Genomic DNA, 50,933 nt, shown 5'->3' with positions numbered 1-50,933 from the left:
CCAGGTCAGAGGGGCATTTCCTCTATCAACCCACCCTCATCAGCCCCTCCTCATCGGTGGATCAAGGCTAAAGTGTAGGCTTCAGCTGACGGGTACCCAGTCCTGGGGCGCTTCGACGACTGCTCGTAGGGCTCGCATCGCTCCACCACTTGTGGCTGGAGCGAGTCCGGTGCCCGATTCCCGCACGCGGAAGTCGGCCCAGTGTGATGCCAGGACTCGCCGCTCCAACTGCTCTTCGATGCGTGGCCTGAGCAGATCCGTCAGTGGACCGAACTCTCCGCCGAGCACCACGTCGTGGACATCAAGGACGTTCATGGCACCGGCGAGCGCGACCCCCAGTGACCAACCGGCTCGGTTGATGGCCTCGTTTGCTTTCTGCCCGGAGTCGTAGGGGTAGGCGTCAGTGGGTTCTACGAGCTGAATGAGGTCCTCCGCTGTTGCGGATGGCTCAAGTCCTGCGGCGGCAAGCAGCGCGTGCTTGCCTGCGTAGACCTCAAGGCACCCATTGGACCCGCAGCTGCAGGCGGGGCCTGAGGGCTCCACTGAGAGGTGGCCTAATTCTCCGGCCCAACCATGTGGGCCGACTTCGACGACGCCGTCGATGACCACCGCGGACCCGATGCCCATCTGAGCGGAGACGTAGAGGAAGGTTTGTTCTTCTCCATCGGCTTCGGTGAGTTCGTGGGCAACTGCCAGGGCGGCTAGTTTGGCCTCGTTGGCGACCGTCACGGAGTAACCGAACAGTCCGTCGGTGACGGGGGCGCAGAGCAGCTCGACGACGTCGACATCGGTCCATCCGAGGTTAGGCGCCAAAAGCAGCGAGCGCTGATCAGCGGCGACCAGACCGGGCAGGGCAAGCACGGTGCCTACCACCCATGCTCCGGTGGCGACGGCCTGTTCGGCGACTCGCACCGCTAGTTCTCCGGCTTCGTTGAGAACTTTCTTCGGTTCCGAGGACCGGTAGTCGCCTTCCACGATCGCTTCGGCAAGCACGCTGCCGGTGAGGTCCAGAACCCGGGCGGCCATGAAGTCCACGTTGACTTCGACGCCCAGCCCAGCCAAGGTCTTGCGGGCCGGTGTCAGTGGGACAGCCGGCCTGCCGCGGGATGGGCCGATTATTGGTGATCCTTCGCGGACGATACCTGCAGCCAGCAGATCATCGACGAGGCGGGAGACGGTGGACCGTGTCATGCCGGTGCGTATGGACAAATCGGCTCGTGACAGTGGCTCAGTGGACGCAAAAATCTCTTCAGTGATCAGCAGCAGATTGGCCTCGCGCAGACTTTCCTGCCGGGCTCCGGGCCGCAGTGCCTCGTCGTGCGGAGGACGGTCACGCCTCTGAGGGCGCAGGAAGTCGTGCTTAGCGGCCGCGTCCTCTGAGGTGTTTGAATTGGTGTTTCCCATGCCGCGGGGCACCAGGCCACGGGTGAGCGTGCGTCTGCCTAGACGCGCTAATGAGCCAGAACCGTTCCACATCACAGACTTGATCTTAGCCCCACCAGCAATTAGGTTTTATCTAGAAACAAAATGAGCGCCACATCACACCGTCGTCTGTCGGTGTACTGGTGGAGCATCCTAACAATCTTTATGGAGGAATCCCATGGCTTCTACGCCTGCTGACTACAAGCTGTCCTTCGGTCTGTGGACCGTCGGCTGGACGGCTCAGGACCAGTTCGGCTCGGCATCCCGCCCGGAGTTTGAACCGTGGGAGTACCTGCCCAAGCTGAAGGAAGCTGGCGCCTCCGGTGTCACATTCCACGACGATGATGTTGCCCCTTTTGGCACCGATGACGCCGAAAGGCAGAAGTACTTCTCCAAATTCAAAGAGGTCGCAGATCAGGTGGGGCTCAAGGTGGAGATGGTCACCACCAACACCTTCTCTCACCCAGTCTTCAAAGACGGCGGGCTGACCTCGAATGATCGTTCGGTCCGCCGGTTCGGTCTGCGGAAGCTGCTGCGCAATGTGGATCGCGCTGCTGAGTTCGGCGCGGAAACCTTTGTGATGTGGGGAGGCCGAGAGGGCTCCGAATATGACAATGCCAAGGACCTCAACGCCGCCCACGAACGCTATGCCGAGGGCATCGACACCGTGGCGTCCTACATCAAGGAAAAGGGATACGACCTGCGCATCGGCTTGGAGCCGAAACCCAATGAACCGCGCGGCGATATTTTCCTGCCGACTATCGGGCACGCACTGGGCTTCATCGCCCAGCTGGAGCATGGTGACATCGTGGGACTGAACCCGGAGACCGGTCATGAGCAGATGGCAGGGCTGAACTTCACACACGGGATCGCCCAGGCTCTGTGGGCCGGGAAACTGTTCCATATTGACCTCAACGGTCAGCGTTCCATCAAATATGACCAGGACCTGGTCTTCGGCCACGGTGATCTGACGTCCGCGTTCTTCACCATCGATCTTTTGGTCAACGGGTTCCCCAACGGTGGGCCCAAGTACGACGGCTGGCTGCACTTTGACTACAAGCCCTCCCGTACTGACTTTGTGCAGGGCATCTGGGATTCAGCGAGAGCCAACACCGAGATGGTCACCATGCTGGCAGATAAAGCCAAGGCATACCGTGCTGATCCTGAGGTCCAGGCCGCGTTCGACGCCGCCGGAATCTTTGAGCTGGGTGAGTCCACCTTGGCTGAGGGCGAGTCCATCAGCGATCTCCTGGCTGACACATCCACCTATGAGGAGTTCGATGTGGAGAAAGCCGCTGAGCGGAACTTTGGCTTCGTGCAGCTGAATCAGCTGGCGCTGAAGCACCTGATCGGCTGAGCTCTCTCACCGTTTGTGCCCACCCGCGTGGTCCGTAGACTTGTTCTGGATCACGTTCATCACGCATCAGAGGAGCTCCCGTGGCCCTAGTCGCCGGCATCGATTCTTCAACTCAGTCCTGCAAGGTGGTGATCCGTGATGCTGAGACCGGCAGGCTGGTCCGTTCCGGCTCTGCTCAGCATCCGGACGGGACTGAGGTGGATCCTCAGGCGTGGTGGGACGCGCTTCTGGAAGCGATCGATGCCGCCGGTGGAATAGACGACGTCGCTGCGGCGGCTGTCGGCGGTCAGCAGCACGGGATGGTGGCACTGGATTCCTCAGGAGAGGTGATCCGTGACGCTTTGCTGTGGAACGACACCCGATCCGCTGAGGCCGTGCAGCAGCTGGTCAATGAGTACGGCGGAGGGGACCAAGGCAAGGCCGCGTGGGCTCGGATGATTGGCTCGGTGCCGGTACCTTCTTTGACGGTGACCAAACTGCGTTGGATGGCTGATGCAGAGCCGCAGAACGCGCAGAGGGTGGCCGCAGTGGCACTGCCCCATGATTGGCTCACTTGGAAGATCTCAGGGTCGGAACGTCTGGAAGATTTGGCCACGGACCGCTCTGAGGTCTCCGGCACTGGGTATTACGATCCTGCCGCGGGTCAGTACCGGTACGACCTGCTGGGCTCGGCTCTGAGGATCTCAGAGGAGCAGGCGAGAAGCATCATTCTGCCCAAGGTGGCCGCCGCCAACGAGGAGGTCGGTACTGGCGACTCAGCGCGAGGGTGGGGTCACATTGTGCTGGGGCCCGGCGGCGGTGACAATGCGATGGGCGCCCTGGGTATCGGAATGGGCACCGGTGACGTTTCCGTCTCGATCGGCACCTCGGGCGTGGTCGCAGCAACGTCGCCGAAGCCGGTGCAGGACCCCAGCGGGATGATCGCAGGATTCGCCTCTGCTACAGGTGAATTCCTCCCACTTGCGGTGACACTCAACGGGTCCCGTGTGCTTGACGGAGCCTGTCGGATGCTCGGCGTTGATCACGACCAACTCGCCGAATTGGCCCTTGCGGCGCAGCCGGGTGCCAACGGAATGACGATGGTGCCCTATTTGGAGGGCGAACGGACCCCTAATCTTCCGCACGCTACTGGGTCTTTCATTGGAATGTCCTTGGCTTCAATGAATCCACAGGACATCGCCCGGGCTTCAGTGGAGGGGTTGCTGTGTCTGCTGGCCGATGGATTGGAGGCCATGACTGATATGGGCGTGCCGGTGAACTCAATTCAGCTGATCGGTGGAGCGGCTAAGAACCCTGCTGTGCAGCAGATTGCTCCGGCAATCTTTGGCCGCGACATTCTCGTGCCCGAACCTGGTGAGTACGTGGCCGACGGCGCCGCCCGCCAAGCAGCCTGGGTGCTCTCGGCTTTGCCGACCGCCCCTGAGTGGACTGCCTCGGAGGTGACCACATTCACTGCGGAGCCGACCCGATTCGTCCGCGAACGCTATGCCCAGCGCCGCCACCTTTTCACAGAACGCAGTTAACCCACAGTGTGCTGAGCTGAGTCAGTCGTTCACAACGGGAAAATCGCCATCGAGCAGCCAATGGTGGCGCAGTCGCAAGGCGCGTTCAATGCCAGCGGCCACCGCTGCGATGCTCAAAACGGTATTGGCTTCAGCCGGCAGTTCCACAGGGGAGGTGAAAGTCCCCGCCACGTCAGCGACGACATCGATCGATGTGACCAGTTCCAACACCTGAGGTGCGCCCAAGAGGAGGGCGATGAGCATGATCACTAGGCTCACTGCACCGATCCCACGGCTGAGCGTGGGGTGGTTAGCGTCAAGGCGGGCACGGAGCCCTTCTGCGGAGGCCTGGTCCGGTAGCAGCTGTTGCTGAAGGCCGGTCTCGGTCACATAGTGCATGCGTTTGAGACCGACGGTTGAGGTGGCGACCTCAACCAGCCCACCAGGCACTGGGAACGCCGCAGGTAATTCTGAGGTGGCCTCGTGCCGTCCGTTGAGGTAGAGATCAGCTCTGCCGTCCCAGTCAAAGTAGTCCACGGAGACCGCGTAGAACTGCTTGGTCCCGTCCTGATTGCGTAGCGGAAGGAAGAACAGCGACCTGGACAGCAGCTGCCACACCTTGAAGGGCTTCAGGGTATGCCCATCGCCAGGCTTGACCTTTTTCACCGCGCGTTTGGATCGACTGCGGGAGAACATCTGTGACTCACGTTCCTTCTGATTTCTTAGCGGCTCAGGCCCACTTCACGGGCGAAGACAGCAGCCTGCATCCTGGATGTCATGTGCATTTTGGCTAGCACACTGGAGACATGTGATTTCACTGTGGCTTCGGTGATGACAAGCTCCCGGGCGATGTGCGCGTTGGCTAATCCGCGGCCCAATGCGGCCAAGGTTTCGAGTTCCCGAGGAGTAAGACGTTCCACACCTGGGTGTTCGGGCTGCGGCGTCACCTCAGCCAACTCAGCCGTTGCTCTGCCTACAAAAGCGGCAAGGACCCTTCGGGTGACCTCTGGGGCGACGACGCCATCGCCAGCAGCTACTTGTCGGATAGCTGTGATCAGACCAGCGGGCTCCACTGACTTCAGCAGGAACCCTGCCGCGCCGGCTTGGAGCGCTCCGAAGACCACATCGTCTAGGTCAAAGGTCGTCAACATCAACACATCGGTGTCGGTCTCCGCAGTAATCTGCGCCGTGGCGGCGATCCCGTCAGTGCCCGGCATGCGTGCGTCCATCAGCACCACATGTGGCGCCAGCGCACGGGCCTGTTGGACGGCGGCTGAACCGTCGGCAGCTTCACCGATCACTTCTATACCGTCTGCGGTGTCCAGCAGCAGTCGTAAGCCAGCGCGGACGCTGGGATGGTCATCTGCCAGCAGAACGGTGATAGGCCCTTGAGGTTCGGGTGCGCTCATGATCGGCTTGCTTTCACCACAGCGTGCCGGGCCAACGGCAGTTCTGCCTGGACCGTCCACCGTTCCCGGGACTTACCTGCTGAGAACGTGCCACCGATGCTGTGCACACGTTCCCGCATCGCGATAATACCGGTACCTGTGCCCTGGTCGCTGACAGGTTCAGTCGCATCCCGAAGATCGGATTCGACGGTGAGCATCAGCTGGCGTCGAGCAGCGTGAACCTTTACGTCGACGGTGCCCTGCCCGTGGCGCAGCGCGTTGATGAGGGATTCGTGCAGGACGCGCACCAGCACAGTCCGAACACCTGCCTCAAGGTCCTCGGGCGGCTGCCCATCCACTTCCACGGAGAGTCCCTGCCATCGGGCCTCGGCGAGAACCCGATCCCAGGTAGTCTCGGTGAGCAGGCTCGTTGCGTCGTCGTCCTCGCCGCTCTGGCTGCGCAGCATGTGAACCATGTGGCGAAGTTCGTCCATCGCCTTGACGCTGGATGCGCGGATCACCCCCAGAGCATGCCGATCCCGTTCAGCCTCAGGTGGTGAGTTCAGGACAGCTCCTGATGTCAGAGCGATGGATGCGACCTGGGAGGAGACGATGTCATGGAGCTCGCGGGCCATGCGTCGGCGCTCGGCCTCCACGGCAGAGGCACGTCGGCGTTTCTGCTCAGTAATGAGCACACTATGCCGTTCCCCTTCAAGCCGGTGCCGTACCTGGTCCTCCACGAATGCCGGATATCCGCGGCGAACCTCAGCAGCCCACCACAGTGGGACCATGAGGATGGCTGTGGCCAGCAAGAGCATATTGAGCGCAGCGCCCAGCGTGTTGAATACCAATGCTGCCGCAACGAGTGAAACCACCAACACTCCCAAGACACGTTCGGTGGCTTTCACCCGGCGGGCAGGTGCACGAATCCCGTGGTTGTAGATCAGATCGGTGAGACAGATCAACACGCCAAGGCTGAGCCCAAAGCTGAGATCAACCGCGACGCAGGCGCAACCAAGGACCAATGCAACTGTGGGCCGTCGGATTTTCATCACCATGACACCGCCCATGGCTGCCAATGTCACAAGGTGCCACCTATGGTTCGGCTCCACGCCAAGTACGTCCCACCACGGCATTCCAGTAGGTCCAGCCCAACCGGCGAACACGCCCACCACTCCAGGCACCACGTAGGCCGCGGACTGAAGATGCGCTCGGTGGTTTCTCCGCACACCAGCTATTTGACCATGGGCTCCACAGTCAGGCACTCCCCCAAAGGGATGAAATTTCCTCGAAAGGGCGCTTTGTTTAGCCCCTCCACGTGGCGAGCCGGCCGCACATTCCGTACAGGCGAGGCGTCGTCTCCCCGCCAGCGTGGGGGCGCCCCCGGAGCACGGTCGCTTCAGCGAGATGCGCGCCGTCGCCACGTGCGAGTGCGTCCAGCTGGTGTTGAACTCGCCGGGTTTCTTCAGCCACATTGGCTTCGAAAATCTCTGCCCAGCGGTCCGTCTTGGGCGACACCAGTCGCACCGCATGCCCATACAGCCGCCCCATCGCCTGGTCGAGACCCTCGCGTTCGATGGCGTCGAGCAACTGCTCGTATCCCTCGATCGCAAGATCCCTGCGTGCCCGGGCAGCTGCGGCCTTGGCGTCGTCGTCATCGCCCTGAGGCAGGGCCACGGCGGCTGCGTATTTCTCCGGATCGGCGAGTATCTCATCGGGGAAGGTGAGCACCGCGTCCCCCGCCTCGGGCAGCCCCGCGTTGGACATCAGGACAGACATTTCCAGTCCGCCGTGGTTGACCAGCCGGTGCACTGTCCCGGGGGTGAACCACAGCAGCGACCCCGGACCCAGCGGGTCATGCGCAGGCCCTTCGGCGCTGACAGTGTGCACCTCTCCCTGACCGGCAGTGATCACATAGGCCTCGGTGGAGAGCGTATGCAGATGGGGTGAGCCCCCGTGAAGGCCATCTGGGGTGTCCCAGTCGTACACACACAGGTGACTCAGCGAAGTGCCGCCTGGAAACTTCGGCAGCGCCCGATCAACGGCGGGCCGTTCAGGGTGGGTTGTCATCAGAGCTTGTGCTCCTCCGCAATTGCTTTCAGTTCCTCGCCCTCAAGGACCTTGTCGATGAAGACGAACCGGTGATTCAATTTCAGGGTACCGTTCGCCGGCAAATGAATCTCTTGGTCGAAAGCCGGGGAAGGGCTGGCCACCGTGAAGATTCCGGTGCGCGAAAACCACTTGATGGGCGGGACATCACAATCGTCCGACTGGGACGTTCCCGAGAACACCAACACCGTGCCGCCACCATCGAGGTCGTCATGACCAGAGCTAAAGGCAATCCACTCGGCCTCCGTGCCCATGATGTCCGCTTCACCTTCGAGACCGGTGGACGATACTACGCGGCACCCAGTCCACGAGCGCGGCCCTCTCCAGAACCATCCGGTGTAACCGGCGCTTTCACGACCCGCGGTCGTGGGGCTGCCCAGGGCGCGCGTGCATCATCAGGAACGCGCCGATGGATGGAAGCACGTACAGCATGAATCCGCCCTGCAGACGCCGTGCGACCGTGTAGATGATCGGCAACATGACAATGAAGCCGGCATCGAGAAAGATGGGAAACGCGTACAGCATCGAGGCGACGCCCAGGGCTAGTGGGGCTCGATGCTCGCCGAACGTGTCCAGCATCTTGTCCGCCAGCACCTGTGCTCCGCCTGAGACTTCCACCAGGCGGCCTAGCACCGCGCCGAAGCCGACCAGCAGAGCCACGTTGCCCACTGTGTTTCCAAAACCGGTGACGACGACGCCGACGACTTCCTCGGCAGCGATGCCAGCTGCCAGAGCAGTCAGTATCGAGATGATGACGAGCGCGAAGAACGCGTGGATCTTGAACCTGATGATGAGGATCAGCAGAACGGCGATCGCGGCGGCGGCGATGGCCATTAGGGGCCCAGTGGACGGTTCAAAGGACCGGGCGACGTCGACGGAAAGCACAGGGACGGGAGCGTGAAGCGATGTGACTGTCATGGCCTCTGGGGTTACTTCCGACCCTGAGGTGCGGGCCCGAGTTCGCGGATCAGCTCGCCCATCTTGGCGTAAGCCTTGTTGCGGTAGGCAATCAGCGCCGCCTTCGTATCGTCGTCGAAGTCACCCGTCCATCCTTTGGAGTTCTTCACTCCGTGCCGGTCGGCTTCCACATTGTCGAGCAGCACCTGGGGCGCAGCCAGCCGCTCACCGTATGCCTCTCTGAGCGTGTGGAACCCTTTGGCGTAGACGTCCAAACCGGCCTGGTCGGCGATAGCGAAGGGCCCGAAGAACCCGAGGCGGAAACCGAAGGTGGTGCGCACAATGGTGTCCACATCCTCGGGCGTAGCTATTCCTTCCTCGACCACGTTGGCGGCTTCCTTGAGCAGGGCGTACTGCAGCCGGTTGAGCACCATACCGGGTGTATCGGCCACCTCCGCACCCTCTCGGTCAGCACGTGCCAGGAGTTCCTTGACAGCGGTGACCACGTCGGGAGTCGTTGCCTTTCCGGAGACCAGCTCCACCCCGGGGATGAACGGCGCGGGGTTGGAGAAGTGGACGGTGAGAAACCTCTCGGGGAACCTTACCGCCGGCGCTAGGACGCTGACTGGGATGGTGGAGGTGTTCGTCCCGATGATGGCGTCTTCCCGGGCGTGCTCTGAGATGCGTCCGAGGACCTCGCGCTTGACCTGGGGGTCCTCGATGACAGCCTCTTCGATGAAGTCGACCTCCGCCACTGCTTCTTCCAGTGTCCTGCCGGCTGTCATATTGGCCTTGATCGTAGCGGTGGAACCCGTAGCGTAGAGACCCTGGTCCTCGAACTGCTGAGCCTCCTCAAGTAGGCGCTGCAAGCCCTTGATGGATGCCTCCACGTCGACGTCGACGATCTCCACGGAGAAGCCTGCCAGGGCCAGGGACTGGGCGATGCCGCCGCCCATATAGCCCGCCCCGACAACGGTGACGGTAGTGATAGTTCTGGATGCGGTCATGACAGCCTCTTTCGTAACGTGGACTTCGGACGTGGGGAGGATCTGAACGGCTTCAGCTCCGGGGGAAGACTGCGCCCAGCAGAGGGCTCTTCTCTGCGGAATGAAGCACCTGCCGGATGTAATCCTTGTTCTCGGCACACACACCGATGGAGTCGGATCCGTAGTGCTCGCAGCAGAACGGGCCGGTGTAGCCCAGCTCCAGGGCGCGGCGGATAACCCTGCGGTAGTTCACGACCCCGTACTTCAGAGGCACCGGTACGGATGAATAGCTGCCGGTGGCCGGATCCTCATCGCGGGTGTAGTTCTTGATATGCCAAAAATTGCTGTGCGGCAGGACCTTCTCATACAGCTCGTCCGGGTTGTCTCCACCCAGAGTGCTCAGCGGCCGGTGAAGTCGGACAAAGTTGCCCAGATCAGGATTGAGTCCAACAGCGGCATGGTCTACATCTGTAATGAAATCCACCGCTGCGTCTGCCGTACCGATGAAGGTGTCTTCATACATTTCCAAGCTGAGCTGGATGCCATTGGCCTGAGCGTGGTCTCCCAGCTCACGGATGCGTTCAATCGCCAGCGGGCGCAGCGAGGGGTCATCGTGGTGTCCCTTTTCCAACCAGAACCATGTGGCCTTGCTTTGGGCAGGCGTGAGCGCCTGCATGAAGCCGGTGTTGACGATCGTGGCGCCGAACTCCACCGCAATGTCCATCAGCCGGTGCGCATCTGCGAGATTGCGATCCGCGTTGTGAGCGTCAACGACTGAGTTGCGTGTCATGGAGATCGAGGAGATACCTAGTCCCTCACCGTGGAGCACTTCTTTGAACTCGCGCAGTCGGTCATCGGTGAGTCGCTGCAGCGGCAGCCAGGCGTCAGTGGGGTCAATATGGTCGAAGCCGAGTTCTCGCATCTGCCTGAGACAGTCAGCCCAGTACTCTACGGGTGCCTCCCACACCGGGATTCCCTCGGGTGTCTCGGAGCCGAAGGCCAGCATATTGCCCGCAATGGGCCAGTTTTCTGCGGTGAACATCTGTTCCTTTCAAATGTGCGGCGCTTCCTATCGTGGTGTAACTCACTTCACAGTGTCAATTCTGAATGATCCCGCAACAATTCCCTGAAGTTCGGTGATGACACGGAGAAGGCCCGAGAGAGGCAGCTTTGAAACGCTGTCTCTCTCGGGCCCGCCACCACCTCCGAAGCCGGGGGCGTGAGCTGCTAACCTCGGTCAGTCGCTGAGGATGAAGTCATCCAGTTGGTCCACGTTCTCCTCAGTGATGAGGTAGCAGTCTAGGGCCACCTTTTCCTCATCGACGGGGTTCTCACCGGTCTGGATCACTTCATCCAGGACTTCCATAGCTCGTTCGGTGCCATCTGCGATCGGCTGCAGCACTGTGGCGACCATGGTGCCTTCGCGGACCGCATCGGCAGCATCGTTGTTCCCGTCAAAGCCCAGAACGGAGACTTCATCAATCCGGCCGGCCTCTTCCAGGGCGTTGATGGCGCCCAGTGCCATCTCATCGTTGCCGGCAATGACTCCGTCAATGTCGGGGTAGCGAGACAGCAGCTGTTCCATGGCGGTTTGGCCCTGCTGGCGGTCCCAGTTGGCGATTTCTTCACCAACCTTCTCCAAATCGGGGTACTGGTCCAGGACACTGGCGTAGCCGTCCGAACGAACCTGTGCGTTGTTATCGCTGGGGTTTCCGAAGAGCTCCACGTAGGTGCCCTCGTATTCCATAGCCTCGGCCCAAGCCTCAGCGCCCAGGGTGGCCCCCTGAGCGTTGTTGGAGACAACCTGAACCTCCGCGAGACCTGTTTCAGAGATCTCGGCGTTGACGAGCGCCACAGGAATGCCAGCATCGACTGCCTGCTCGACAATGGCGACAGACTCGTCAGCTCCAGCTGGATCCAAGAGAATGCCGTCCACCTGATTATTGATGGCGGTTTCCATCAGACTCGTCTGCTCGTCCGGGTCGTTGCCGTGGGCACTGGTCGTCGTGGTGTAACCCATCTCCTCGGCGAGGTCTTCAGCGATGGACACCTCAGCAGCCCAATATGGATTCGACGGATCGACGGTGATGATGGCAATCTCGCCACCCGAACCTTCTTCCCCATCACCGGCGCCATTGCCAGTGTCGTCCCCTCCGCAAGCGGTCAGGACCAAACCGGCGGCCGCAGTGGCCGCGATAGTGGATTTGATACTTCTCTTCATGGTGCGATTCCTCTCTGGAATTCGGCGTACTGGATTTCCCAGCACGCCTAGTGAACTTTCTGAGTGTCGGAGGGCTCCTCAGCCACATCCGCGTCGTCGTGCTTCTCGGATTCTCGCCTGGCCTGCGCAACGGCCCTGGCGTCAGCCCTGCGCCTCTGCACAATCTGTTGAATCTGGTCCATCGCTACAGCGAGGATGATGACCGCGCCGGTGATCACTGTCTGCCAGAACGGAGACACCCCCACAATCACCAAACCGTTGGTGAGGAAGCCGATCACGAAGGCACCGATGATGGTTCCGCGAACTGTGCCTCGACCGCCGGAGAGCGCTGCGCCACCGATGACCACAGCAGCAATAGCGTTGAGTTCGTAGAGGCTGCCGAGGTCTGCCGTCGATGATCTGATGTTGGCGATCTGCAGGATCCCGACCATTCCGGCGCACATTCCGGTGAAGATGTACACCCGGGTCTTGACCCGCTTGACTGGCACACCGGAGAGCTCAGCGGCACGCTCGTTGCTTCCTGTGGCGTAGAGCCAGCGTCCGAACGGCGTGCGAGTCAGCAGGATGGAGAAAATCACAGCCAGGGCGATCATGACCCAGGCAGAGATAGGAACTCCCAATGGATAGCTGGCGAAGATCGCAAACAGACCTTCGTTGTTGAGGCCTTCCTGACCTCGCAGCTCATTGGTGATGTTGGTGCCGCCCAGTAGCACCTGAGTAAGACCTCGGCCAACGTAGAGCATGCCGAGAGTGACGATGAACGGTGCGAGATTCAGCCGGGAGATCAGCAGGCCGTTGATCCAGCCGACCAGCATGCCCACTGCTACGGCGATGACCACGATGACCCATAGGGAGGGGTACATCACGGCGTCAGTCAGCGGCAGCGATACGCCTTGGAACAAATTGCCGGCCACTGCACCTGTGAGACCCACCGTGGAACCTACCGAGAGGTCGATTCCACCCTTCAGGATCACCAGCAGCATGCCCAGAGCGATGATCGCGTTGAAGGCGACATCTTTCGCGATGGTCGCAAGGTTTCCTGACGACAGGTAGTTGTCGTTCATCAGGGCGAAGATCGCGATGATGACGATCAGGGCCACCAGGGCGCGACCCTCCATGATGAGAGCCCCGAAGTTGATGTTGAACCGCTTAGGGCTCGCCGCGACGTCCGTCTCTGCCGTGGTGGTCATCCGTCTGCTCCATTCGTTGCGTGCGCACCGGGTGCTTCGGCGCTCAGTAGTTCGGGGGTGCTGTCCTCCGCGGCGGCCATGACGTCCTCACGTGTCGCTTCGCGAGGGTCGAATTCGGTGACCAAGTGACCTCGGCTCATCACCACGATCCGGTGTGAGGCAGTCAGCGCCTCACCCACGTCGGAGGTCACAAAGAGGACTGCGAGGCCTTTGCGTGCCTGTTTGAAGATCAGGGAGAAGATCTCTCCTTTGGCTCCGACATCCACGCCGCGAGTGGGCTCGTCCAACAGGAGCACTCGGGGATCGGTAAGGAGCATCTTTCCGATGACGACCTTCTGCGCGTTGCCACCGGAGAGCGAGGTGATCGGCGCCTGAGGCCCCGCCGTTTTGACGCCAATATCGGCGATCTGTTGTTTCACCCGCTCATTCTCAGCACCACGTTGTAGCAGACCGTTGCGGACCCACCAGCTGAGTCCTGCCAATGAAAGGTTCTTTCCCACAGACTGCAGCTTGATGAGCCCGTCGCGCTGACGGTCCTCCGGCACCAGGCCCATACCGCGCTGGATCCGGTCAGATATGCTCCGTCCGGCCATATCCTTGCCGTCCAGCATGATCCGTCCGCCGGCGACCTTGTCCCGGCCGGCCAGCGTCTCCATCAATTCGGTGCGCCCAGCGCCCATCAGCCCGTAGAGGCAGACAATCTCACCTTCGCGTACATCGAGGGAGACATGGTTGACCGGGAACTTCTCGCTGACCGAATCGTAGACCGAGACATCCTGAATCGAGAGCACCACATCGCCGTACTCACGCGGCTCGTCCCGGAAGTCATAGTCGGCTTCGCGCCCAACCATGGTGCGCACCACCCAGGGGAGGTCGATGTTCGCGGCGTCCTCCTTGGCTACCAGCTCGCCGTCCCGGAAGACCACCGCCCGGTCTGCGATCTCGATAGCCTCCTCCAGGTGATGGGAGATGTACACGATCGCCACATTCTGCCGTTTCAGCTCGCGAATGATCTTGAAGAGAACGTGCACTTCAGTCGTGCTCAGTGCTGAGGTCGGCTCATCCATGATGAGGATCCGCGCATCGGTGGAAAGAGCTCGGGCAATCTCAACGATCTGCTGCTGCCCGACGCGCAGATCCTGCACGTAGGTATCCGGCGAGATGGGCTCCTCGAGCCGCTCCATGACCTCACGGGTAATTCGCGACTGCTCGGCATAATTGATGCCGCGGACGGACAACAGCTCCCGCCCTAAGAAGATGTTGTCCCGAACTTTGAGGTTGGGATTGAGGTTGAGCTCCTGGTGGATGATGGAAATGCCACGCTCCACCGCGTCAGTGGTGGAGGCAAGTTCGATCACCTCCCCATCAAGTTCCAGGTGTCCTGCGGTGGGTTGCTCCACTCCGGAGAGAATCTTCATCAGAGTGGACTTGCCTGCTCCGTTCTCACCGAAGAGAACAGTCACCTCCCCCCGACGGACGTCGAAATTGACCCCTCTGAGAGCCCGTGTGACGCCATAGGTCTTGGAGATGTTGACCCCGCGCAGAACGACCTCTCCGGCCTGCTCAGTGTCACGGGTCTCACTCGTGGTGCTCGTATCCGCGGTGACCATCAGGAGCCCACTTCCAGGTTCAGCGGCTGGATGATGACAGGCCGTTCGTCGGCGCCTTCTGCGTCGGTCGCCACGTAGCGCATGACACCATCGACAGTGATGTCCTCGCCGACCAGTGACTCAGGATCTTGGCCGGCTGCTTCCTGGGCATCGGAGCGCAGCAGCGTGCTGATCTCCGTACCCACGCGCTGGTAGTCCGTCTGGCCCGGGGCGTCGCCGAAGCGGAAGCCTGAAATATCGCGAATAAGGTTGCCGTCCAGAGCGGTGCTCAGCGGAACGACGATCTGTCGGCCCTCGGGGACTCCTTCAACGGAGAGGATGAGGTTGTCGGCAGTCGCCTCCGCCACAGTGCCTTCGGCTGTGACCGCAAAGGCAACAGTGCCCTCGCTGACGGAAGCGGCGTCAAACTCCTCAGCCGCGGCCTCCGGGTCTTCATCCAGCGCAGAGGTGACATCGCCGAGCGGCGCCGGGCTCTCAGTCATCTCGGATTGGACCTGGGCGTAGAGCTCTTGGGCAGTCTCCTCAGGGTTGAACTGGTCAGGTGTGAGCGCCTCGACCTCTTCAGGTGTGAGGAATTTGGTGTTGAGCAGCATGGCAACGACGAGCACCAGCAGCGCCCCGACGCCGATGAGCCGCGGGATGAGTTTTTTTCGTTGGATGCGGGCGCTCACGCAGCATCGCCTCCTGCAAGATTGTTCGCCGATCCTGCCGGCACTGGACCATTGGGCAGAATGGACACTTTCACCGAACCGCCAGAGGAATCACCGACCAGGTCAAGTGCCTCCTGGAACCGCTCCAAGGGGAATTGGTGAGTGCAGATCTGCTCCATAGGCAGCTTGCCGTCTTCGATGAGCTTGATGGCCGCCGGCCAGCAGTGGGGCCCCAAGTGGGCTCCGAGGACGTCGAGTTCCTTGTCATCAGAGATGATCGACCAGTCCACAGAAGCTTTGTCTTTGAACACGGAGTATTCGATGAAGCGTCCGAACTTCCGCAGCAGGTTGAGGCCCTGCTGCACAGCTGATGGGTGACCGGTAGCCTCGATGTAGACATCGGCACCATAGCCGCCGGTGAGTTCCTTGACCTTCGCTACGGCATCGTGCTGGGAAATATTGATGGTGAGGTCCGCTCCGCAGGCTTTAGCGAGCTCGAGCTTTTCCTCCACCATGTCCAGTGCGATGACGCGCAGCGGGTTTTTCTGACGTGCACCTGCGATGGCTGAGAGCCCGATGGGTCCTGCTCCGGCGACCACGACGGTGTCTTCAAACTTGATGTTGGCGCGTTCCACCGCATGCAGCGCGCAGGACAGCGGCTCGGAGAATGCAGCGAACTGGCCAGGAAGCCCGCCGGCAACAAGGTGCGTCAGGGCCCGCTCAGGGACGAGAACATACTCAGCCATCCCGCCGTCAAAGCCCTTGAACCCGAACATGTCATGGGGTTCGCACATCCAGTACCCGCCACGGTCACAATAGAGGCAGTCATTGCAGGGGACAATCTGCTCGCAGGCCAGCCGGTCGCCGAGAGCCACTCCCCGGGTGCCGAGTGCTCCGTCTCCAGCAGCGACGACGGTGCCAACGAACTCATGTCCAGGAATGCGGTTTCTTTCAGCCCATGCTGGCTTATGCTCTCCGCCCCAGAACTTCTCGGCCCCGTGATAGCACTTCAGGTCTGAGGCGCACACACCGACGGCATCGGTGCGCAGCAGGAGTTCACCGGGTCCTGGCGTGGGAACGGGACGCTGTTCAAGCCGATAGTCCTCCGGGCCGTGGACCACAACAGCGCGCATGGTGCTTGGCACCTGGGCACTTGTTGCTGCTTCTGCCTCAGTTGAGGTGGTGGTCATGTGGTCGCTCCTCAGGTGCAGGTGGCCGGACACTCCGGCCTCAGGGACAGATCCTCATCCAGCTAACAGTCAGTGATGCTCATCACGTGCTGTCAATCACAGTGAACCAGTGTGCTGCACAATTGTCAAGCACATCTGTTCACTCGGTCTGCTTCTGGCTGAGAACCCTGGGTTCAGGCGGAAGCAGCGAGCTCAAGAATCTCTGTGAAGCCCTCTGCGGTCCACGCCGCGCGGCCGATAAACAGTCCGTCGATATCCTTCATCGCCAGCAGATCCTGGGCGTTGTGTGGATTCACGGATCCGCCGTAGAGCAAGGACGCCACGTGGCCGCCGAACTGCTCGCGCAGCGCTTGAAAAGGTTCAATGAGCTCGGCGGACGTCGCTGGCCGGCCGGAGGCTCCAATAGCCCATATGGGCTCGTAGGCGATCAGCACCGTGCTCAGCTGTTCTGGACTCAGGCCCTCGAGCGCACCATTAGCCTGACCGAGGATGTACTCGGACGCATGCCCGCGTGCACGCACCTCCTGGGGCTCCCCCACGCAGAGGAGCGGCCAGGCACCGTGCTTGAGCGCCGCCCTGACCTTCAGCCTGGTTGTCCGGATGGTTTCATTGAAGAACTCACGCCGCTCCGAATGCCCAATCTCCACAATCTCGGCCCCCGCGTCCACCGCCTGGGGTACGGAAATCTCCCCAGTCCAGGCCCCGCTGTCTTCCCAGTGCGCGTTCTGCACCCCCAGCTTGATGCCTCCGGGGCGCTGCGATGAGTCACCGAGAACCCCTCGGACTGCGGATAGGGCGGTGACCGGAGGAATGATGAACGGCTGCACACCAGCGGTGAGTTCGGGACGGCTGCGCAGCGAGTGACTCAGACTCTGGGCGTACGTTTCTGCCTCAGAGAGGGTCAGGTTCATCTTCCAACTGGTACCGATCCAGCGTGCTGTCATGACTACTTCGCCTGCTGGATCTGACCGATGTGATGCGCCAATTCATCCATCAGGATGGCAAACGACGTCGCACCCGGGTCCGGCGTGCCCACGGACTTCTCCCCCAGGACCCGGGACCTGCCAAGCTTGGCGGTGAGCTCGGCGGTAGCCTGTGCCGCCGTCTGAGCACTTTGGGCAGCGGCTTTGAGAGCAGCGAAGAGATCACCGCTGTTGTGGAACTCTTGCTCCAGGGTCTGGGCGAAGGGAACCGCGGCGTCGATCATGGTTTTGTCTCCAGGCTGTGCTCCACCCAGACGCTGTAGGGCGTCCACCGCATTGAGCATGGCACGCACGGCGGAGTGCGAATCGGCGGCGTGGTCATCCGACAAGGCCCGGCCAGCTGCTGTCAGAGCGGCTCCCCACAGGGCCCCGGATGTACCGCCGGCAGACTCAGCCCATGCAGTACCTGCGTGCACCAGAAGTGCGCGGGCGCCGGCGTCCCGGGCGAGTGCCTTCTTTCCAGCCTGGACTGCGCCCGTGGAACCGAGGACCATACCCTGGCCGTGGTCGCCGTCCCCTGCCACTGCATCCAATCGTCCGAGTTCGGCTTCCTGGGTCCGGCAGGTGGCCTCAAAGAGTTCCAGGACTCGCTGAAGCTCCTGAGCAAACTGACGGGACTCCTCAGAAGCCGGCGGAACAGGCTCCTCTCCGGGGGTGAAGAACTCAGTTCGCGCTGGACGATCAGCCAGCGCCAGCAGGTCCCTGGGCGCTCCACGCCTGAAGGCGGGGGTATCGGCAGGCGCCGTCCAGTGCTTTTCAAGTTCCTCGTCGAGGAAGACGAGCGTCAACGACAGCCCGGCCATGTCCAAACTGGTCACGAACTCCCCGACCTCCGGCTGAACAGGTGTCAGGCCGTGCTGTTCAAGCCGCTTCACCAAGCGCGCGTAGACCACGAACAGTTCCTCGTACTTCACAGTGCCCAGCCCGTTGAGCAGCACAGCGACGCGTCCGGAGTGGCCCTGCGGCGCCTCAGCGATGATGCCGTCAAAGAGGAGATCGGCAACTTCGGAGGCGGACCCCAAGGGAAGGTCCTTCACACCCGGCTCACCGTGAATACCGAGCCCGACCGCCATCTGTCCGCTCTCCACATGAAAAAGGGGCTGCTCCGCCCCGGGGAGGGTGCAGCCGTCGAATGCCACACCATAAGACCGGGTGGCGTCATTGGCTTTCCACGCGATGCGCTCGGCTTCGTCAATGTCAGCACCTGCCTCAATGGCGGCGCCCGCAATCTTGAACACGGGAAGGTCACCCGCAATACCCCGGCGGTTGCGGTGGTTCTCCGGTGAGTCTGAGGCAATGTCGTCAGTGACCTCCACGATGCGGACGTCGACGCCCTCCGCACGCAGCTTTTCGGCGGCCGCCCCAAAATGCAGGACGTCGCCGGCATATCTCCCGAACCCCATGATCACGCCTCCACCATTTTCGGCGCTACGTGCCACGGAGTACACCTGGGAGGCTGAGGGTGAGGAGAAGATGTTTCCGCATGGCGCCCCATGCCCCATCCCTGGACCAACCCATCCCGCGAATGCAGGATAGTGGCCCGAACCGCCTCCGATGACCAGAGCAGGCTGACCTTGGGGCGTGTCTGTGGAACGCACGACGCCGCCGTGGACAGCAGTCACATACTCGGGGTTCGCCGCGACGAAACCGCGCAGCGCCTCGGCGGGGAAATCAGCAGCTGTGTTAGTCAGAAAGGTCATCTGGAGGTCCTCTGGTGCCGGGTGCCAGTTGCTTTCTGAGAAGAAAACGGCCGGCACATATGTGCATTGACGAATGTTCTAGTCCACCATAAGGCAGACTATGTGATACTCGCCACCGTCCCGAAGAACTGTTGCAGACCTGCACAGGTGTGTTCCGGGAGGGTGCAACCAGTAAAGTTGCCCACTGAATGATGACAGTTGATGGAGGCCCAGTTGTGACGGATCAGCCCACTGAGAGCGCGCACAAAGGACTCGATCCGCGTGATACCGAGCTCGAACGGCTCTATCAAGCGGCCCAGCTGTACTACGAGCAGGGTGCCACTCAAGCGGAAATCGCCCAGCAGCTCAAGGTCTCCCGCCCATCGATCAGCCGGATGCTCGCGGATGCACGAGCACTTGGCATTGTCGAGATTCGGGTGCGCCGGCCGGCACCTTCGGATATGGGGCATCTGCGAGATGAACTGACAGAGAAACTCGGCTTAGATGCGGTGTACCTGGCACCGGGAGATCAGTCCCGCCGACTGGGTCCCGGGCTGGTTCCCCCCACGCGCCAGGCCCTTGACAGTGTGAATCTCCGTGCCGGGGACGCCATGCTGATCGCCTCCGGTGAAACCACCTATGCCCTGGCTCAGCATCGCCTGGGAGACTACTCCGGCGTCGTGATCGCCCCGACGGTTGGCGGCCAGGCCGAACCTGATCCGTGGCACCAGACCAATGAAGTAGTGCGAGCTTTCACCGCGTCTTCTGGAGGTTATCCGCACTACCTCTTTGCCCCGTCGATGCCCTCTGAGGCGCTACTAGATGCACTGCAGGATGACCCTGGATACCGCCAGATTGTCGAGGACTGGAACACCGCGCAGGTGGCCCTGGTCGGAGTGGGCGCCCCGCCACGGACCCGCAAATCCATTGCTCGGTCCGTGCCCCGGACTCATCCGAATGTCGTCAAAGCTGCCGGAGACGTGTGCCTGGCATTCTTTGACGATGCAGGCAATGAGATCAGCTTTCCTGGCAACGAACGTATGGTTCGCATCCCAGGTTCATCCCTCCATGCAGTGCCCACACGGATCGCTGTGGCCGTAGGTACGGAAAAAGCCATCAGCATCCTGACTGCAGCGCGTTCTGGTTGGTTCAATATCCTTGTCACCGATGAAGAGACCGCCAGGGCGATCACCCGCGCGCTCTAAATTTCACTCGGAGCGAGTCCTAGTCGCAGCTACCGGTCTGCTCGTAGGACGTAATGGCTTGAACCTTCGCAGCTGAGGCACTGGCAGGATCAAACTCATGCCCGAGCCACTCTTTGGCCAGCTTGCGAGCGAGCTCCTGTCCGATCACTCGCTGTCCTACGCAGAGCACCTGGGCATTATTGGACAGAATGGCGCGCTCCACCGAGTAGGAGTCATGGGCGGTGACAGCGCGGATCCCCGCCACTTTATTTGCTGAGATCGCCACACCCAGCCCTGTGCCGCAGATCAGCAGTGCGCGGTCAGCTTCTCCTGAGGCGACCAGTTCCGCGGCGGCCACAGCAATATTGGGATAGGCCGTCCCCTCATCGTCGCCGACGCCGACGTCGTGAACAGAAGAGACTCGATCATCTGCTTCCAGATCCGCCTTGAGGATTTCCTTGTAGTCGTACCCAGCATCGTCGGAGCCGACGACTAGGCGCAGTGGGAATGTCATGGGACTTCTCCTTGTCGAGAGTTGGTTTTACATCGATGCTACAGGCCTGAAGAACAAATGTCATGAACATGTGTTCAGATAACGCTCTCATGCGAAAATTGGTTGACCGGTTGACTGGTTGTTCAGAATCGTGACAGACTTCACAGCGTGAACACCATAGACATTAAGCAGTCCAGGAGGGCCTCTTGACCGATCCAAGCACCTCTCACCGACCCTTGGATGGCAAGAACATCATTATCACCGGGGCTGGCTCAGGTATCGGTGCCGCAACCGCACGCATGGCTGCGGCCAAGGGTGCCTCAGTCGCCGTAGTGGACCTGGACTCGCGGCACGCTGAGATGGTGACCGCTGAAATTAATGGCTCCGGCGGCACGGCAGTGGCTCTCACCACCGATGTCTCCCAGGAGGCAGAGGTGCAGCGGATGGTAGATGCCGCAGTCCAATCCTTCGGCAGGATTCACGGCATCGTCAACAATGCTGGGGTGATCGTCACCCGATCCCTCGTCGACACCTCATTGGAGGAGTGGGACCGCTGCATGAACGTCAACGCACGCGGAGTGTTCCTCGGCTGCAAGTACGCGGTGAAACACTTCCTTGAGCACAAGATCAAAGGTGCCATCGTGAACACCGGCTCCATCTCTGCACTGACCGGGCAGATGGGGCAATCCGCCTATGCCGCATCCAAAGGCGCCATTGTGCAGCTGACCCGCCAGGTCGCCGTGGAGTACGCCGCAACTGGAATCCGCTGCAATTCCGTGGGCCCAGGGTCGGTGCGCTCAGCGGTCCTGGACTCTTTCCTCTCCAGCCAGGAGGATCCTCAGGCGGCGGAGATCGCCTTGGCGAAGACCCATCCGGTCAACAGGATCGGATCCGCTGAGGAGGTCGCTGGAGCCAACTGCTTCCTGCTGTCGGACGAGGCATCATTCATCACCGGCTCAAACCTCCAGGTCGACGGCGGGTACACGGCGGCCTAACCCCACTGCAGTTGCAAGAACCCGGCCAAAGGAGACCACCATGACAGTTCTCGATTCGCTTCTCGCTCCCGATGCGACGCTGACCCGCGTCGCCACCGGCGCCACATGGTCAGAAGGGCCCTGCTGGATCCCCTCTGATGAAACTCTGCGCTGGAGCGACATCCACGGCAACCGCATCCTGCAATACTCCCCCTTCACAGGAAAGACCTCGACGTACCGCACCGAGGTCCAGTTCACCAACGGGCGCACTCTTCACCCATCCGGGTACGTGGTTCAGTGTTCGCACGGCAACCGCCGAGTAGAGATCGACGACGCCGGATCAGTCCGTGCCCTGGTGGAGTCATGGTCCGGTGGGCGTTTCAATTCTCCGAACGACGTCGTCGTCGCCAGTGATCACGCAGTCTGGTTCACTGATCCGCACTACGGGATCACGGTAGAGGGGGAAGGTCACCCCGGGCGGATGGAGTATGGAGCCTGCTACGTCTTCAGGTGGGACCCCAACACTCGGGAAGCGACACCCGTCATCACCGATATTGAGGAGCCTAATGGGTTGGCCTTCTCTCCTGATGAGTCCGTGCTCTACGTCTCGGACACCTCCGCGGTCCGCCGCCCACCCGGGGTAGGCAACCACCACGTGAGGGCCTATGATCTCAACCCCACTGCCACAGGAGTTGAATGCATCAACGGCAGGACTGTCTTCGAGATCCCCGACGGCATCCCCGACGGATTCCGGGTTGACGAGCAGGGCAACATATGGAGCTCCGGACCAGATGGCGTCTACATCTATGCGCCGAACGGCACCGCTCTAGGGCTCCTCCCGGTACCTGAACTCGTGGGAAATCTCTGCTTCGGCGGCTCGGACGAATACGACCTCTTCATCGCGGCGACGAGCAGCATCTACCACATCCGCACGTCTGTGCGTGACGCCGGGATGGCTGGACGCAGTGATGGCCCTCAATGAAGCTCTTACTCCAGGCTTACAAGATCCGCTCCCCCGCGGTTTTCATATGCGCGGTCATCGCAGTTTCAGCAACTGCCACGTCACCATCCCTCACCGCCTCCACGAGAGCGGTGTGCTCGTCGATGGCGCGGCGAGCATCCGCTGCGTTGTCCACGCTTCGATCAACCCAGACGCGCAGCAGGGCTCGCACGCTCTGCAGCACCGAACCCAGTGCGGCGTTGTCAGCGATCGCCGCAAGCTCTTGGTGAAAGTGCGCATCAGCTTCTACGAAGGCGTGATGATCGCCCAAGTCGGCGTGCCGAGACATGGTCAGGAGGTGGTCTCTGAGCCGAGCGACGGCGGTGTCGTCGCGGTTCTGTGCGGCCAGGCGTGCCGCCAAGACTTCCAGTGCTTCCCTCACATGCATCAGATCCCGAGCATCTTGTGCTCCCAGCATCAACCCCCAACTCAGAGTCCGGGGAAGCAATTCCGAGGCACTGGAGCGCAGATAGGTGCCAGATCCGGGACGCACTTCCACAATGCCCAGGACTTCAAGAGCAGCAAGGGCTTCCCGGACCGCCGACCTTCCTGTGGCGAGCATCTCCGCAAGCTTGCGTTCAGCCGGAAGTCGGGATCCCGGCTCGAGACCCCCACTGGTGAAGTACCGCAGCAGTTCCGAAGCCACGGCAGCAGTTGGTGTGGAAGCGGGCAGGGCGTTGAGGCGTCCCTGCAGTTCTTCGGCCGGGTCCTGAGGGTATCGGGGCATAGAGCGATGATAAGCGATGAGGTCAACCGGTTGATTGGAGAGCGTCAATGAGTGCCGTGATCGGACTCAGTACATATGCCTACCTGTGGCGATGGTCGGAGGTGAATCCCAAGCCTATGACACTGCAGGAAATGATTATCGACGCAGCTGAATTGGGCGCGGAGGTCTTTCAGATCTGTGACTATGCCCCGGTGGAGACTCTCAGTTCCGCTGAGCTGAAGCAGGTGCGCAGTACCGCCGCATCACATGATGTGATCCTGGAGCTTGGAACACGCGGCATCCGGAGCGATCATTTGCAACGCTACGGGCACATCGCAGAGGCCCTGGGAGCCACTTTCATTCGTTCCATGGTGCAGCCAGCGGACACCCCCGTCCATGAGGCGACCGACCTCCTCGGCGGAACGGTGGACGACTTCTCCGCGCGCGGTCTGACTCTCGGCCTCGAAACCTACGAGCAGCTCTCCAGCGCAGAACTGGTTGGTCTGGTCGAAACCGTGAACAGTCCAGCTCTGGGAATTGTTCTAGACCCTGGAAACTGCGTCGCCAACCTAGAACTTCCCCATGATGTCGTGGAACGCACCGCTGCATGGGTGAACAACCTCCACATCAAGGACTTCACCTTCAGCCGTCAGCCGGGCTGGGTGGGGTTCTACTTCTCTGGAGCTCCCCTCGGCGAGGGACTCCTCGACTATTCCGCCATGTCACAGGCCGCAGATGCCGCTGGCCGTGGGCTGCATCAGATCATCGAACATTGGCTTCCCCGCCGCGGCAGCCCTGAAGAAACACTTCGGGACGAGCGGATGTGGACCCAGCAAGCTATCGACTACCTCAGGAGTAAGAATCAATGAACATTGACACCCTCAGCATCGCCCTGATCGGCGCCGGCGGCAAGATGGGCCAACGCATCACCAACAACCTCAAGACCACCTCCGCTGATGTGCGCTATGTGGAGAACTCCGATGGCGGTCGGCAACGCCTGGCTGACGCTGGCCTAGAGACGTCACCGGCAGAAGCGGCTGTGGCGGACGCGGATGTCGTCATTCTCGCGGTACCAGACACCGCGCTGGGTTTGGTGAGCGAGCAGATTGTTCCGCAGATGAGCGCGGGATCGATCATGATGACCCTGGATCCGGCTGCTGCCTATGCGGGACTGCTGGCTCACCGTGAGGACATCGAATATGTCTGCGCGCACCCAGCGCATCCCTCGGTGTTCCTTGAACGGACAACAAAAGAGGAATACGCCGACACCTTCGGTGGGATCGCCGCTCCCCAGCATGTGGTTGCTGCCGCAGAGTCCGAGGACACCGCGGTCAGCTCCGCAGCTGAAACCGTCATTCGAACGATGTACTCACCGGTGATCGATGTGCATTGGGTGACCCTCAAGCACCTCGCGGTTCTGGAACCCACTTTGGTGGAGACAATCACCTGCATGATCGGTGGACTGCTGAAAGAGGCCCTGGAAGAGACGGTCAATACCGTAGGCGTTCCCCGTCCCGCTGCGGAAGCGCTGTTCTACGGACATGTTCAGGTCGCTCTGGCCAACGCGCTTCGGGGAGACAACCCGTTCTCTGAGGCCTGCCACATCGCAATGGACCATGGTCGCAATCTGATCGTCAAAGAAGACTGGAAGAAGGTCTTCGACGACTCTGTGCTGGACGAAACCATTGCGAAAATGCTGCGGATCGACAAGGTTCGCCGCTAAGCCGCTCAGGGAACTTGCCCAACAAAAAGGGCGACGACGCAACCGAGTAGGTGGTTGCGTCGTCGCCCTTTGTATGCGTTCTGAGCAGAACTCAGACTATGCGGAGACCTTCTCCACGTGGCTGCGAATGAACCACTGGAAAAGCTCCAGCTCCTTGACCTGGCCAATCAGCAGATCTTCAGTGATGGGATCGGTGTCTCCGACCTTGCCCAGCACCTGCCGGTGGTCTTCGATCACTCCGGTGTACACCTTGTCCAGCTCTGTCAGGTGAGTCTCCACGTTGGCTTTGAACAGCGGGTAGTCCTTCCAGCGCCGCTCGGTGACAAGCTCGCCGGACAACCCGGAAGGAGCAGTCCCGAGGGTGGCGATGCGCTCGGCGATCTCGTCGGCGTACTCACGCACCTGCGCAGTCTGGGGGTCCAACATCTCGTGGACACCAATGAAGTTCGGGCCCACAACGTTCCAGTGCACGTGCTTGAGCACAAGTTGCAGGTCATTGAGGGCGTGCAGCCGGTCCTGCAACAGGCCAGCGATTTCCTCGCCGTTTTCCTTGCCAAGTCCGGGAACCGTGTATTCAGCAGTCTTATTCATCTCGACACTCCTTCGATGCGCAAACAATGCGCCGGCTCTCTGTCGGCGCCATAGCTAAATCTTAGTTACTCAGAAGAAGCGGCGCTAGCAAGATGAGGCTGGCCTTGCCTACCACTCTTCTGAACTCTCACGTTCTTTAGTATCGAGCGAAGGTGAGCAAAACCTGACTGCGCACTGGATGGACCCTACTGAGGTTCGATGACTTCCAGTCCGCCCAGGTAGCGACGCAGAGCCTCAGGAACCCTCACCGATCCATCGGCCTGCTGATGGTTCTCCAGAATGGCAACGATCCACCGTGTGGTGGCTAGCGTCCCGTTGAGCGTGGCCACAGGTTGAGTCGCGCCTTTGGCGCCGTCGGTCCTCACGGTTCGCTCGCGAATATTGAGGCGTCGGGCCTGGAACGTTGTGGTGTCTGAGGTGGAGGTCAGTTCCCGGTAGGTGGACTGGGACGGAACCCACGCCTCGCAGTCGAACTTCCTGGCCGCAGAAAGACCCAAGTCCCCCGCAGCGGTGTCGATGACGCGGTAGGGCAGCTCCAGCTTGCCGAGCATCTGCTCTTCCCAGGCCAGCAGACGTTCATGCTCTGCTTTGGAGTCCTCGGCTGAGCAGTAGACGAACATCTCCAGTTTGTTGAACTGGTGGACCCGAATGATCCCCCGGGTGTCTTTGCCGTGCGAACCAGCCTCGCGCCGATAGCAGGTCGACCAGCCGGCATAACGGAGGGGGCCTGCCGAGAGGTCCAGGATCTCTTCGGCGTGGTAGCCGGCGAGCGCCACCTCGGAGGTGCCCACCAAGTAGAGGTCGTCGCGCTCAAGGTGGTAGACGTCGTCGTGCGCCTCAAGGTACCCAGTACCCTCCATGGTCTCTGGTCTGACCAAAGTAGGTGTGATCATCGGGGTGAAGTCAGCATCAACAGCCTGGTCCAGGCCCATCTGCATGATGGCCAGCTCCAGTCTGGCGCCTATCCCCTTGAGAAAGTAGAACCGAGCCCCTGAGACCTTCGCCCCGCGCTCCATATCCACCGCGCCCAACTGCTCAGCGAGAGCGAGGTGATCGCGGGGCTCGAAACCTTCTGCGGCGAAATCCCTGGGGGTTCCCTCGGTGCGCAGGGTGACAAAGTCATCCTCGCCTCCTGCGGGGACTCCCTCGTGAATGAGGTTGGGAAATGAGGATTGAATGGTGCGGAGGCGAGCGGCGGCGTCGTCGGCTGCGGCCTCCGCAGTCTTGACATCGGAGGCCAGCTGCTTGACCTGCGCAAGCAGATCTTCTTTGTCCTGACCCTGAGCCTTGGCGACTTTCTTGCCCTGGGCTTTCTGCTCAGCACGCAGCGTCTCAAACTGGGTGAGGGCACTTGATCGGGCGTGGGAGGCATCAATGAGAGCGTCCACCACAGACTCGTCAGCCCCCCGAGCTCGCTGGCTTGCGCGGTACTTATCGGGTTCGGCGATGAGGTCCTTGATATCAATCACAGAGCTAAGCCTAGTACGCGCTGAGCGGCGCAGCCTTCAGCCTGGGTTCACCAGGCCATGACTGCGGGCCGATAGGCTCTACCTCATGACTGTGGACTATGGATGGGTGATCGCTGCGGCTTTGGCCGTGGTGGTGATATTGGCAATCGTGATCGCCCGGCTCGCCAAGCACTTGCGGCGCCTGAAGTTGCGGGTCACCGAACTTGAACAGCACGTTGAAGTCACCGCCGCCGTTGCTGCACACCCCAAAAAGCCTGAGGACCGACTGATCGGGGTCGTGGTCAACGTCAGCAAAGACGATGCAGGCCACGCCACCAAGCTTGTTCACGAGGCATGTGCCGCCGCAGGAATGCCTGATCCGTTCATCCAAGCCTCGACCGCCGAAGACCCTGGAGTGGTCATGACCGAGCGGGCCATCGAGATGGGCTGTGATGTGGTGATCGCCGCCGGTGGTGACGGGACCCTGCGAGCAGTGGCCTCCAAACTGACAGGCACAGATGTGGCCCTGGGCATCATCCCCCTGGGAACAGGCAATCTGTTTGCCCGGAACATCGGGCTGCCCTACCACGACCTCACCGCGTGTACGGCTGAGGCCATTCACGGCACCCCGCACCGAGTAGATACTCTGCAGCTGGAGTTGCGCCGCCCAGGCGGACGATCCGAGCAGGAGATTAGCTTGGTCATCGCCGGGGGCGGGCTGGACGCTGAGGTGATGGAAGATACCCGGGAGATCCTCAAGGCCCGGGCCGGCTGGTTAGCCTATGGTGAGGCGGGCCTGCGGCATGTCATGGGCGCGCGTAAGACCGTTGAAGTGAAACTCGACGATGGCGAACCAGAGACGTATCGATTGCGGTCAGTGCTGTTGGCGAACTGCGGAACGCTTCAGGCCGGAATCAGGCTTATTCCCGAGGCCAAATTCGACGACGGACATATGGACGTCGCCCTGTTCACACCCCGCCACGCTCTGGACTGGGCTCGGGTGATCGCCAAGACCGCCTTCCGCTACTCGGCGGATATTCCCGTCATGAAGGTTCGGCAAGCCCGCTCCGGACGGCTCACTATGGCGGAACCGATGCGCTTCCAAATCGATGGTGATGCAGTTGGGGATGTCATCAGTGTCTCAGCTCGCGTGGAGCCCGAGTCCTTGATCGTGCACGGCGCCTCCACGGAGATCCTGGAAAACCCCGAACACTAGGCTGCGGTCCTTGGGGCCTAGTTTCCTCAGCCTTACGGATGCTATTTTTAGGTAGACCTGTCTACATTGCAAACTGCTGACGACTTGCAGGAGATGCACACTGGTGAAAAACCTCACCGACTACAAAGTTTTGAGCTTTGATTGCTATGGCACCCTCATCGACTGGGAGACCGGGCTACTCAACGTATTGCGCCCATGGGCAGACGAACACGACTTAGAATGTGACGACGAAGACCTGCTCCTTGCCTACGCAGATGCAGAAGCAGCTGTGATGCGCGAGCACCCCTCCACGCTCTACCCCGAACTGTTGGCCGCCGCACTTCGGCGCGCAGGCGACCATCTGGGCAGACCGGTGACGGCGGACTGGGCCGAAAGAATGGGCAATTCAGTTCCGGACTGGCCAGCGTTTCCCGACTCAGCCGACGCACTGCGGCGGCTCGGCCAGCACTACGACCTCGTGATCCTTTCCAATGTCCACCATGCAGGATTCGCAGGTAGCAACAAGCACCTCCAAGGTGAGTACGCGACCGTTATCACCGCCGAGGATGTGGGCGCCTATAAGCCGTCAGGGCCTCATTTTGAGGCGCTTACTACCTGGCTGCACAAGCAGGGCCTCGAACGGCATGAGCTGCTGCACGTAGCGCAGAGCCTCTTCCACGACCACGTGCCCGCTAAGAAATTCGGCCTCGATTCTGTATGGATCAACCGACGTCACGACCGTCCAGGATGGGGTGCCACCCCACAGCCTGAAGAGGAGTGGACCTACGATGCCGAGTACACCTCCATGGCGGAGTTCGCTTCCGCGGTGGAGCGAAAATTCGACGGGCAGGAGTGAAAGTGGCAGCTAGGGATCGACTTCTGGAAGCCGCTGAGCGACTGTTTTACACCCGGGGCATCAGTGCAACAGGCATAGACACCATCACAGCAGAGGCCGGGGTCGCCAAGATGAGCCTGTACAACAACTTTGCCTCCAAGGATGAGTTGGTCCAGTCGTATCTTGAGCAGCGAGAACAGGAATGGATGCGACTCTACGAAGACCGAGTCCGCCATGCCGAGACTCCGGTGCAGAGAGTCCTCGCAGTCTTCGACGCTTACCTAGACCACGCCGAGACCGCCTACGAGCATGGCTTCCGCGGCTGCGGTCTGCTCAACGCCGCCGCCGAGTTGCCCGGCGATGCACCTGGGCGCCGCATTGTTCGGAAGCATAAGGAACGGGTGGAGGCCCTCATGCGTGAGCACCTCCAAGAGGTGACGTCCGATGGTGAGGTATGGGCTGAACACTTGTCGTTTCTTCTCGAAGGCGCCGTGAGCAGAGCCGGTTTGGAAGCCAACCCGAACCGGCTCCTGCACGCCCGCCAGCTGGCCTCCAAGCTCCTGGGCGGCGTCTGATTATCGGCGAAGTGACTCGATCCACCGCTGGGCTGCGCTGAAAGCCGTCTCGGAGACTTCAGGCCCCACATACTGTGGCTTTCCGTCCGCGCGTGGGTAGGAGCCAAGGAACCTTATCTTCGGCGAGATGCGGTGGATACCAGCCAGAGCGTCGGCGATCCGCGCCTCCGCTATGTGGCCTTCCAAGTCCATGGAGAAGAAATAATCACCCATACCGAAACCTGTGGGCCGCGACTCAATCCTGCAGATGTTCACTCCGTTGGTGGCAAAGTGCTCCAAGATCTCCATCAACCCCCCGGGGTGATCTTCGGGCAAGGGAATCATCACGGTGGTCTTGTCCGCCCCAGTCATGGCCGGCACGGGGCCCGGTTTAGCCGCCATGACGAACCGTGTGACAGCACCGGGAACATCTTCGATTTCACGTGCGATGACGTGAAGACCCAACTGCTCAGCCACCAAAGGGGCGCACACAGCAGCGTCAGCTATCGCTGGATCGCGAGTCAGCCCATGAGCCGCAGCCGCCGTGGAGGATGCCGGCACGAACTCCACTCGCGGCACTGAGGCTTCCGCCCATTTGCGCACCTGCGCCCAACCATGGGAATGCGTAGCGATCGAGCGCACCCGATCCAAAGGCATCGGAGCAGCAGAGGCCAGCACGAACGTAATCGGCACAAGCGTCTCAGCAGTGATGTGCAGGTTGTGACCGACCGAGACAGCATCCAGTGTGGCCGTGACCCCGCCCTCTACGGAGTTCTCAATGGGCACGACAGCCACATCGGCGTCGTCGTCTTCAACCATGGCCAGCGCAGAGAGCACACTTGCAGCAGGAACCCGCTCAGCAGTGTCTGCACCAGGCATCTGCAGCAAGGCTGCCTCAGTGAAGGTCCCCGCAGGACCCAGGTAGGCGTACTTCACAGGATTCGAGGCTCCTCGCCGGTAGAAGACTCCAATTCATGACCGGCGGTGATCCACGCATCGTAGCCCCCGCCGACGAGGAACACAGAGTACCCCTTGGCGGTGAGCCACCCGGTGATCTGGGCACTGCGGCCTCCAGTTCGGCAGATCACATAGTAGTCCTCGTCAGGATCCAACTCATCTTCAAACTGGGCGGGGATTTGGTCTACGGGAATGTGCACAGCACCCGGAGCATGACCAGGCTGGAACTCATATGTTTCACGAACATCCAGCACGGTGGCACCGTCTGGCACCTCAGCGGCAGGAACCGTTTCGAAGTCGGACATGTCACCACATTAGTCCGAGAACTCGCCGAATGCCTGCGCCGATCCGGGAAATTCCATAGGGTGAGGTCATGGAACAGGTCGAGCAGGCGCGGCAACCCGCTGATATGCCACGCAGACGTATCACTACACCTGCGCGCATCTCCGAATCCGCCAGTCCCAGTGCAGAACACACCACGGACCTGTCCATGGCTGACTTCCGGGCTGCGACTGCGGCCCAGTGGCGCAGGGCGGTGCTGACCGGGGAAGTCTCCTGCGTCGAACTGACGACCACCGCCCTGACTGCTGCCGCCACCATGAGTGGCCTTGGCGCGTTCATTCACCTCGACCCTGAGTTTGCGTTGGCCAGGGCGGAGCAGCAGGACAGGACACTGGCCCTGCTGAAGCAGAGTATGTCTTTGGATGAACTCGCCAGGTCGGCTCCCTTGCTTGGACTACCGACGGCATTCAAAGACCTCGTGTCGGTCGCTGGGCTCCCGCTGACCCTGGGCACAGCAACGTCTCCGGCAACACTTCCCTCCTCGGATGCCCCCCTGGCAAGAACGGTCCACCAAGCCGGGGCGATCAGTATCGGCAAGACCCAGGTTCCGGAGTTCGGCCTGCCCTGCTATTCCGAGAACCAACTGGCAGACCCCGCACGGAACCCCCTCAGCATCAGCCGCACAGCGGGAGGCTCAACCGGCGGCGGAGCTGTGGCGGTCGCGGCAGGGATCCTGCCACTTGCTCCGGGAAGCGACGGGGGCGGATCAGTCCGCATTCCCGCCGCAGCCTGTGGACTGGTGGGGCTCAAACCGGGTCGTGGCAGAATCCCCGACGACGATCCCTCACCCTCAGTCCAGAACCTCGTCACCTCGGGTCCCATCGCAACAATCGCTGAGGATGCGGCACTCCTGTTCGACGTCATGGCCAAACAGGGCACGAAGGCCCAAAGCGCTGTCCAACAGGCATTGGATAACGGAGTCACGTCCCTGCGAGTGGGAGTGACAACGGAATCGCCCTTCTCCCCCGACCTCGACATATCCCTGGCGGAAGACGCAGTCCAAGCCCTCGAGAACGGAATCACCATTCTCGGAGGGCTTGGACACCACATTCAAGGCACAGAGAGCTGCACCGGCCCTGAGCGCTTTTGGGGCCAGAACTATCACCAGAATTTTCAGGCACTGTGGACCGCCCGACTGGGAGACCTCACCTTCAGTGATCAGCAGGCAGAACTGCTGGAACCGCTGACACAGTACTTCATAGAACTCGCCCGCTCTCGGCCGCAGGCCGCCACCCGGCAGTCGATCGCGGTTCTCCAAGAGTTCGCTGATGATGCCGAGGACATTTTCGGCCCATGGGATGTCCTGATGACACCGATGCTGGCTTCCGCACCCCCTCCACTTGGCTGGTTTTCAGCGTTCGCGCCGGAAGATAACTATGTGGAGCAGTGTCGGTTCACTCCGTACAGCTCTGTTGTGAATGTGTTGGGACTGCCTGCAATCAACGTTCCCGTGCACAACAGCGGTGACGGGTTAAGTTGGTCGGTTCAGATCATCGGTAAGCGGGGCACCGAGGAGCAGTTGTTAGCGATCGCAGCAACAATGATGCGCTAGAACTGGCGAGGCATCAGGAAGCGCTGGTTCAGAGCCTCATCCCGTCGACGTTCTGCCTCCTGTCGGCGGATCTGACCACAGAAGTCCGGCTCAGAAGACTGGATGCGGAACTGCCTCTTACGCGCTGCAGCTTCGGCCCAGGATGCCAACGCCTCTGAAACCGCGAGTGCTGCGCGTTGAATGACGCTGTAGCGGTAAGTAGGAAAAGAAGTAGACACAGTGTTTCCTCAATAATAAAAGGGCATAGTGAACTGCAGTCAAAATGCCTCAGAAAGTGCATAAATGAGACGCGCAACTCAGTGAATTGATGTCACGGAATGTGAGGGCAGGCAAGGTGCGGTGAACGCAGCTGTGCCGCATAGGAGTTGCACGAAAAAGAAATGAGAGATCAGTGGCGTCTAGCGCGGGCGCTCGACTCAGCTGATGTAAGACACTGGACCGCCACCGAGGGGCATGCGGACCGCTGTCGCGGTGCTGAGTGAGAACCGAAGCATCTGGCCCGGATTCATTTTCTCTAGCATTTTCATGGTGCCCCTCCTTTCAAAGGCTCGGTCTGTACAGTGTCAAGATTTAACTTATCACAAGAATTCGGAGAATGCATGCAAAGAATTCTGGACCCCGGAGAATTCTTTGGTCTACACAATGACAGCGGCACCGGGTCGGCCCCTCGGTTGAGAAGCTTTTCCGGTGCCGCTGGTCGTGAGGTTTTTCGTTACTACTTCGTGTCGTCGGCGCCGCCAGTGGCACCTTTGGCTTGACCCTTGGCGTCCTTGGCAGTGTCTTTCACTGACTCGACAGCGTCTTTGCCTTTGCCCTTGAGTTTTTGGGCCTTGCCCTCACCCTCCAGCTCCGAGTTGTCAGTTGCCTTACCTGCGGCCTCCTTAGTGGAACCGCTGACTTTGTCTTTGGCTGCTTCAAACTTGTCTCCGAGACCCATTGAGAATCTCCTTTCGCTTGGGGACGTTACGAGGTTGACGCTACAGCTCACATCACTGCATGTCACCAGGTCAGAGCAGACTCACAGCGAATCTTAAGACGTTCTCAGGCTCCCGCTAAGGCAGGCACATGCAGTTGCTGCTAGCGGTAAGTAGCAACCTGTCCTACGGAGCTTGCGCCTCGCGGCGGCGAGGAACTTGCTAATGTGGAGAGAGATGAATGCCGATAATAGTTCTGCCCAACCAAACGAACTGATAATTCTCCGAGCACCCACAGTGGCTGACGGTGCGGACCTCTGGCGACTCGCCAAGGGGACCGGTGTCTTGGACACCAACACCCCATACGCCTACCTGCTGTGGGCTCGCGACTTCGCCTCATCCAGTGTGATCGCAGAGGTGGAGGCTGAACCAGCTGGATTCATTTCGGGCTACACCAAGCCATCGGACCCCAACACGCTCTTTATCTGGCAAGTGGCTGTGGACTCGGCGTTCCGCGGCCGCGGGCTGGCGAAGAAGATGCTTTTCGAGCTCGTTCAGCGCACTGGAGCTTCGCGCTTGGAGACGACGATCACCGCTGACAATGAGGCGTCGATCGCACTTTTCACCGCTCTGGCGCGAGAGCACGGCACAGAGCTTGAGAGACGATCCTTGTTTACTGAGGATCTGTTCCCCGCTGCAGAAGAATCTGGCGAGACCCACGCCGCAGAGGATCTTCACATCGTAGAACCTCTGAATCGCTGACATCACATCGTTCACGACAAGTAACTGAGGACTGAGATACCACTATGGCTACTGACATTTTCGAGACCCGCGAATCCCAGGTGCGCAGCTACAGCAAGAACTGGCCGGCCGTCTTTGAGAAAGCCGAAGGCTGCTACCAGTTCACTGAGGATGGATCCCGCTACCTGGACTTCTTCTCCGGAGCTGGCGCGCTGAACTACGGGCACAACCTCCCAGAACTGCGGGACTTGGTTGTTGACTACGTGGCCGGTTCTGGGGTGACCCACTCCATGGATATGAACACTCCTGCCAAGCGGCGGTTCCTGGAGACTTTCGAGCGCATCATCCTGGAGCCCAGGAACCTGGACTACAAAGTCATGTTTCCCGGACCGACAGGTACCAACACTGTTGAAGCTGCACTGAAACTGGCCCGCAAAGTCACCGGCCGGCAGCACATCCTGTCCTTCACCAACGCCTTCCACGGCATGACGCTCGGCGCACTGTCGGTCACAGGTAACTCCATGAAGCGCAAGGGCGCTGGCATTCCCTTGACCAACTCCTCCAAGATCCCCTACGACGACTACTTCGACGGCGACATCCCAGACTTCCTTTGGCTGGAAAAGGTCCTGGAAGACTCCGGCTCTGGTGTGGATAAACCCGCCGCCGTCATCGTAGAAACCGTTCAGGGCGAAGGCGGCCTTAACACCGCTCGCACCGAATGGCTCCGAGGTCTCTCGAGCTTGCTGCGTAGGCACAATATTCTGCTCATTGTCGACGACGTCCAAGCAGGCTGCGGTCGCACCGGCAGCTTCTTCAGCTTCGAAGAAGCGGGTATTTACCCAGACATCGTCTGCGTGTCGAAGTCCATTTCCGGCTACGGCCTCGCGATGGCACTGACACTGTTCAAGCCCGAGCTTGATGTGTGGGAGCCGGGTGAGCACAACGGCACCTTCCGTGGGAACAACCTAGCTTTCGTCACAGCAGCACGGGCGCTGGAACTCTTCTGGGCCGATGACACCTTCCAGAAGGAACTCGCTGGCAAGATCGAAGAGCTCCATACGGGTATGGCCAAAATTGCCGAGCATGTCAAAGGTGCAGGAATCCGCGGACGCGGTTTCCTCTCCGGCATTTGTTTCCCTGAGCCTGACACGGCAGGCAAAGTTGCCGCTGAAGCTTATAAGCGCAACATGCTGGTCGAAACCTCAGGCCCTAAGGATGAGGTCGTCAAGCTCATGCCGGCATTGAACATCAGCTCAGAGGACCTCCACAAAGGCTTGGAGATCCTAGAGGACGCTGTATTGGCTGCCACCGGACAGCGCGGTGAGCCGAGCCGCCTGCGCCCCCCTCACTGAGACCGCCACACCCCAGCTTCCCTCACTGAACGGAGACTTCATGTACACACTGCACATCGATGACCTCAACGGCACCGATCGCGATATTGATACCCCGAATTGGCGTTCTCGCCGCATGGTGCTCGGCAAAGAGAAGGTGGGTTTCTCGTTGCACGAGACCACTCTGCGAGCCGGCACCGACAATGAGTTCTGGTACGCCAACCATGTGGAGGCTGTCTACTGTGTAGGCGGCAAAGGCACCCTGACGGACCTCGAGAGCGGCAAAGAGCACAAGATCACCGACGGGTTCCTCTACCTACTGGATGGCCATGAGAAGCACCGTGTGCAGGTGGAAGAAGAGATGCGCATGGTGTGCGTGTTCAATCCACCGGTCACCGGCCGCGAGGTCCACGACGAAAACGGCGTATACCCGCTGATTATCGAAGAAGACTAAGCATTCGTAGCAGCGCCCAAACGAGCGCTGACTACCTAAGGTTGAGGCTCGGCTGGAAACAGCCGGGCCTCAACTCGTCTAGGGGCGTACTATGGCTCCGTGCCACAAGGGGACGCTGAACTGCGCTACGAGCGCTCACTCTGGAAGAGGACCATGGGGATGCTGGGCAGGCTCTCCAAGTCCTCCCCTCCGCGCACAGCCCTGCTCATCTTTGCCGTTGTCATTGGCCTCTTCACCTCTTTGCTGATGATGCCGTGGGCCACACCGGGCAGGAGTTCAGCCGCCGTTCACGAGGCGCTCTTTGTGGCCACGTCGGCAGTCACCGTGACAGGCCTGACGCCAGTCAATACCGCCGACCACTGGACTCTGGGCGGACAGATCGTCATTCTGGTCGGCATCCAAGTCGGCGGCTTGGGCATCATCACCATGGCAGCTCTGTTGGCAGTCTCAGTGACTCGCCATCTGGGGCTCCGCACACGTCTGATTGCTCAGGAAGGAATGTCTACCGGCCGGCTAGGAGAGGTCGGTCAGCTCCTCAAGACAGTCATCATCTGCTCAGTCGTGGTACAGACGGCCTTGGCCATAGTGCTGATCCCCCGGCTCATCGCTCTGGAGGGCGAGGTCGTTCGCGGAGCCTGGTACGGGCTCTTCTACTCCGTCAGCTCCTTCAACAATGCCGGCTTTGTGATCCATCCTGATGGGCTCGGCGGAGTGGGCAACGATCCTGTCGTGGTGTGGACCATCATGGTGGGAGTATTTCTGGGCAGCCTGGGCTTCCCTGTGCTCTACGTGCTGTGGCGCTACCGTTGGCACATCAAACGCTGGAGCCTCCACGCCAAACTCACCCTCGAGGTCACCACCATCCTGCTGCTCATCGGAGCGGTGGTCTACGCCTTCCTGGAGTGGAACAACACCGCCACCATCGGCGATATGGGATGGCTAGAGAAGCTGCAGAGCTCCCTCTTCGCCTCAGTCAACATGCGCTCCGGCGGATTCTCCGTAGTGGAGTCGAACATGGAATCCTCGGAAACGATGCTGATCTCCGACGCCCTCATGTTCGCCGGCGGAGGGTCCGCTTCCACTGCTGGCGGCATCAAGGTGACCACCATGGCCGTGATCTTCCTAGCGTTCCTCGCCGAAGCGCGCGGTCATGAAGAATCCACCGCCCACGGGCGGACCATCCCCGCCCAGGCTGTCCGCGTGGCTGTCTCAGTTGTCGCAATGGGCGCCACGGCAGTGCTGATTTCCACTCTCGCGTTGATGATGGTGAGTGGTCAGGATGTAGAACGCCCACTCTATGAGTCGGTCTCAGCATTCGGCACCGTAGGCCTGACCTCTGGTCTCACAGAAGAGCTCCCACCCTCGGGCCTCTATGTCCTCTCGATTCTCATGTTCACCGGGCGTGTGGGCATCATTACCTTCGCGGCGGCTCTCACTGTCCGCCAAAAGCGAGTTCGTTACCGTTATCCGGAAGGAAGGCCGATCATTGGCTAAGAATCAACAGGCCAACAAGCCGGTGCTGCTGATCGGCATGGGCCGGTTCGGCATTGCCCTAGCCCAACAGCTGGTCGATCAGGATAAGGAAGTCTTGGCCGTGGACCGCCACCGCAGCCTGGTCCAGAAGTACGCGGACGCACTCACGCACACCGTTGAGGCCGATGCCACCGACATTGAGGCCCTGCGCCAGCTGGGAGCCGAAGACTTTGACTCTGCAGTCGTCGGCGTCGGCACCTCTATCGAGTCCAGCGTGCTGATCGCAGCGAACTTGGTAGACCTCGGCGTCAACCAGGTGTGGGCCAAAGCCATCAACCCCACTCACGGCAAAATCCTCACTAGGATCGGTTGCCACCACGTGATCTATCCCGAACACGACGCTGGTGTCCGGGCCGCGCACCTAGTCAGCGGCCAGATGATGGATTTCATTAAGTTCGACGACGACTTCGCCATCGTGAAGATGAGGCCACCAAAAGCGCTGCAGGGCAAGACCATCAACGAATCGCAGCCCCGTAAGCGCCACCAGGTCAACGTCGTGGGCGTGAAATCCCCCGGCAAGGACTTTGTCTATGCCCAGCCGGACACGAAGGTCTCCCCCGGTGACACCATTGTGGTCAGCGGCGACGTCTCACAGCTCGAATACTTCGCCGACCACGCGTAGGACACGGCAGCGAGAAGCTGTATCATCTAAATCACTTACCAGTCATCTTCCAGGAGGTGCTTCCACTTCAGTGGAAACCGATAAACGCCGGTCAGCAGAAAACCTATGCTGACGGCGATCCTGACTCTCACCGCGGGAGTCATCCTCACTCTCATCATCATTGCGGCCAACGGATACTTCGTCGCTCAAGAGTTCGCGTATATGTCCGTCGACCGAAACAAGTTGCGTGGCAAAGCGGCCAGTGGCGATCGCGGAGCTGAGAAAGCTCTGAAGATTACCCAACGCACCTCCTTCATGCTCTCCGGAGCTCAGTTAGGCATCACCGTCACGGGGCTGCTGGTTGGCACAGTTGCGGAGCCGCTCATAGGCCAGTCGCTGAGTGTGATCTTCGGTGGCGTGGGTGTTCCACCGGCCGTGAGCATCACCGTCGGCACTGCAGTCGCTCTCGCACTCTCCACCGTAGTCCAGATGATTTTCGGTGAGCTGTTTCCAAAGAACTACGCCATCGCCAATCCAGGACCGCTGGCACAGTCGATGGCTGGGTCCACCAGGATCTACCTGATGCTGTTCGGGTGGCTGATCAGTGTCTTCGATGTGGCAGCCAACGCTCTGCTGCGGCTCATGCGCATTGAGCCAGTCCATGACGTGGATTCCAATGCCACTGCTGAGGATCTGGAACACATCGTCTCCAACTCGCGAGACACCGGAGAGCTCCCCGAGGACCTTTATCTGGCGCTGGACCGGGTGTTGGACTTTCCGCAGCATGACGTCGAACACGCCATGATCCCGCGTTCGCGAGCCGATAGCGTCCACCCGAGCTCAGAAGTAGGTGAAGTCCGCCTCCTGATGGCCACAGGACACACCCGCTATCCAGTCGTCGACCAGCATGACGAACCCGTCGGCGTCGTCCATCTCCTGGATGTTCTCGGTTCAACGCTCGAGGACAGCGCCCCAGTCACTGAGCTCATGCGCGAACCCGTTATTGTCCCGACTGTGATGCCGCTGCCAGAAGCCGTCAAGAAACTCGAGGAGACAACGTCTGCCATGGCGTGTGTCATCGACGAATACGGCGGATTCGCCGGCATCGTGACTCTGGAGGATCTTGCCGAAGAGATTTTCGGGGAGATTACGGACGAACACGACGACGAAGAGCCGGCCGCGATTACTGAGGTCACCGACGGCGAGTGGGAAGCCGATGCGGATGTGCACTTGGACGAAGTCGCACGAAAGATGGGCTGCCCGCTCCCAGAGGGCGATTATGAGACCCTCTCCGGACTGCTGATGACCAAAGCAGGTGACCTCTTGGACGTCGGAGAGATCGTGAAGTTCGAGATGCCTCCTGCACCCTCCGACTACGGCGAAGACTTCATTGTGCGCCGCGAACTGCATGTGACCGTTCTGAGTGTCGACCGGCACGTTCCTCATCGAGTCGCCCTCACGATCGCCCACGCAGAAACCGCCGAACGTGAGGAGACGAAGTGAACGCCGTGGTCGTTGCTGCTGTGACGGTGGCGCTCATCGTCCTGTCAGCGTTCTTCGTCGTCATCGAGTTTTCTCTCCTCGCAGCCCGCAGGCATCGCTTGGAAGAGACAGCCGAGTCCAGCGCGTCCTCCCGAGCCGCTTTGCGCAGCCTCAATGAACTGACCATCATGCTCGCTGGCGCCCAGTTAGGCATCACGGCGTGCACTTTCGCTCTTGGGGCGGTGACCAAGCCTGCGGTCCACTACGCGATGACGCCCCTGTTCACGGCATGGGGTCTTGCCTCATGGGTTGCTGACGCTGTGGCCTTCGGTCTGGCACTGATTTTGGTGACCTTCCTCCACCTTGTTGTGGGTGAGATGACCCCGAAGTCCTGGGCTATCGCCCATCCTGAACGGTCCGCTCGACTGATCGCTCTGCCTGCCCGCGCCTTCATCGGTCTCTTCCGCCCACTACTGACGTGGATTAACCGCATGGCCAACAGGCTCGTAGCCGCAACTGGTGTCGAGCCCATCGACAGGGCGGCCGCAGCCGGCTACGACTCTCAGACCATTCAACGCCTGGTGGAGGACTCTACTCGTGCCGGTGTTCTTGATGAGGCTTCCGGATCCCAGATCTCACGCATCATCGGTCTGGAGTCGCTGACTGTGGATGATGTGCTGGCCACACGCACCACTGTTCCCACTCAGGTACCTGCCACTGCCACGGTGGGGGACATTCAACGTGCCGCCGAACGCAGCGGCCACCTTCGGATATTGATCGCCCCGGAGAGAACCCAGGCGCCCCAAGTGGTGCACGTCAGGGACACCCTCGAAGCGGCTGAGGAGCATCTGGCAGAATCGCTCGCCCGGCCTGCTTTGGTCGTTGCAGCTGGAACGTCGGTCTACGCGGCTTTCCAGAGTATGCGCGAAAACGGTGAGCAGCTGGCCGTGGTCCGCCAGGAGCAACAGTTCCTCGGCGTGATCACCTGGGCAGATGTGCTCAAACAAGTGTGGCCTGCCGTCGAAGAGCAGCTGACCGATACTTCTCGCATTCGTTGACGCAGTGGCAGCAGCGTGACGTAAGCTCTAAAGGTGATTTCCAGCTCAACTTCTGCATCACTCCCAACCACTGTGGTCTGGGACCCTGAGCTGATGAGTCATCGGTTCACGGATTCCCACCCGATGGACCCGGTACGGCTTGATCTGACGGAGCGGCTCAGCCGCGAGTTGGGAATCTTCGACGCCGCTAACCTCACCCTCACCGCCCCGGCCATTGCTGACGACGACGCCCTGGCCACCGTCCATGACCGCAGCTACATTTCCGCGGTCAGCTCCTGTTCCGATTCCGGAGAATCTTCTCCCGAGCACGGACTCGGCACTGATGACGTCCCAGTCTTCGCCGATATGCACACCAGCGCAGCCCGTATCGCCGGCGGAACCCTTCATCTTGCCCAGGAGATAGTTGCCGGGCGCGCAGTCCATGGGGTGAACTTCGCTGGCGGCATGCACCACGCGGCCCGCAACCGGGCAAGCGGCTTCTGCATCTACAACGATGCCGCGCTAGCCATCCAACACCTCCTGGATAACGGCACCCGGCGCGTGGTCTATATCGACGTCGATGCCCATCATGGTGACGGCACCCAGGACATCTTCTACGCCGACCCTCGGGTCATGACGATCTCTCTGCACCAGAGCGGTACGACCATCTACCCAGGAACCGGTTTCCCCAATGAGACTGGTCAGGGCGAGGCGGTTGGCACCTCGGTCAATATTGCACTACCTGCCACTACCGGCGATTCGGGGTTTCTCCGTGCCTTCCACTCGGTCGTCCCAGCTTTGGTCAGAGCGTTCGAGCCTGAGGTGATCGTCTCGCAGCACGGCTGTGACGCTCATGCCGATGACCCCCTGACTGACCTGACCATGAGTGTGGATGGCCAGCGTCAGCTCGCCCTCGACATCAGCCACCTGGCCGAGGAGTTCGCCGAGAACCGATGGATCGCCACCGGCGGTGGTGGTTACAGCATCTACCGAGTGGTGCCGCGGGCCTGGGCTCATCTGACGGCGGTGGCCGCCGGTCACCCAATCCCTCTCAAGACACCCACCCCCGTGGCCTGGCGTGACTATGTCGGCGGCACCTTCGGGGTTTCGACACCGGCAACCATGAATGACGACGCTCAACTCTGGTGGAGGACGTGGGAACTCGGGTATGACCCCGAGGATGCAGTAGATCGCGCCATCATCCAGACACGCAAGGAGATCTTCCCGCTGCAGGGACTCGACCCCTGGTTCGACTGACCCCTTTCGCAGAAGCGTCTCGGGATGTGGGGAACTCGTCCCATTCTGGCGGGAGATTCCCACATCCCCAGACACTATTTAGCCAGGTGCCGCCGGGAAGCTACGGCGCGTTCAGCGGCTTGGCTTGAAGGACCTCATCTGCTCTAGTTAGCCCTTCACCAGTAGAGTCGGTAGACTTCCCCAAGACCTTTTTGGCCTACGGGGCAGGTACCTGCTCCACCCACCAACGTAAGGACTGTTCACCCTATGGGCTCAGTGATTAAGAAGCGCCGTAAGCGCATGGCGAAGAAAAAGCACCGCAAACGTCTGCGGAAGACCCGCCACCAGCGGCGCAATAAGAAGTAGCAACTTCACGCACGGCCCCGGCTACGGCCGGGGCTTTTGCGTGTCTGTCCACCCTTTCCCCAGGAGGAGCTCCATGTCCGAGTCCCCCGAGGTAGCCGTTGATCTGCTCACCACACCGGGCTGCCACCTCTGCGCCGAGGCGCTGAGGGTCACTGAAGAGGTCTGTGCAGAGTTCGGCATTACTCCTGAAGAGATCAATATTGAGCACGACGACGCCCTGCGCGCCCAGTTTGCCGAGGAAATTCCGGTACTGCGCATCAACGGCAAGGTACGGGACTTTTGGAAGATCGACCCCGTCAGGCTTCGCCGGCTGCTGGCTGAGGCTGCCTAGCCGCGTAGCTGGTGCGTGATCTCTGCAGCGCGTGAAGAGCTGGCCTTGGCACCGGCGCGGATCGTGGCGTCCATATCTGCGGCGTCGAACGTCTCGATCGCTTTCTGGGTAGTGCCATTGGGGCTCGTGACATTTCGGCGCAGCTGCGCGGCATCGTTCTGTCCGCGGTTCTCCACCAGCATCTTGCCGGCTCCGTAGAGTGTCTGGGCGGCTAAATCTGCAGCGATCTGGGGGTCCAGGCCCATCTCTACCCCGGCAGCGGCCATATGTTCGGCGAGGTAGAACGCGTAGGCCGGGCCCGATCCGGCCACGCCCGTGAGCGCATCGATCTGATCCTCTGTCAGGACGTGCACAGAGCCTGAGGCGCCCAGCAGCTCAGCCACGGTCTGCGTCTGTTCCTGGCTCACATGGGAGCCTGCTGCCAGACCCACTACGCCTTCGCCGACGGACATGGGGGTGTTGGGCATCGTGCGGATGACGGGCTGGCCTTCTGCCAAGGCCGACTCCATCATGTCGATGGTCACCGCGGCTGCTACGGAGACGACGACGGTCTCGGGTTTCAGCGCATCTTTGATCTCACGGCAGAGGTCCACGATTTGGTGGGGCTTCACTCCCAGGAAGACCACGTCCGCCTGAGCCGCTGCGGTGGTGTTAGCGGCGCCGTCGTGCTCCTCAGCCACCATGGGCACACCGTACTGCTCCGAACGCTTCTGAGCCGACTCAGCAGACCGTGCGGTGCCTATGACGTTCTCGGCTGGAACACCGGAGCCTAGAAGCCCGGCAAGGATGGCCCCATTCATGGACCCAAGCCCGAGCATGGCGATCTTAGTCATTGCTTCACTCCTGAATATGTGGCGGTCAGCTGCGCCTGGTCGAGAACAAGGTCAATGGCGTGCTCTTGGTGGTCGGGAGGATACCCGTGGATGGCCAGCAAACGCCTGAGTCTGGAACGCATGCCGGCTTTTACGGAGTCTCGATTCTGCCAGTCGATGGTCACCGATGACTGCACTGACTGGACGAGGTCTACGGTGATGTCGCGCAGCTTTTCATCGCCCATTTCAGTGACGGCCGAGCCGTTCTGCGCGAGTGCGTCAAAGAAGGCGAGTTCACCCACGGAGAGGTTCAGCTGTTCAGCGCGCTGCTCTTCACCCTTCATCTCTTTGGCGACCTTCACCAGTTCGGCAATTACTTCAGCGGCACTGAGAGCTTGGTTGGTGTATTTGTTGACCGCGGCGTCGAGCATTTCGGAGAATTTCCGACCCTTGACCACATTGGTGCGGCGTACGGTCTTGACCTCATCGTTGAGTAGTTTCCTGAGCATTGCCAGGTGGACGTGTTCCTTGTCTTTCTGCGCTGCGAGCCGGTTGAGGAAGTCTTCATCCAGAAGGGAGAGCTCCGGTTTCTCTCTGCCCTCGAACCCATAGACATCGATGACTTGGTCAGCAGTAATTGCCTGGTTGACGATCTGGCTGATGGCAGTGTCGAGGTCTTCCGCACCTGAACCGCCAGAACCGGACTCGGGTGCCTGAAACTTGATGATGGCGGCGCGCACGGCGGTAAAGAGCGCCACATCGTCGCGGATTCTCGCGGCCTCGTCACTGGCGCCGCAGAGAGCGAATGCTTTGATGAGGGCAAGGACCTCATCCAGGAAACGCTCGGTAAGGTTTTTGCCCGCAGATGTGTCGGCAGCGCCGCGCTCCAGGACGTGGTTGATCACGCGCTGATATACATCAAGGCGTTGCGCGTCACTCATCTGTGGTGTCACCTGGTGGTCCACTCCGTGCAGCATGGCCGTGACCACATCGTGCTTTTCCTGCATGATGGCGACCATCTGTTCGATGGGCACCCCGGTGGTCTCCCGGTCGGAGGGCGAGTATTCGGCGAGGGCGTCCTGGAGCTTGGTGAAGATGCCGATGTAGTCGACAATCAGCCCCCCGGTTTTGTCTTTGTAGCGCCTGTTGACCCGGGCGATGGCCTGCATGAGACCAGCGCCCTGCATAGTTTTGTCCACGTACATGGTGTGCATGGAGGGCGAATCGAAGCCGGTGAGCCACATGTCTCGGACGATGACCAGTTCCAGTTCATCTCCCGGGTTTTTAGCCCGCGCCTTGAGCTGGTTGCGCTGTTTCTTGTCGTAGAGGTGCGGTTGGAAGTGGGTGGGGTCGGCGGCCGAGCCGGTCATGACCACTTTGATCTTCCCCGCCGAGGTGTCCTCGGAATGCCAGGCTGGTCGGAGTGTAGTGATCTTCTTGTAGAGCTCCACGGCGATGCGGCGGCTCATGGTGACGATCATTGCTTTGCCAGCCATCTCGTCCCGCCGTGCTTCCCAGTGCTTGACGATGTCGGCGGCCACCAGATCCAGGCGAGCATCAGAACCCACCACGGCTTCTAGGCGCGCCCATTTGCTCTTAGCTTTCTGAGCTGCGGATTCTTCCGCTTCACCGGTGATCTCTTCAGTGAGCTGGTCGAGGGCTTCTAGGTCCTCTTTGTCGAGGTTGATCTTGGCCAGCCGGGATTCGTAGTAAATCCTTACGGTGGCTTCATCGGCGACTGCTTGAGAGAGGTCGTAGACGTCGATGTAGTCGCCGAATACGGCTTTGGTGGACTTGTCGGTCGACTCGATCGGTGTTCCGGTGAAGCCTAGGTATGTGGCATGGGGCAGCGCATCCCGCATGTATTTCGCTAGGCCGCCGGTGAATTTTCCGCTTTGTTCGTTGAATCGGGTTTGCAGACCGTATTGGGAGCGGTGGGCCTCATCAGCGATGACCACCACGTTGCGCCGGTCGGTGAGGAGGCGCTCACCGTCCACTTCTCCACCGAATTTCTGCAGGGTGGTGAAGATAATGCCCCCGCTGGCGCGGCGCAGTTTCTCCCTCAGGTCTTCCCGCGTCTCGGCTTGGACGGGTTGTTCGGGGAGCACTGATGCGGGTGCAAAGACTTCTTCGAAGAGCTGGTTGTCCAGGTCTTGGCGGTCTGTGAGGAAGACCAAGGTCGGGTTGGCCATGCGCGGGTCAGTCAGAATCTTGCCAGCGAAGAAGACCATCTCGAAGCTCTTGCCTGAGCCTTGAGTGTGCCAGACGACCCCACCGCGTTTATCACCTTGAGGAGAGGAAGCGACGACGACGGATTCAACTGCCTTGTTCACCGCCCAGTACTGGTGATATTTGGCCACCCGTTTGACGATGATGTTCTTTGCCTGACCACTCGAAGTTGAGGTGGTCTCTTCGGAGAAGACGATGAAGTTAGCCAGCAGATCCAGGAACCTGTGTGGGGTGAAAACTCCCTTCATGAGGACATCGAGTGAGGCTGTGCCCGAGGCTGTCTCAGTCCCGTCGATGGTCTTCCACGGCGCGTAGTGTTCGAACCCGGCGGTGAAGGTGCTCATGGAGGAGGATGACCAGTCGCTGATGACGGTGACTGCATTGGTGGTGAACAGTGAGGGGATGTCTTCGCGGTAGGTCTGGATTTGGTTCCAGGCAGATTTCAAGCTCGCACCTTGAGTGGAGGGGCTCTTCAGCTCGAAGAGGGCTACGGGGATTCCGTTGATGAAGGTGAGGATGTCTGGGCGTCGGTCGCGGTGTTCGATGACGGTGAATTGGTTGACTGCGACCCAGTCATTCGCTTGAGTGTCGTGGAAGTCGATGAGCCTTAGCCGTTTGGTGCGCTGTTGGCCACTGTCGCTGTAGGCGACTGGTACGCCGTGGAGGAGGAACTCGTGTTTGCGCATGTTTTCCAGGATGAGGTCCTGGTGTTCGGCGCGCAGGAACCGTTTGGCGGCTTCTTTGTGGTGCTCGTCGGTGGCCTCTGGATTGAGTCGCGCGATCGCGTGTTCGAGGCGGCCGGTAAGGATTGTCTGGAGCCATTCGTCGCGTTCCGGGTGGAGGGAGTCCGGTGCGATGTCCGGCCCGTGAAGAATTTCGTAGCCCAGTTGGCGCAATTGATTGAGTGCAGCGTTTTCTACTGCTTCCTCGTTGTAGGCGAGCCCCATGCACCCTCCCTCAAGGCCTCAGGCGGTTGCTGACCACTCTACAAGCAGGTCAGAGGCGGTTCTCAATTCTTGGGGTTCGGTGATCGTCTTTGCTTGCACTGGATGTTTCTTAGCCGTCGTAGATTTCCCGGCGGTGGCCAAGGTCCAGTGCGATGATGACGAGCTTCTCATCCTGAATATCGCAGATGATCCGGTAGTCTCCGACTCGGTAGCGCCAGTGCCCCTTCAATGGTCCAGTGAGCGCCTTGCCGCGGGTGCGGGGATCTTCGAGGGAGGCCAACGCACGCAGTGCGTCTCTGAGCCTGCGGGCTGCCTGTGGGTCGAGCTTTCTGAGCTGTCGTTGAGCGGCAGAGTCGAGTTCTACTCTCCAGCTCACTCGACCTCATCCAGGATGCTCATATCCACCGGCTCATCCTGGATTCCCAGCTCTCGCTCAACGTCCTCCAGCGGAATGGTCTCACGGCGTCCAGCGCGAATGTCCTCGGCGCGCTTTGCGATGGAGTATTCCCACTCAAGGCGGTCCAGCCCAGAGGTCACCAACTCGCGCAGGTAGAAGGACTTGGACCGGTTGGTCTCGGCCGCCAGGCGCTCCAGGCGTGCGTCCACATCGGCGGGCAACCGGAGTGATGTAGGGACAGCGCTAGCCATGACTCCTCCTAATGAACTACATGTAGTCACAAGTATACGCCGTAAAGCTTGGGAATTCTCCTGTGTGATAGCAGAAGCAGTAGACCCTCCCAGAGCATTCGGGGACCTTCTCCTTCGCTGCTATCGCAGCGAGAGAGAGTCCGAGTCTTTACGTGGCTATGAGAACTGAGCAGTCGAGGCTGCACCCGTTTCGTAGGCATACGGTCCGGCAGCGTCTTCACGGAATTCCAATGTAATCTATCGCGCGTTCACTGGAGATAGACGTCCCGACGGAACAGCCTAAGACCGAGACCTGGAAGACGTAGTGGCTCAAAACCGAACTCTCATGAAGAGTTCCGTTCAACTCACGAATGGAACCAGTCACTACAGAAACTGTATGGATTGTCTACTCGGGCTGCACTGATCAGAGCGGTGGTGCGTGACGCGTGAGCCGGCTCTCCGCAGTCAAGCGCGGGGTCTCGCGTATTGAGAGTCTCGTCCGCTTGACCCTATCCGGTGGTACACGGACTAGAGCATCCGGGCGGTGCGGCAACGGTGGGGCGCAATCTGGTCGGCTGCACCTCACCAGACGCGGCGTGCACCTCTGCACGCGATAGGCTCACTGAGCTATTGCTTCCTTCGCGAAGCTAGTGCAAGTCAAACACGCAAGCACATCAGATGTGGCTGAAACGTCCGTTCAACTACTCCGTGGGATCGGCCTGGGCTTCACTGGTCGTGTCTGCTGAATCTTGGTGCCCCCTCTGTGGAGGTTTCGATTCGGCCGCACGCTCCTCTTGATATTCCCGGAGTTTTCTTGCCTTCGCTCCATCTTTGGCGTGTCCATCCCGCGAAAACACCTTGAGCCCACCGTGAATGTCTTCATTCCACTTCTTGTGAGTATCGCGGATATCACGAAGTGCCTTAGCCACGTGGTGGACACCCAAGACTTCCGTGTAGATGCGCGCTTTGTGAGGGTGGAGATCAATTACAACGTCGCTGTTTCGACGTTCGCCCTCTAGACCTTCGTATGTGACGAAGCCCCTGTAAATCATTGGCATGTCGGCTCGCCCTGCTCGAGTCGTCGCGACGTCAAACACCGTTCGCCATTCCTGACTCGGCGCCAAAAAAGAAATCGCCTCGGGAAGTACAACTGGTTCAACGCCTTCTGCGCCGTTCGTTCGGTTCAAGGCGGGTTCGAATGAGACCTGTATATTGCGACCGGCTGTCTGCCCAAAGTTCTTCACTACCAAATCGTGGATATGGGAACCGACACCGTTCTCTTCGAGGTAAGCCACCACATAGGGCTGAGACTTCTCGCGTTCCAACGCTTTGGACTGTTCGCGGGCTGTTGACGCTTCCCCCAACTGCCTCTTCGCAATGAAAAGTGCAGCGGCAGCAATAAGAAACGTGAGAGCTGACGCGACAGAGCCTATCCAATCCGCGGCACTCGGCCCACTGCCTTGGAGTGCCTGCACCAGCTCTGCCACATGTTCATCAGCCATATATCAAGTCTGCCAAAGACCACTACAATCACGGAATTCAACGCCCAGGACTTGTTTCGAATGAGTCTGACCCGTAGCGCAGGAGGTCGAAAAGCCCCGAGGCATAATCCCCGATTAGACGCGCATGGCGCCGAAGGTCAAGCACGAGGTCCGAGACTCGGACGAGATTTCGCCAGCCCTCCGCGTCCTTGACAGCCGGCTAGCTCGCAGCCACTGCGAACTCGATCAAGTTACCGAGACACGAGAACCGCTGCAGCTTCAGGCACGCGAATACGACCAGACAGCAACTCAGGAAGCAGCGAATCCCGCAGCGCCTCGAGCTTCTTCGATTCATCCCGTAGCTGACTCATCCGGAGAAACATGGGAATCGCTTCCTCGTTGAACTCGTCTAGAGCCTCTGGGCAAGGTTTCGGAACCCTATATTGGCTGAATCCGTCTGGTGAAAATCTTTGTCGCCCGGATGAGCCAGTCATGCGGCGAATGGCCCAGCCACGGACATCCTCACTACGCAGTAAGCAGTAAATCCATGGGGTGCTGATCTCGTCTCGGGGAGAGAGGACCACGTACTCGGTAGAGCCCCAACCGACCTCTCCGTCGTCAAGCATGTCGACCACCGCAGTCTTGCCGTTCTCCAAGCAGGGGGTTATGCGAGCCATAAGCACATCACCATTGACGAACTTCTGTCCGCTACCAACAGCTTTGCTCTCCCAGTCGTCAACTACCGGAAAAAAAGTGGGAAGCGAAGACATCCCGACATAGGTAGCTATGGAGCCTTTGGCTACTTTGTGACGCCGATTAAGGTGAACGAGATCGGAGATCGGGAACCCCGCAGGGTCTTGTTGAACATCAAACAGTTGCTGGAAACGCGACAGCACGTGTTGTTCCATAAGTCCGATTGCGCAGCGGTTGGAGTCGATCTTGTCGTCGAGGGCGCCCAGCGTGGCCGCGATGCTCCGCTGCTCTTCGATAGGGGGAAGCGTGGGCATTTCAAAGTTTCTGATGTCCGCAACATTAAGATGCGCCACAGTTGACCCTTCTGACAGCTGGAGAAGCTGCTTTTGCTGCGCGGGCGCAATCAAATAGAAGTACAGAAAACGAGAATTCAGGACATCGGGTTTCGTGGCTCTTCGGATCTGGGGTGGGGCTGGCGACGCGCGGAGGATCTTGAGTAGGGCATGAAGAAGGGGCCGGGGCCTCGATGATGTGTAGCGACCAAGCAACACGTCGTCAGAAGGACCCCGACCCCGATGTTCGAGAATACGCGCCCCGTCTCTGCTTGCCCAACAGGCAAGATCAGTTACTGCCATGACTGCGATCTCTTCGCTGATCTGGAGGGCCTCCACGTCACCGCTGTGGACCGGCCAACCAAGGAGGTTGCGCTGATCGTGTGGGTGGAATCAGCAAAGACCCTCACCGGTTGCCCCGATTGCGGGGTCATCGCGGTCAGTGCTGGCCGGCGAGAGGTCGAGCTGATTGACGCTCCTGTCTATGCGACACCTGCCCGGCTGATCTGGCGTNTGCTGACTCGACGCTGTATCGCTTGGGGCGTTCGGCAGATGCGGCGAGAGAACCTCTCAATCCAGGGCCTGGCCCGCCAACTCGGGGTCGACTGGCACACCGCATGGGCAGCCATCCGGCCGCTATTGGAATCCGCTGCCGCTGATGAGCGGCGTTTCACAGGGGTGAAGACCCTCGGAGTCGACGAACATATTTGGCATCACGTCAACCCCGCACGGCGGGGCCCGAAGGCGCTGACCGGGATGGTCGACCTCACCAGAAACCAACATGGCGCGGTGCAGGCTAGGCTGCTAGACCTGGTGCCAGGCCGCACCGGCAAAGCCTACGCAGGGTGGCTAGCAGACCGTAGCGAGGAGTTCCGGGGCGGAATTGAAGTCGCTCCACTGGACCCGTTCGCTGGGTACAAGAACGCCATCGATGAACAACTCGAAGACGCTACCGCCGTCCTCGATGCCTTCCACGTGGTCCGCGTGCGCCATGAGGCGCTGTGTGTGCGGATGGGGGTGAGAGACCCCTGTGGCCTGGTCGTCGCAG

General features: G+C 60.4%; 51 protein-coding genes and 1 pseudogene. 22 read left to right on the top strand and 30 right to left on the bottom strand.

The genetic code is table 11. From position 1 onward, the window contains the following. Positions 1-81 precede the first annotated feature (81 nt). The gene (locus FEF26_RS10115) at positions 82-1,404 is read right to left on the bottom strand and encodes an ROK family transcriptional regulator (RefSeq protein WP_166432995.1); all 1,323 of its coding nucleotides are present in this window, start codon (positions 1,402-1,404) and stop codon (positions 82-84) included. Between the two features lie 196 nt (positions 1,405-1,600). On the opposite strand from FEF26_RS10115, the gene xylA reads away from it, so the two are divergent. Continuing rightward, on the top strand, positions 1,601-2,779 hold the full coding sequence (gene xylA, locus FEF26_RS10110) for a xylose isomerase (RefSeq protein WP_138253416.1): 1,179 nt from the start codon (positions 1,601-1,603) through the stop codon (positions 2,777-2,779). A gap of 80 nt (positions 2,780-2,859) precedes the next feature. After that, a complete protein-coding gene (gene xylB, locus FEF26_RS10105) occupies positions 2,860-4,302 on the top strand; it encodes a xylulokinase (RefSeq protein WP_138253415.1) in 1,443 nt (480 codons plus the stop codon). A gap of 21 nt (positions 4,303-4,323) precedes the next feature. Here the strand turns inward: xylB and FEF26_RS10100 are convergent, their stop codons facing one another. The 15 genes and pseudogenes from FEF26_RS10100 to FEF26_RS10030 form a co-directional block, all read right to left on the bottom strand. Beyond that, positions 4,324-4,977, bottom strand: a complete 654-nt coding sequence (locus tag FEF26_RS10100) for a hypothetical protein (RefSeq protein ID WP_138253414.1) — start codon at positions 4,975-4,977, stop codon at positions 4,324-4,326. Positions 4,978-5,003: 26 nt separating this feature from the next. Then, on the bottom strand, positions 5,004-5,690 hold the full coding sequence (locus tag FEF26_RS10095; RefSeq protein WP_138253413.1) for a response regulator: 687 nt from the start codon (positions 5,688-5,690) through the stop codon (positions 5,004-5,006). Beyond that, the gene (locus FEF26_RS10090; RefSeq protein WP_138253412.1) at positions 5,687-6,898 is read right to left on the bottom strand and encodes a sensor histidine kinase; all 1,212 of its coding nucleotides are present in this window, start codon (positions 6,896-6,898) and stop codon (positions 5,687-5,689) included. The genes FEF26_RS10095 and FEF26_RS10090 overlap by 4 nt, the downstream gene beginning before the upstream one ends. Positions 6,899-6,974: 76 nt before the next feature. Next, positions 6,975-7,739, bottom strand: a complete 765-nt coding sequence (locus FEF26_RS10085; RefSeq protein ID WP_138253411.1) for a cupin domain-containing protein — start codon at positions 7,737-7,739, stop codon at positions 6,975-6,977. Continuing rightward, the gene (locus tag FEF26_RS10080) at positions 7,739-8,158 is read right to left on the bottom strand and encodes a DUF6807 family protein (RefSeq protein WP_138253410.1); all 420 of its coding nucleotides are present in this window, start codon (positions 8,156-8,158) and stop codon (positions 7,739-7,741) included. Before FEF26_RS10080 ends, FEF26_RS10085 begins: the two co-directional genes overlap by 1 nt. Positions 8,159-8,162: 4 nt before the next feature. Next, positions 8,163-8,612: pseudogene (locus tag FEF26_RS10075) on the bottom strand (GntT/GntP/DsdX family permease); the annotation flags it as partial. Positions 8,613-8,707: 95 nt separating this feature from the next. Then, positions 8,708-9,682: a 3-hydroxyacyl-CoA dehydrogenase family protein gene (locus FEF26_RS10070; protein ID WP_138253409.1), complete on the bottom strand. Its 975-nt coding sequence runs from the start codon at positions 9,680-9,682 to the stop codon at positions 8,708-8,710. Positions 9,683-9,734: 52 nt separating this feature from the next. Beyond that, entirely contained in the window at positions 9,735-10,703 is a 969-nt protein-coding gene (locus FEF26_RS10065; protein WP_138253408.1) for a sugar phosphate isomerase/epimerase family protein, read from the bottom strand. Positions 10,704-10,898: 195 nt separating this feature from the next. After that, complete coding sequence (locus FEF26_RS10060) at positions 10,899-11,882, bottom strand: D-ribose ABC transporter substrate-binding protein (RefSeq protein WP_138253407.1); 984 nt, start codon at positions 11,880-11,882, stop codon at positions 10,899-10,901. A 47-nt stretch (positions 11,883-11,929) separates the two neighbouring features. Continuing rightward, entirely contained in the window at positions 11,930-13,072 is a 1,143-nt protein-coding gene (locus tag FEF26_RS10055) for an ABC transporter permease (RefSeq protein WP_138253406.1), read from the bottom strand. Further along, a complete protein-coding gene (locus FEF26_RS10050) occupies positions 13,069-14,682 on the bottom strand; it encodes a sugar ABC transporter ATP-binding protein (protein WP_138253405.1) in 1,614 nt (537 codons plus the stop codon). The genes FEF26_RS10055 and FEF26_RS10050 overlap by 4 nt, the downstream gene beginning before the upstream one ends. After that, positions 14,682-15,353: a DUF2291 family protein gene (locus FEF26_RS10045; RefSeq protein ID WP_243730519.1), complete on the bottom strand. Its 672-nt coding sequence runs from the start codon at positions 15,351-15,353 to the stop codon at positions 14,682-14,684. The genes FEF26_RS10050 and FEF26_RS10045 overlap by 1 nt, the downstream gene beginning before the upstream one ends. Further along, positions 15,350-16,522, bottom strand: coding sequence for a zinc-binding dehydrogenase (locus FEF26_RS10040; protein WP_138253404.1), 1,173 nt, complete (start codon positions 16,520-16,522; stop codon positions 15,350-15,352). Before FEF26_RS10040 ends, FEF26_RS10045 begins: the two co-directional genes overlap by 4 nt. Positions 16,523-16,695: 173 nt before the next feature. Further along, positions 16,696-17,466: a triose-phosphate isomerase gene (locus FEF26_RS10035; protein WP_138253403.1), complete on the bottom strand. Its 771-nt coding sequence runs from the start codon at positions 17,464-17,466 to the stop codon at positions 16,696-16,698. A 2-nt stretch (positions 17,467-17,468) separates the two neighbouring features. After that, positions 17,469-19,205 carry a dihydroxyacetone kinase family protein gene (locus tag FEF26_RS10030; RefSeq protein ID WP_138253402.1) on the bottom strand — a complete coding sequence of 579 codons (1,737 nt, stop codon included), beginning with the start codon at positions 19,203-19,205 and terminating at the stop codon, positions 17,469-17,471. 215 nt (positions 19,206-19,420) lie between these two features. Between FEF26_RS10030 and FEF26_RS10025 the strand changes: the two genes are divergently transcribed. After that, positions 19,421-20,389 (top strand): sugar-binding transcriptional regulator, encoded by a 969-nt coding sequence (locus tag FEF26_RS10025; protein WP_243730518.1) that lies wholly within the window; start codon positions 19,421-19,423, stop codon positions 20,387-20,389. A 19-nt stretch (positions 20,390-20,408) separates the two neighbouring features. Here FEF26_RS10025 and FEF26_RS10020 read toward each other — a convergent pair whose 3' ends face one another. Further along, positions 20,409-20,882, bottom strand: a complete 474-nt coding sequence (locus FEF26_RS10020) for a ribose-5-phosphate isomerase (protein ID WP_138253401.1) — start codon at positions 20,880-20,882, stop codon at positions 20,409-20,411. Between the two features lie 185 nt (positions 20,883-21,067). Here FEF26_RS10020 and FEF26_RS10015 point away from each other — a divergent pair, with 185 nt between their 5' ends. Together FEF26_RS10015 and FEF26_RS10010 are read left to right on the top strand one after the other, a co-directional pair. Beyond that, the gene (locus tag FEF26_RS10015) at positions 21,068-21,856 is read left to right on the top strand and encodes an SDR family NAD(P)-dependent oxidoreductase (protein ID WP_138253400.1); all 789 of its coding nucleotides are present in this window, start codon (positions 21,068-21,070) and stop codon (positions 21,854-21,856) included. Between the two features lie 40 nt (positions 21,857-21,896). Further along, positions 21,897-22,817, top strand: coding sequence for an SMP-30/gluconolactonase/LRE family protein (locus tag FEF26_RS10010; protein ID WP_138253399.1), 921 nt, complete (start codon positions 21,897-21,899; stop codon positions 22,815-22,817). A 16-nt stretch (positions 22,818-22,833) separates the two neighbouring features. Here FEF26_RS10010 and FEF26_RS10005 read toward each other — a convergent pair whose 3' ends face one another. Beyond that, positions 22,834-23,562, bottom strand: a complete 729-nt coding sequence (locus FEF26_RS10005) for a FadR/GntR family transcriptional regulator (protein WP_138253398.1) — start codon at positions 23,560-23,562, stop codon at positions 22,834-22,836. A 116-nt stretch (positions 23,563-23,678) separates the two neighbouring features. On the opposite strand from FEF26_RS10005, the gene FEF26_RS10000 reads away from it, so the two are divergent. Beyond that, complete coding sequence (locus FEF26_RS10000) at positions 23,679-24,410, top strand: sugar phosphate isomerase/epimerase family protein (RefSeq protein ID WP_243730517.1); 732 nt, start codon at positions 23,679-23,681, stop codon at positions 24,408-24,410. After that, positions 24,407-25,264 carry a phosphogluconate dehydrogenase C-terminal domain-containing protein gene (locus FEF26_RS09995; protein WP_138253396.1) on the top strand — a complete coding sequence of 286 codons (858 nt, stop codon included), beginning with the start codon at positions 24,407-24,409 and terminating at the stop codon, positions 25,262-25,264. Before FEF26_RS10000 ends, FEF26_RS09995 begins: the two co-directional genes overlap by 4 nt. Before the next feature lie 96 nt (positions 25,265-25,360). On the opposite strand, the gene FEF26_RS09990 is transcribed toward FEF26_RS09995, so the two are convergent. Together FEF26_RS09990 and serS are read right to left on the bottom strand one after the other, a co-directional pair. Next, positions 25,361-25,855: a Dps family protein gene (locus tag FEF26_RS09990; RefSeq protein ID WP_138253395.1), complete on the bottom strand. Its 495-nt coding sequence runs from the start codon at positions 25,853-25,855 to the stop codon at positions 25,361-25,363. Positions 25,856-26,040: 185 nt separating this feature from the next. Beyond that, on the bottom strand, positions 26,041-27,324 hold the full coding sequence (gene serS, locus FEF26_RS09985; protein WP_138253394.1) for a serine--tRNA ligase: 1,284 nt from the start codon (positions 27,322-27,324) through the stop codon (positions 26,041-26,043). An 85-nt stretch (positions 27,325-27,409) separates the two neighbouring features. Here serS and FEF26_RS09980 point away from each other — a divergent pair, with 85 nt between their 5' ends. The 3 genes from FEF26_RS09980 (at position 27,410) to FEF26_RS09970 (ending at position 29,908) form a co-directional block, all read left to right on the top strand. Next, positions 27,410-28,519 (top strand): diacylglycerol/lipid kinase family protein, encoded by a 1,110-nt coding sequence (locus FEF26_RS09980; RefSeq protein WP_138253393.1) that lies wholly within the window; start codon positions 27,410-27,412, stop codon positions 28,517-28,519. Positions 28,520-28,622: 103 nt separating this feature from the next. Beyond that, positions 28,623-29,354: an HAD-IA family hydrolase gene (locus FEF26_RS09975; protein WP_138253392.1), complete on the top strand. Its 732-nt coding sequence runs from the start codon at positions 28,623-28,625 to the stop codon at positions 29,352-29,354. A gap of 2 nt (positions 29,355-29,356) precedes the next feature. Next, positions 29,357-29,908, top strand: coding sequence for a TetR/AcrR family transcriptional regulator (locus tag FEF26_RS09970; RefSeq protein ID WP_243730516.1), 552 nt, complete (start codon positions 29,357-29,359; stop codon positions 29,906-29,908). Here the strand turns inward: FEF26_RS09970 and pheA are convergent, their stop codons facing one another. Next, positions 29,909-30,823 carry a prephenate dehydratase gene (gene pheA / locus FEF26_RS09965; protein WP_138253391.1) on the bottom strand — a complete coding sequence of 305 codons (915 nt, stop codon included), beginning with the start codon at positions 30,821-30,823 and terminating at the stop codon, positions 29,909-29,911. Then, positions 30,820-31,149 carry a rhodanese-like domain-containing protein gene (locus FEF26_RS09960; RefSeq protein ID WP_138253390.1) on the bottom strand — a complete coding sequence of 110 codons (330 nt, stop codon included), beginning with the start codon at positions 31,147-31,149 and terminating at the stop codon, positions 30,820-30,822. The genes pheA and FEF26_RS09960 overlap by 4 nt, the downstream gene beginning before the upstream one ends. 68 nt (positions 31,150-31,217) lie before the next feature. Here FEF26_RS09960 and FEF26_RS09955 point away from each other — a divergent pair, with 68 nt between their 5' ends. Further along, a complete protein-coding gene (locus FEF26_RS09955; protein WP_243730515.1) occupies positions 31,218-32,738 on the top strand; it encodes an amidase in 1,521 nt (506 codons plus the stop codon). Here the strand turns inward: FEF26_RS09955 and FEF26_RS09950 are convergent. Both FEF26_RS09950 and FEF26_RS09945 read right to left on the bottom strand, forming a co-directional pair. Continuing rightward, positions 32,735-32,956 carry a hypothetical protein gene (locus tag FEF26_RS09950; RefSeq protein WP_138253389.1) on the bottom strand — a complete coding sequence of 74 codons (222 nt, stop codon included), beginning with the start codon at positions 32,954-32,956 and terminating at the stop codon, positions 32,735-32,737. The genes FEF26_RS09955 and FEF26_RS09950 overlap by 4 nt on opposite strands. Positions 32,957-33,453: 497 nt before the next feature. Next, positions 33,454-33,675, bottom strand: a complete 222-nt coding sequence (locus tag FEF26_RS09945) for a CsbD family protein (protein ID WP_138253388.1) — start codon at positions 33,673-33,675, stop codon at positions 33,454-33,456. A gap of 214 nt (positions 33,676-33,889) precedes the next feature. Here FEF26_RS09945 and ectA point away from each other — a divergent pair, with 214 nt between their 5' ends. The 10 genes from ectA (at position 33,890) to FEF26_RS09895 (ending at position 42,764) form a co-directional block, all read left to right on the top strand. Then, positions 33,890-34,414 (top strand): diaminobutyrate acetyltransferase, encoded by a 525-nt coding sequence (gene ectA / locus FEF26_RS09940; RefSeq protein WP_138253387.1) that lies wholly within the window; start codon positions 33,890-33,892, stop codon positions 34,412-34,414. A 44-nt stretch (positions 34,415-34,458) separates the two neighbouring features. After that, on the top strand, positions 34,459-35,745 hold the full coding sequence (ectB, locus tag FEF26_RS09935) for a diaminobutyrate--2-oxoglutarate transaminase (RefSeq protein WP_138253386.1): 1,287 nt from the start codon (positions 34,459-34,461) through the stop codon (positions 35,743-35,745). A 40-nt stretch (positions 35,746-35,785) separates the two neighbouring features. Beyond that, positions 35,786-36,178 carry an ectoine synthase gene (locus tag FEF26_RS09930; protein WP_138253385.1) on the top strand — a complete coding sequence of 131 codons (393 nt, stop codon included), beginning with the start codon at positions 35,786-35,788 and terminating at the stop codon, positions 36,176-36,178. Positions 36,179-36,277: 99 nt separating this feature from the next. After that, positions 36,278-37,672 (top strand): TrkH family potassium uptake protein, encoded by a 1,395-nt coding sequence (locus FEF26_RS15935; protein WP_138253384.1) that lies wholly within the window; start codon positions 36,278-36,280, stop codon positions 37,670-37,672. A gap of 22 nt (positions 37,673-37,694) precedes the next feature. Beyond that, a complete protein-coding gene (locus tag FEF26_RS09920) occupies positions 37,695-38,333 on the top strand; it encodes a potassium channel family protein (protein WP_279536486.1) in 639 nt (212 codons plus the stop codon). A 105-nt stretch (positions 38,334-38,438) separates the two neighbouring features. Continuing rightward, positions 38,439-39,815 carry a hemolysin family protein gene (locus tag FEF26_RS09915; RefSeq protein ID WP_138253382.1) on the top strand — a complete coding sequence of 459 codons (1,377 nt, stop codon included), beginning with the start codon at positions 38,439-38,441 and terminating at the stop codon, positions 39,813-39,815. Next, positions 39,812-40,852: a CNNM domain-containing protein gene (locus FEF26_RS09910; protein ID WP_138253381.1), complete on the top strand. Its 1,041-nt coding sequence runs from the start codon at positions 39,812-39,814 to the stop codon at positions 40,850-40,852. The genes FEF26_RS09915 and FEF26_RS09910 overlap by 4 nt, the downstream gene beginning before the upstream one ends. A gap of 93 nt (positions 40,853-40,945) precedes the next feature. Further along, positions 40,946-42,088, top strand: a complete 1,143-nt coding sequence (locus FEF26_RS09905) for an acetoin utilization protein AcuC (RefSeq protein WP_138253380.1) — start codon at positions 40,946-40,948, stop codon at positions 42,086-42,088. Positions 42,089-42,334: 246 nt separating this feature from the next. After that, positions 42,335-42,433: a 30S ribosomal protein bS22 gene (locus FEF26_RS09900; RefSeq protein ID WP_081652675.1), complete on the top strand. Its 99-nt coding sequence runs from the start codon at positions 42,335-42,337 to the stop codon at positions 42,431-42,433. Positions 42,434-42,506: 73 nt separating this feature from the next. After that, positions 42,507-42,764: a glutaredoxin family protein gene (locus tag FEF26_RS09895; protein ID WP_138253379.1), complete on the top strand. Its 258-nt coding sequence runs from the start codon at positions 42,507-42,509 to the stop codon at positions 42,762-42,764. Here the strand turns inward: FEF26_RS09895 and proC are convergent. The 6 genes from proC to FEF26_RS09865 all read right to left on the bottom strand — a co-directional run bounded on the left by proC (position 42,761) and on the right by FEF26_RS09865 (position 50,188). After that, positions 42,761-43,597: a pyrroline-5-carboxylate reductase gene (proC, locus tag FEF26_RS09890; protein ID WP_138253378.1), complete on the bottom strand. Its 837-nt coding sequence runs from the start codon at positions 43,595-43,597 to the stop codon at positions 42,761-42,763. The genes FEF26_RS09895 and proC overlap by 4 nt on opposite strands. Next, on the bottom strand, positions 43,594-46,752 hold the full coding sequence (locus FEF26_RS09885) for a type I restriction endonuclease subunit R (protein WP_138253377.1): 3,159 nt from the start codon (positions 46,750-46,752) through the stop codon (positions 43,594-43,596). The genes proC and FEF26_RS09885 overlap by 4 nt, the downstream gene beginning before the upstream one ends. Positions 46,753-46,861: 109 nt before the next feature. After that, positions 46,862-47,128, bottom strand: a complete 267-nt coding sequence (locus FEF26_RS09880; RefSeq protein WP_138253376.1) for a type II toxin-antitoxin system RelE family toxin — start codon at positions 47,126-47,128, stop codon at positions 46,862-46,864. After that, positions 47,125-47,400 carry a type II toxin-antitoxin system RelB family antitoxin gene (gene relB / locus FEF26_RS09875; RefSeq protein WP_138253375.1) on the bottom strand — a complete coding sequence of 92 codons (276 nt, stop codon included), beginning with the start codon at positions 47,398-47,400 and terminating at the stop codon, positions 47,125-47,127. The genes FEF26_RS09880 and relB overlap by 4 nt, the downstream gene beginning before the upstream one ends. Positions 47,401-48,080: 680 nt before the next feature. Next, positions 48,081-48,881 carry a hypothetical protein gene (locus tag FEF26_RS09870; RefSeq protein ID WP_138253374.1) on the bottom strand — a complete coding sequence of 267 codons (801 nt, stop codon included), beginning with the start codon at positions 48,879-48,881 and terminating at the stop codon, positions 48,081-48,083. 230 nt (positions 48,882-49,111) lie between these two features. After that, positions 49,112-50,188 carry a restriction endonuclease subunit S gene (locus FEF26_RS09865; protein ID WP_138253373.1) on the bottom strand — a complete coding sequence of 359 codons (1,077 nt, stop codon included), beginning with the start codon at positions 50,186-50,188 and terminating at the stop codon, positions 49,112-49,114. Between FEF26_RS09865 and FEF26_RS09860 the strand changes: the two genes are divergently transcribed. Continuing rightward, on the top strand, positions 50,129-50,933 hold an 805-nt coding region (locus FEF26_RS09860), incomplete at its 3' end, for a transposase (protein WP_138253372.1). The two genes, FEF26_RS09865 and FEF26_RS09860, sit on opposite strands and share 60 nt — an antisense overlap.

The sequence above is a fragment of the Nesterenkonia salmonea genome, assembly GCF_005771525.1.
Classification (GTDB): Bacteria; Actinomycetota; Actinomycetes; order Actinomycetales; family Micrococcaceae; genus Nesterenkonia; species Nesterenkonia salmonea.
The sequence above is the reverse complement of the archived record's forward strand: the minus strand, read 5'-3'. Positions and strand labels throughout refer to the sequence as shown.

Coding starts and splice junctions, on each gene's coding strand:
- FEF26_RS10060 (WP_138253407.1), bottom strand. CDS start 11,882: ATGAAGAGAAGTATCAAATCCACTATCGCGGCCACTGCGGCCGCCGGT.
- FEF26_RS10095 (WP_138253413.1), bottom strand. CDS start 5,690: ATGAGCGCACCCGAACCTCAAGGGCCTATCACCGTTCTGCTGGCAGAT.
- FEF26_RS09905 (WP_138253380.1), top strand. CDS start 40,946: ATGAGTCATCGGTTCACGGATTCCCACCCGATGGACCCGGTACGGCTT.
- relB (WP_138253375.1), bottom strand. CDS start 47,400: ATGGCTAGCGCTGTCCCTACATCACTCCGGTTGCCCGCCGATGTGGAC.
- FEF26_RS10000 (WP_243730517.1), top strand. CDS start 23,679: ATGACACTGCAGGAAATGATTATCGACGCAGCTGAATTGGGCGCGGAG.
- FEF26_RS10055 (WP_138253406.1), bottom strand. CDS start 13,072: ATGACCACCACGGCAGAGACGGACGTCGCGGCGAGCCCTAAGCGGTTC.
- FEF26_RS09885 (WP_138253377.1), bottom strand. CDS start 46,752: ATGGGGCTCGCCTACAACGAGGAAGCAGTAGAAAACGCTGCACTCAAT.
- FEF26_RS09955 (WP_243730515.1), top strand. CDS start 31,218: ATGGAACAGGTCGAGCAGGCGCGGCAACCCGCTGATATGCCACGCAGA.
- xylA (WP_138253416.1), top strand. CDS start 1,601: ATGGCTTCTACGCCTGCTGACTACAAGCTGTCCTTCGGTCTGTGGACC.
- FEF26_RS09895 (WP_138253379.1), top strand. CDS start 42,507: ATGTCCGAGTCCCCCGAGGTAGCCGTTGATCTGCTCACCACACCGGGC.
- FEF26_RS10035 (WP_138253403.1), bottom strand. CDS start 17,466: ATGACAGCACGCTGGATCGGTACCAGTTGGAAGATGAACCTGACCCTC.
- proC (WP_138253378.1), bottom strand. CDS start 43,597: ATGACTAAGATCGCCATGCTCGGGCTTGGGTCCATGAATGGGGCCATC.
- FEF26_RS10005 (WP_138253398.1), bottom strand. CDS start 23,562: ATGCCCCGATACCCTCAGGACCCGGCCGAAGAACTGCAGGGACGCCTC.
- FEF26_RS10100 (WP_138253414.1), bottom strand. CDS start 4,977: ATGTTCTCCCGCAGTCGATCCAAACGCGCGGTGAAAAAGGTCAAGCCT.
- FEF26_RS10050 (WP_138253405.1), bottom strand. CDS start 14,682: ATGGTCACCGCGGATACGAGCACCACGAGTGAGACCCGTGACACTGAG.
- FEF26_RS10030 (WP_138253402.1), bottom strand. CDS start 19,205: ATGACCTTTCTGACTAACACAGCTGCTGATTTCCCCGCCGAGGCGCTG.
- FEF26_RS09980 (WP_138253393.1), top strand. CDS start 27,410: ATGACTGTGGACTATGGATGGGTGATCGCTGCGGCTTTGGCCGTGGTG.
- ectA (WP_138253387.1), top strand. CDS start 33,890: ATGAATGCCGATAATAGTTCTGCCCAACCAAACGAACTGATAATTCTC.
- FEF26_RS10020 (WP_138253401.1), bottom strand. CDS start 20,882: ATGACATTCCCACTGCGCCTAGTCGTCGGCTCCGACGATGCTGGGTAC.
- FEF26_RS10115 (WP_166432995.1), bottom strand. CDS start 1,404: ATGGGAAACACCAATTCAAACACCTCAGAGGACGCGGCCGCTAAGCAC.
- FEF26_RS09930 (WP_138253385.1), top strand. CDS start 35,786: ATGTACACACTGCACATCGATGACCTCAACGGCACCGATCGCGATATT.
- ectB (WP_138253386.1), top strand. CDS start 34,459: ATGGCTACTGACATTTTCGAGACCCGCGAATCCCAGGTGCGCAGCTAC.
- FEF26_RS09960 (WP_138253390.1), bottom strand. CDS start 31,149: ATGTCCGACTTCGAAACGGTTCCTGCCGCTGAGGTGCCAGACGGTGCC.
- FEF26_RS09945 (WP_138253388.1), bottom strand. CDS start 33,675: ATGGGTCTCGGAGACAAGTTTGAAGCAGCCAAAGACAAAGTCAGCGGT.
- FEF26_RS10065 (WP_138253408.1), bottom strand. CDS start 10,703: ATGTTCACCGCAGAAAACTGGCCCATTGCGGGCAATATGCTGGCCTTC.
- FEF26_RS09990 (WP_138253395.1), bottom strand. CDS start 25,855: ATGAATAAGACTGCTGAATACACGGTTCCCGGACTTGGCAAGGAAAAC.
- FEF26_RS09900 (WP_081652675.1), top strand. CDS start 42,335: ATGGGCTCAGTGATTAAGAAGCGCCGTAAGCGCATGGCGAAGAAAAAG.
- FEF26_RS09995 (WP_138253396.1), top strand. CDS start 24,407: ATGAACATTGACACCCTCAGCATCGCCCTGATCGGCGCCGGCGGCAAG.
- FEF26_RS09915 (WP_138253382.1), top strand. CDS start 38,439: ATGCTGACGGCGATCCTGACTCTCACCGCGGGAGTCATCCTCACTCTC.
- FEF26_RS10085 (WP_138253411.1), bottom strand. CDS start 7,739: ATGACAACCCACCCTGAACGGCCCGCCGTTGATCGGGCGCTGCCGAAG.
- FEF26_RS10040 (WP_138253404.1), bottom strand. CDS start 16,522: ATGACCACCACCTCAACTGAGGCAGAAGCAGCAACAAGTGCCCAGGTG.
- FEF26_RS09870 (WP_138253374.1), bottom strand. CDS start 48,881: ATGGCTGATGAACATGTGGCAGAGCTGGTGCAGGCACTCCAAGGCAGT.
- FEF26_RS10010 (WP_138253399.1), top strand. CDS start 21,897: ATGACAGTTCTCGATTCGCTTCTCGCTCCCGATGCGACGCTGACCCGC.
- FEF26_RS09865 (WP_138253373.1), bottom strand. CDS start 50,188: ATGGCAGTAACTGATCTTGCCTGTTGGGCAAGCAGAGACGGGGCGCGT.
- FEF26_RS10070 (WP_138253409.1), bottom strand. CDS start 9,682: ATGACCGCATCCAGAACTATCACTACCGTCACCGTTGTCGGGGCGGGC.